At 44.1% G+C, this 57,112-nt stretch carries 56 protein-coding genes and 1 riboswitch (1 of these 57 cut by a window edge); of the genes, 38 read left to right on the forward strand and 18 right to left on the reverse strand.

The genetic code is table 11. The features are described 5' to 3' along the window. Positions 1-434: 434 nt before the first annotated feature. From GVO60_RS21055 to hemC, 5 genes are all read right to left on the reverse strand, one after another. Positions 435-3,053, reverse strand: a complete 2,619-nt coding sequence (locus GVO60_RS21055; protein WP_159657571.1) for a DUF2339 domain-containing protein — start codon at positions 3,051-3,053, stop codon at positions 435-437. A gap of 171 nt (positions 3,054-3,224) precedes the next feature. Next, complete coding sequence (locus tag GVO60_RS21060; RefSeq protein ID WP_159657573.1) at positions 3,225-4,403, reverse strand: heme biosynthesis protein HemY; 1,179 nt, start codon at positions 4,401-4,403, stop codon at positions 3,225-3,227. Further along, on the reverse strand, positions 4,403-5,599 hold the full coding sequence (locus tag GVO60_RS21065) for a uroporphyrinogen-III C-methyltransferase (RefSeq protein WP_159657575.1): 1,197 nt from the start codon (positions 5,597-5,599) through the stop codon (positions 4,403-4,405). The genes GVO60_RS21060 and GVO60_RS21065 overlap by 1 nt, the downstream gene beginning before the upstream one ends. Before the next feature lie 3 nt (positions 5,600-5,602). Further along, a complete protein-coding gene (locus GVO60_RS21070; protein WP_159657577.1) occupies positions 5,603-6,346 on the reverse strand; it encodes a uroporphyrinogen-III synthase in 744 nt (247 codons plus the stop codon). 5 nt (positions 6,347-6,351) lie between these two features. Then, complete coding sequence (gene hemC, locus GVO60_RS21075; RefSeq protein ID WP_159657579.1) at positions 6,352-7,290, reverse strand: hydroxymethylbilane synthase; 939 nt, start codon at positions 7,288-7,290, stop codon at positions 6,352-6,354. A 337-nt stretch (positions 7,291-7,627) separates the two neighbouring features. Between hemC and GVO60_RS21080 the strand changes: the two genes are divergently transcribed. Further along, positions 7,628-10,156, forward strand: a complete 2,529-nt coding sequence (locus GVO60_RS21080; RefSeq protein WP_159657581.1) for a class I adenylate cyclase — start codon at positions 7,628-7,630, stop codon at positions 10,154-10,156. Between the two features lie 54 nt (positions 10,157-10,210). Here GVO60_RS21080 and cyaY read toward each other — a convergent pair whose 3' ends face one another. Beyond that, on the reverse strand, positions 10,211-10,525 hold the full coding sequence (cyaY, locus tag GVO60_RS21085; RefSeq protein WP_159657583.1) for an iron donor protein CyaY: 315 nt from the start codon (positions 10,523-10,525) through the stop codon (positions 10,211-10,213). Between the two features lie 74 nt (positions 10,526-10,599). On the opposite strand from cyaY, the gene lptM reads away from it, so the two are divergent. The 7 genes from lptM to GVO60_RS21120 all read left to right on the forward strand — a co-directional run bounded on the left by lptM (position 10,600) and on the right by GVO60_RS21120 (position 17,795). After that, positions 10,600-10,716 carry an LPS translocon maturation chaperone LptM gene (gene lptM / locus GVO60_RS22665; protein WP_159657585.1) on the forward strand — a complete coding sequence of 39 codons (117 nt, stop codon included), beginning with the start codon at positions 10,600-10,602 and terminating at the stop codon, positions 10,714-10,716. 38 nt (positions 10,717-10,754) lie between these two features. Next, complete coding sequence (gene lysA / locus GVO60_RS21095) at positions 10,755-12,008, forward strand: diaminopimelate decarboxylase (protein WP_159657587.1); 1,254 nt, start codon at positions 10,755-10,757, stop codon at positions 12,006-12,008. A 10-nt stretch (positions 12,009-12,018) separates the two neighbouring features. Further along, a complete protein-coding gene (gene dapF, locus GVO60_RS21100; RefSeq protein WP_159657589.1) occupies positions 12,019-12,849 on the forward strand; it encodes a diaminopimelate epimerase in 831 nt (276 codons plus the stop codon). A gap of 43 nt (positions 12,850-12,892) precedes the next feature. Further along, positions 12,893-13,597: a DUF484 family protein gene (locus tag GVO60_RS21105; protein WP_159657591.1), complete on the forward strand. Its 705-nt coding sequence runs from the start codon at positions 12,893-12,895 to the stop codon at positions 13,595-13,597. Then, positions 13,569-14,498, forward strand: a complete 930-nt coding sequence (gene xerC, locus GVO60_RS21110) for a tyrosine recombinase XerC (RefSeq protein WP_159657593.1) — start codon at positions 13,569-13,571, stop codon at positions 14,496-14,498. Before GVO60_RS21105 ends, xerC begins: the two co-directional genes overlap by 29 nt. Continuing rightward, positions 14,498-15,220 (forward strand): 5-amino-6-(5-phospho-D-ribitylamino)uracil phosphatase YigB, encoded by a 723-nt coding sequence (yigB, locus tag GVO60_RS21115; protein WP_159657595.1) that lies wholly within the window; start codon positions 14,498-14,500, stop codon positions 15,218-15,220. Before xerC ends, yigB begins: the two co-directional genes overlap by 1 nt. Before the next feature lie 97 nt (positions 15,221-15,317). Next, on the forward strand, positions 15,318-17,795 hold the full coding sequence (locus GVO60_RS21120) for a bifunctional diguanylate cyclase/phosphodiesterase (RefSeq protein WP_159657597.1): 2,478 nt from the start codon (positions 15,318-15,320) through the stop codon (positions 17,793-17,795). A 3-nt stretch (positions 17,796-17,798) separates the two neighbouring features. Here the strand turns inward: GVO60_RS21120 and GVO60_RS21125 are convergent, their stop codons facing one another. Beyond that, a complete protein-coding gene (locus tag GVO60_RS21125; protein WP_159657599.1) occupies positions 17,799-18,404 on the reverse strand; it encodes a tRNA-uridine aminocarboxypropyltransferase in 606 nt (201 codons plus the stop codon). Position 18,405: 1 nt separating this feature from the next. Continuing rightward, positions 18,406-19,938 (reverse strand): COG3650 family protein, encoded by a 1,533-nt coding sequence (locus tag GVO60_RS21130; RefSeq protein WP_159657601.1) that lies wholly within the window; start codon positions 19,936-19,938, stop codon positions 18,406-18,408. Between the two features lie 38 nt (positions 19,939-19,976). Between GVO60_RS21130 and GVO60_RS21135 the strand changes: the two genes are divergently transcribed. After that, positions 19,977-20,447: an EVE domain-containing protein gene (locus tag GVO60_RS21135; protein ID WP_159657602.1), complete on the forward strand. Its 471-nt coding sequence runs from the start codon at positions 19,977-19,979 to the stop codon at positions 20,445-20,447. A gap of 47 nt (positions 20,448-20,494) precedes the next feature. Here the strand turns inward: GVO60_RS21135 and GVO60_RS21140 are convergent, their stop codons facing one another. Beyond that, a complete protein-coding gene (locus GVO60_RS21140; protein WP_159657604.1) occupies positions 20,495-21,322 on the reverse strand; it encodes a Cof-type HAD-IIB family hydrolase in 828 nt (275 codons plus the stop codon). Positions 21,323-21,437: 115 nt separating this feature from the next. Beyond that, positions 21,438-22,427, reverse strand: coding sequence for an alpha/beta fold hydrolase (locus tag GVO60_RS21145; protein ID WP_159657606.1), 990 nt, complete (start codon positions 22,425-22,427; stop codon positions 21,438-21,440). Between the two features lie 82 nt (positions 22,428-22,509). Between GVO60_RS21145 and rhtB the strand changes: the two genes are divergently transcribed. The 7 genes from rhtB to GVO60_RS21180 all read left to right on the forward strand — a co-directional run bounded on the left by rhtB (position 22,510) and on the right by GVO60_RS21180 (position 28,820). Further along, positions 22,510-23,127, forward strand: a complete 618-nt coding sequence (gene rhtB / locus GVO60_RS21150) for a homoserine/homoserine lactone efflux protein (RefSeq protein ID WP_159657608.1) — start codon at positions 22,510-22,512, stop codon at positions 23,125-23,127. A 36-nt stretch (positions 23,128-23,163) separates the two neighbouring features. Continuing rightward, positions 23,164-24,390 (forward strand): EAL and HDOD domain-containing protein, encoded by a 1,227-nt coding sequence (locus tag GVO60_RS21155; protein WP_159657675.1) that lies wholly within the window; start codon positions 23,164-23,166, stop codon positions 24,388-24,390. A gap of 122 nt (positions 24,391-24,512) precedes the next feature. Next, complete coding sequence (locus GVO60_RS21160; RefSeq protein WP_159657610.1) at positions 24,513-24,854, forward strand: metalloregulator ArsR/SmtB family transcription factor; 342 nt, start codon at positions 24,513-24,515, stop codon at positions 24,852-24,854. A 23-nt stretch (positions 24,855-24,877) separates the two neighbouring features. Continuing rightward, positions 24,878-25,879: an ArsJ-associated glyceraldehyde-3-phosphate dehydrogenase gene (locus tag GVO60_RS21165; RefSeq protein ID WP_159657612.1), complete on the forward strand. Its 1,002-nt coding sequence runs from the start codon at positions 24,878-24,880 to the stop codon at positions 25,877-25,879. A gap of 12 nt (positions 25,880-25,891) precedes the next feature. Further along, positions 25,892-26,383: a cyclin-dependent kinase inhibitor 3 family protein gene (locus GVO60_RS21170; RefSeq protein WP_159657677.1), complete on the forward strand. Its 492-nt coding sequence runs from the start codon at positions 25,892-25,894 to the stop codon at positions 26,381-26,383. A gap of 98 nt (positions 26,384-26,481) precedes the next feature. After that, positions 26,482-27,702: an organoarsenical effux MFS transporter ArsJ gene (arsJ, locus tag GVO60_RS21175; RefSeq protein WP_159657614.1), complete on the forward strand. Its 1,221-nt coding sequence runs from the start codon at positions 26,482-26,484 to the stop codon at positions 27,700-27,702. Positions 27,703-27,806: 104 nt separating this feature from the next. After that, on the forward strand, positions 27,807-28,820 hold the full coding sequence (locus GVO60_RS21180) for an acyltransferase (RefSeq protein WP_159657616.1): 1,014 nt from the start codon (positions 27,807-27,809) through the stop codon (positions 28,818-28,820). On the opposite strand, the gene GVO60_RS21185 is transcribed toward GVO60_RS21180, so the two are convergent. After that, positions 28,817-29,146 carry a DUF2500 domain-containing protein gene (locus tag GVO60_RS21185; RefSeq protein ID WP_159657618.1) on the reverse strand — a complete coding sequence of 110 codons (330 nt, stop codon included), beginning with the start codon at positions 29,144-29,146 and terminating at the stop codon, positions 28,817-28,819. The genes GVO60_RS21180 and GVO60_RS21185 overlap by 4 nt on opposite strands. A gap of 347 nt (positions 29,147-29,493) precedes the next feature. Between GVO60_RS21185 and GVO60_RS21190 the strand changes: the two genes are divergently transcribed. The 4 genes from GVO60_RS21190 (at position 29,494) to GVO60_RS21205 (ending at position 32,416) form a co-directional block, all read left to right on the forward strand. Then, positions 29,494-29,859, forward strand: coding sequence for a DUF4145 domain-containing protein (locus GVO60_RS21190; protein ID WP_159657620.1), 366 nt, complete (start codon positions 29,494-29,496; stop codon positions 29,857-29,859). 948 nt (positions 29,860-30,807) lie between these two features. Beyond that, positions 30,808-31,431, forward strand: a complete 624-nt coding sequence (locus GVO60_RS21195; RefSeq protein ID WP_159657622.1) for a lysoplasmalogenase — start codon at positions 30,808-30,810, stop codon at positions 31,429-31,431. 63 nt (positions 31,432-31,494) lie between these two features. Beyond that, a complete protein-coding gene (locus GVO60_RS21200; protein ID WP_159657624.1) occupies positions 31,495-31,731 on the forward strand; it encodes a YecH family metal-binding protein in 237 nt (78 codons plus the stop codon). A 100-nt stretch (positions 31,732-31,831) separates the two neighbouring features. Next, positions 31,832-32,416 carry a YhgN family NAAT transporter gene (locus tag GVO60_RS21205; RefSeq protein ID WP_159657626.1) on the forward strand — a complete coding sequence of 195 codons (585 nt, stop codon included), beginning with the start codon at positions 31,832-31,834 and terminating at the stop codon, positions 32,414-32,416. 55 nt (positions 32,417-32,471) lie between these two features. On the opposite strand, the gene GVO60_RS21210 is transcribed toward GVO60_RS21205, so the two are convergent. Both GVO60_RS21210 and rsmD read right to left on the reverse strand, forming a co-directional pair. Beyond that, positions 32,472-32,738, reverse strand: coding sequence for a DUF1145 domain-containing protein (locus tag GVO60_RS21210; protein ID WP_159657628.1), 267 nt, complete (start codon positions 32,736-32,738; stop codon positions 32,472-32,474). A gap of 11 nt (positions 32,739-32,749) precedes the next feature. Next, positions 32,750-33,349, reverse strand: a complete 600-nt coding sequence (gene rsmD, locus GVO60_RS21215; RefSeq protein ID WP_159657630.1) for a 16S rRNA (guanine(966)-N(2))-methyltransferase RsmD — start codon at positions 33,347-33,349, stop codon at positions 32,750-32,752. A gap of 212 nt (positions 33,350-33,561) precedes the next feature. Here rsmD and ftsY point away from each other — a divergent pair, with 212 nt between their 5' ends. The 6 genes from ftsY (at position 33,562) to glpG (ending at position 39,031) form a co-directional block, all read left to right on the forward strand. Then, complete coding sequence (ftsY, locus tag GVO60_RS21220) at positions 33,562-34,764, forward strand: signal recognition particle-docking protein FtsY (RefSeq protein WP_159657632.1); 1,203 nt, start codon at positions 33,562-33,564, stop codon at positions 34,762-34,764. Between the two features lie 26 nt (positions 34,765-34,790). Continuing rightward, positions 34,791-35,465, forward strand: coding sequence for a cell division ATP-binding protein FtsE (gene ftsE, locus GVO60_RS21225; protein WP_159657634.1), 675 nt, complete (start codon positions 34,791-34,793; stop codon positions 35,463-35,465). Then, a complete protein-coding gene (gene ftsX / locus GVO60_RS21230) occupies positions 35,455-36,423 on the forward strand; it encodes a permease-like cell division protein FtsX (protein ID WP_159657636.1) in 969 nt (322 codons plus the stop codon). The genes ftsE and ftsX overlap by 11 nt, the downstream gene beginning before the upstream one ends. Before the next feature lie 164 nt (positions 36,424-36,587). Next, positions 36,588-37,445 carry an RNA polymerase sigma factor RpoH gene (gene rpoH, locus GVO60_RS21235; RefSeq protein WP_159657638.1) on the forward strand — a complete coding sequence of 286 codons (858 nt, stop codon included), beginning with the start codon at positions 36,588-36,590 and terminating at the stop codon, positions 37,443-37,445. Positions 37,446-37,861: 416 nt separating this feature from the next. Continuing rightward, positions 37,862-38,188, forward strand: a complete 327-nt coding sequence (gene glpE, locus GVO60_RS21240; RefSeq protein ID WP_159657640.1) for a thiosulfate sulfurtransferase GlpE — start codon at positions 37,862-37,864, stop codon at positions 38,186-38,188. 9 nt (positions 38,189-38,197) lie between these two features. Next, complete coding sequence (gene glpG / locus GVO60_RS21245) at positions 38,198-39,031, forward strand: rhomboid family intramembrane serine protease GlpG (RefSeq protein WP_159657642.1); 834 nt, start codon at positions 38,198-38,200, stop codon at positions 39,029-39,031. Between the two features lie 34 nt (positions 39,032-39,065). Here the strand turns inward: glpG and GVO60_RS21250 are convergent, their stop codons facing one another. Continuing rightward, the gene (locus GVO60_RS21250; protein WP_159657644.1) at positions 39,066-39,473 is read right to left on the reverse strand and encodes a flagellar basal body-associated protein FliL; all 408 of its coding nucleotides are present in this window, start codon (positions 39,471-39,473) and stop codon (positions 39,066-39,068) included. A 165-nt stretch (positions 39,474-39,638) separates the two neighbouring features. Between GVO60_RS21250 and GVO60_RS21255 the strand changes: the two genes are divergently transcribed. Beyond that, complete coding sequence (locus tag GVO60_RS21255) at positions 39,639-40,187, forward strand: chorismate lyase (protein WP_159657646.1); 549 nt, start codon at positions 39,639-39,641, stop codon at positions 40,185-40,187. Beyond that, complete coding sequence (gene ubiA, locus GVO60_RS21260; RefSeq protein WP_159657648.1) at positions 40,177-41,031, forward strand: 4-hydroxybenzoate octaprenyltransferase; 855 nt, start codon at positions 40,177-40,179, stop codon at positions 41,029-41,031. Before GVO60_RS21255 ends, ubiA begins: the two co-directional genes overlap by 11 nt. A gap of 67 nt (positions 41,032-41,098) precedes the next feature. Here ubiA and plsB read toward each other — a convergent pair whose 3' ends face one another. Then, positions 41,099-43,528 (reverse strand): glycerol-3-phosphate 1-O-acyltransferase PlsB, encoded by a 2,430-nt coding sequence (gene plsB / locus GVO60_RS21265; protein ID WP_159657650.1) that lies wholly within the window; start codon positions 43,526-43,528, stop codon positions 41,099-41,101. A 301-nt stretch (positions 43,529-43,829) separates the two neighbouring features. On the opposite strand from plsB, the gene lexA reads away from it, so the two are divergent. The 5 genes from lexA to fghA all read left to right on the forward strand — a co-directional run bounded on the left by lexA (position 43,830) and on the right by fghA (position 49,007). Further along, positions 43,830-44,450, forward strand: a complete 621-nt coding sequence (gene lexA / locus GVO60_RS21270; RefSeq protein ID WP_159657652.1) for a transcriptional repressor LexA — start codon at positions 43,830-43,832, stop codon at positions 44,448-44,450. A gap of 87 nt (positions 44,451-44,537) precedes the next feature. Beyond that, positions 44,538-45,350, forward strand: coding sequence for a class I SAM-dependent methyltransferase (locus GVO60_RS21275; protein ID WP_159657654.1), 813 nt, complete (start codon positions 44,538-44,540; stop codon positions 45,348-45,350). A gap of 42 nt (positions 45,351-45,392) precedes the next feature. Then, positions 45,393-46,730 carry an MATE family efflux transporter DinF gene (dinF, locus tag GVO60_RS21280; protein ID WP_159657656.1) on the forward strand — a complete coding sequence of 446 codons (1,338 nt, stop codon included), beginning with the start codon at positions 45,393-45,395 and terminating at the stop codon, positions 46,728-46,730. A 213-nt stretch (positions 46,731-46,943) separates the two neighbouring features. Next, a complete protein-coding gene (locus GVO60_RS21285) occupies positions 46,944-48,092 on the forward strand; it encodes an S-(hydroxymethyl)glutathione dehydrogenase/class III alcohol dehydrogenase (RefSeq protein WP_159657658.1) in 1,149 nt (382 codons plus the stop codon). A gap of 72 nt (positions 48,093-48,164) precedes the next feature. Further along, the gene (gene fghA / locus GVO60_RS21290; RefSeq protein WP_159657660.1) at positions 48,165-49,007 is read left to right on the forward strand and encodes an S-formylglutathione hydrolase; all 843 of its coding nucleotides are present in this window, start codon (positions 48,165-48,167) and stop codon (positions 49,005-49,007) included. A 72-nt stretch (positions 49,008-49,079) separates the two neighbouring features. Here fghA and sthA read toward each other — a convergent pair whose 3' ends face one another. Next, positions 49,080-50,480: a Si-specific NAD(P)(+) transhydrogenase gene (gene sthA / locus GVO60_RS21295; protein ID WP_159657662.1), complete on the reverse strand. Its 1,401-nt coding sequence runs from the start codon at positions 50,478-50,480 to the stop codon at positions 49,080-49,082. A 288-nt stretch (positions 50,481-50,768) separates the two neighbouring features. Here sthA and fabR point away from each other — a divergent pair, with 288 nt between their 5' ends. After that, the gene (gene fabR / locus GVO60_RS21300; RefSeq protein ID WP_159657663.1) at positions 50,769-51,410 is read left to right on the forward strand and encodes an HTH-type transcriptional repressor FabR; all 642 of its coding nucleotides are present in this window, start codon (positions 50,769-50,771) and stop codon (positions 51,408-51,410) included. Next, the gene (locus tag GVO60_RS21305; protein ID WP_159657665.1) at positions 51,410-51,796 is read left to right on the forward strand and encodes a YijD family membrane protein; all 387 of its coding nucleotides are present in this window, start codon (positions 51,410-51,412) and stop codon (positions 51,794-51,796) included. The genes fabR and GVO60_RS21305 overlap by 1 nt, the downstream gene beginning before the upstream one ends. Before the next feature lie 60 nt (positions 51,797-51,856). Here GVO60_RS21305 and trmA read toward each other — a convergent pair whose 3' ends face one another. Then, the gene (gene trmA, locus GVO60_RS21310; protein ID WP_159657667.1) at positions 51,857-52,966 is read right to left on the reverse strand and encodes a tRNA (uridine(54)-C5)-methyltransferase TrmA; all 1,110 of its coding nucleotides are present in this window, start codon (positions 52,964-52,966) and stop codon (positions 51,857-51,859) included. A 167-nt stretch (positions 52,967-53,133) separates the two neighbouring features. After that, positions 53,134-53,345, forward strand: a riboswitch (cobalamin riboswitch). A 54-nt stretch (positions 53,346-53,399) separates the two neighbouring features. Here trmA and GVO60_RS21315 point away from each other — a divergent pair. From GVO60_RS21315 to murI, 3 genes are read left to right on the forward strand one after another with little or no spacing between them, the layout of a single operon-like run. Then, a complete protein-coding gene (locus tag GVO60_RS21315) occupies positions 53,400-55,322 on the forward strand; it encodes a TonB-dependent receptor (protein WP_159657669.1) in 1,923 nt (640 codons plus the stop codon). Positions 55,323-55,372: 50 nt separating this feature from the next. Beyond that, a complete protein-coding gene (locus tag GVO60_RS21320) occupies positions 55,373-56,053 on the forward strand; it encodes a Dph6-related ATP pyrophosphatase (RefSeq protein ID WP_159657671.1) in 681 nt (226 codons plus the stop codon). Positions 56,054-56,090: 37 nt separating this feature from the next. Beyond that, positions 56,091-56,879 carry a glutamate racemase gene (gene murI / locus GVO60_RS21325; RefSeq protein WP_159657673.1) on the forward strand — a complete coding sequence of 263 codons (789 nt, stop codon included), beginning with the start codon at positions 56,091-56,093 and terminating at the stop codon, positions 56,877-56,879. On the opposite strand, the gene GVO60_RS21330 is transcribed toward murI, so the two are convergent. After that, positions 56,845-57,112, reverse strand: partial view of an RNA recognition motif domain-containing protein gene (locus tag GVO60_RS21330; protein WP_174855905.1) — the 3' portion only. The gene runs 182 nt beyond the window's last position; 268 of the gene's 450 nt are visible here — the last part of the coding sequence; its start codon lies beyond the right edge, outside the window; it ends in the stop codon at positions 56,845-56,847. The two genes, murI and GVO60_RS21330, sit on opposite strands and share 35 nt — an antisense overlap.

A 57,112-nucleotide genomic window follows, 5' to 3' on the forward strand; every position in this document is an offset into this window, starting at 1 on the left:
CTAGGGTTTTTCGTATCTACAGGATTAATTTGGTCTGCGACCAACGAGTCCCGGTTGCCTGCAACCCCAGCCGTCAGCCACTTATTTAGAAACCCAGTCTTCGGACTGGGTTTCGTCGTTTTAGAGCAAAGTAATTCTCCCTCCCAATTGAACGTAACCCCAACCGCTCCGTTATTTATTTAAGACTAAGCCTCAAACAATGTGTCCAAGTAGAAATGCTAGGTTTTTTCATTTTTACTATATGGCCAATGGGTTACGACTCCGATCCCATCCCTTATTGATTTCAGATGAAACCCAGTTTACGTTTGAGCGATAGTGGTAGCGTATTTCTACTCGTGTTTAAGCCTCAGTTTTCATTGTCTTGCTGCATCAATCTATTAATAAAAAGCCTAGTCTTGCGACTAGGCTCCAATTAGAAACTATTTACTTCATATTTAGCTCTGCTCTTGTTGTGAAGTGCTTTTGCTCTGTAATCTTTGGAACAGCCAGCCTAAACCAACTAAACATCCACCGAGAGCAAGCATACTTACAGCTCTCCAGATCCCTTCCAATGTTGAAGTATCAGAGAAGAAAACTTTAATGACAGCAATACCTAATATCAGAAGGCCTACTTTCTGCAATTGAGTATGTGTGCGTTTTGCTCCCCAATAAGTCACGATGGCCCCGACAATAATAAGTAAAGCGGTATAACTGAATAGTTCAGCCATTCCGGTTGATTGGTAAAGACTCATGCTCTCAGGTTGCCAGAATTGTCGAATAGAATAGATAGCCCATAATCCTATTTGAGCCGAAGCCGCCCAATAAAAGTAAATAGGTTTAAGTGGCGCGTTAAGTTTAACGTTTTTAGCCAATAGGATGGCTAGCAACCCTGCGAACAGCCAACCTACTGCTAGCCAGTTAAAAATCGGCCATGCTTGCCCTGATACAGACAGGCCGAATAAAGGTTGGTATAAGGTATTTAATAAGCAGCTCAGCAAGAGGCTAATACCTAACATTGTATAAGAGCCATATTGATAGACTCTCATTAAACGCTCACTTCGTTGAGCCTTTAGTTGGTAAACGGCAAAGAGCATTAAACTTTCAACTGTAAAGAGGCTGACAGAATAGAAGTCAAAATCGGTGATGAAATTATAACTGCCAGCTATCAAGTAGTTCGATTGGCTAAAGATAAGCAATGTGCCGATATGCAGATTGGCGGCATCAAGCCACAGTTTCATCTTTGGCTGGAGAGGTTGAATAACTTTGGCTGCTAGAATTAGTGCAGTAATTACAGGAAGGAAGCTAGCTAGCAAAATAAGTGATTCGTTGATTCCTGTTGCTTGAAGATCTGGCACAAAAGGAATCAAAGTAATACGAGCCAGCAATACTGAAACCATCACTTTGATCGTGGTTAGATTTGGTGGCAAATAGTTGAATCTATATTGGATGACTGCGATGAATACTTGCAGCGCCACTGCTGTAGTGAAGAACCCAGCGGATAGGAAGCAGTAGCTGATAGCTATCACCACTAAATGGAAGATAGTCACAGCTTCCTGAGTGAAAACTTTTAGTTTTTGGCTAAATGCAACCACGATTAGAGCGAGTACTAGGCTGAATATACTCCAATAAGCAAGTAACTGCGGATAAGGTTGATCGAGATAGAGCAATCCGCCAATCATCATACTTGGGAGAGAAAGGAGCGCGTTCCAGTAGCTAAAACGTTTTCTATCTCCCCACATATATTGTCCGATGGCACGTAAGCCGACTAAGCCGACCATAGCTGAGCTGACAATCCATACTATAGCTAAGCTCTGCTCGTGCACCTGTTCACTGATACTGACCGTGATCCGTTCAATCATGACCATTACGACTAAGCTAATTGAGTTGAATATTCTAGGTGCCGCTTTCAAATTGATGATAGGCAAGATGAGCAGTGCTGCTGGCAATGTAAACAACAGCATATTGCTAGTCCCTAATGCTTCACCACGAATGATTATGATAAAAGTGATAAACATCAGAAGCAGTGCAGGGAGTATTGGATGGTTATAAACCTGACTGAGTCTTGGCTTAGTTAACCGTTTAAGCATCCAGCCGAGATGCGGCACAAATAGCAAAAGGTAGCCGCTTAGTGGCAAGAACAGCGTGAACCAAACTAGAATTTGCTCATTTGGGATCTCAAAGCTGATTAACGTCAGCCAGAATATCTGTCCAATTGAAACTGCAGCGAGTAGCCACTTAACTTCGATATATTTACGGATAAATACACCGACAGCTGAGATGGTAGTGATATAAACGCTAAGCAGAAGAAAGTTGGGTGCTTCACCGCCAATCCATAATGGGGCGCTATAGCCACCGAACAAACCCAATGCCGTCATTAGAGGCCCTAAGCGGAGACTTATTGCAATACAGAGTATGGCGAGTAGTGCGATACAGCTTAATGCGGTTGCAGGAGAGAGCATTTGGTAAATGATCGTACTAAAACAAATGGTTGCGTATAGTCCACTCATCCCGGTTGAATAAAGCACTGCAGGGACGTAGGTATCCGCTTTTTTACTCAATAGGTGACTGTCACTACTTTGAATTTTTCGGTGTAGCCACTCACCAGCTATAAATAAGCTAGCAGATAACACAGTTGCGATAGTTATTCTGGCTATAGAGGTAAAAGTAAAGTTGCTACTTACCACTTGGATTAAGTAACCCACACCAATGACCATCGCTAAACCACCCACCCATATGAGCCAATTTTCTTTCAAGTGGCGTAAACATCTATCTGGCCAGTCATTGGTTTCAATATCAACGCGAAGCTTGGGTTTTACAAGTGGCTGAGTGAGTTTAAATGGCTTAGATGCCAGTTGTTCTTTGGTCGTGCTTATGACTGGCTGAGGAACTTCAGTTACTTTAGGCGCTTGTTCGATAGAAGGGGGTTCAGCAGAGGGCGCTTCTAACCCTCTTTCTAATAGACGAATTCTTTTTTCTAACTTTGCTACTTTTTTATAAGCTTGATAGCTCATAAAGGGAGAGACAAAAACGAGTGCGATGAATGCAAACCCGATCACTAAGGTAATGAATTCCATTTACTAGTTCCTTAGGTGAACAACAATTGAACATAGTACTTAAGGTTTTGTCTTTATTCTGCAACCAATTACCTATTTTTAAATTTGTCGAGTCATCCAAATAACACCGGTTATTTAGAATAGGCGTAAAAAAGCCGACCTTGTGGGTCGGCTTAATCGCTTCATTAGGATTTAGGCTTGCACTAAAGTGAGCGCTTTTCTAGACACTTCGTGAGCGGCTTTAGTGAGGTTTTGCTTTTCCAACGCGTCAGCAAGGTAGGAGTAATCAGAAACATCAGAGCGAACCGAAAGAGCTTTCTCTAAATGTTGTTGAGCTTCTTGCCATTTTTCATTACGTAGATGGAATTGAGCAATGGCGCTGTGCGCTTGTGCATTATTACCATCTTTGCGTATGACTTCTTCAAGGAAAACAACCGCTGGATGACTATCGGCCAAATTGAGGTTTGGCAGTAGAGCGTATAGATTGGAGTTAGGGTGCTTTTTAAGATTCTCTTTAATTAAAGTGAATGCTTCATTGTCGGCTTTACGCGCAATTAACTGTTTCGCGAAGCATTCAACTAAGTGATCGTCTGCTTTGAGTTTACGAGGAAGTCCATTCCAGTGCGCAATTAAGCCTTCACTGCCTTTTTGTTCTGCTACTTCAGACAGCAAGCCACACTGTGCTTTTTGAGTGAGTAGTACTTGCTCATCTTGAGTGACGATCTTCGCTTTGACCAAGTTAGGAAGTGAATCCAGTAGTGGCTGCCAAAGTTTCAATTCGATGTAGACTGACTTTAAAAGATTCAGCACGATAGTGTTGTTTGGGTAACTCGCTTTGAGAGTAGAAAGCGTATCGAAAGCACTATTAAAGTCTGATTCACGCACTTGCTGTTTTGCTCGAGTTAACTCAACCGCAAGTTCCGCATTCTCTTGTTTAGATGCGAGTGCTAGGTACTTGTCTCGTTTCTCAGTATCTCCTAAGCCTTGCGCAGCTTCAGAAGCGACTAAGTAGCAAAGCAGTGGCATGTCATGATGATTAGCCCATCGAGTGACTTTCTTTTCAGCTTGTTTGAAGTCCCCTTCAAGCAGCTTGATGATACCTTCATTGGTGTAGCGACGAGAACGACGCAGTTTACGTACGCTGAAGTAATTCCAGGTTGCAGAACTTGCATATAGCGCTCGCTTAACTAGGAACTCTAGGGCGAACAGAGCGGCAAGTGTCGCGATTACAAAAATTACTAGCGTTGTTACGCTCATCTCAATGGTTTTGTTAGCGATTGAGATAAGAACATAGCCTTGCTGCCCTGAGTATTGAGTGCCGGCAAACAGCCCTGCACCTAATACAACGAACAGAAAAATGATTCGAAACATTATTTTTCCTCCGTGATCAGGGTAGTCACTTCACGACGTAGGCGATCGCGAATGACATCAGCCAACTGCTGTTGAGTTTCTAGTTTTACAGGGTAGTCGACTTGAACATTTTGCTTGCTCAATGTTTCAAGTGCTTTATTGAACTCGATAACATTGTTCGCATCTTGATTGAAGAAGGTGCTAGACCATTTATCTGCCGTTGTAAGGGCGGTCGCATAAATATCTTGTTGTTCGACATAAACAGCTTTGATTGCTGTTTCAATCTTCGCTTTGATGTTCTCTTTCAAGTAGAAGTGCTGTTGTGGTGATAACAGTGGAATGACGTTGCCATCACGGGTACGGAACGTAATGAAGTTTTCAGAGAAATCTTTTAGCGAGGTCATTAAGTTATCCTGCCAATCGTAAATGTCTCCAGAGACTTTCTTTGCTTCGACTTGCTGCGCTTCAGGCAGTAGTGCATTGGCAAGTGGCAATTGATCTACCTGCTGTTGTAGTGAGGTTAGGCGCAAGACTAAACCTTCTCTATCTACAAGAGGAACGGTTTTGAGCTTCGTGATGTCATTTGCCATTGCTTTACGCAGTGGTACTAAACTTGGATCGTTAAGTGCAGCGATACGTTGATCTGCACTTTCCATAAGTTTAGTTGCACTCACAGCATCATGTTCTAGGAACAATTTGCGACCAGCGAGTTTGACTAGGTAGTCCGCTTCCGCCAATAACCAATCATTTGGACGACGGCCTTTTACATCAGCAATAGCAAGCTGTAGGCTCTCAATGCTCTTTTGTTGCTGTTGTAAAACAGTCTCTGCGCGATGGGTGATTTCAGTTGCTTTTGCTATGGCTTCTTTTTGAGTTGCGGCTAAATCTTGCTGTACCGAGGTTTTGGTTTGAGCCAGTTGCGCTTGAAGGGCATTGATTTGCGCTTGATATTCAGCGTCTTTTTGTTGCATTTGGAAAGTTAGACCACCACCAAATAAGAGAGAAAGGATGATTGCAACGGTACCTAACTTAACACCACGTTTACCTTGTTTTTCTTCAGGCTCTTTTTGCTCGGCTACGGGATCTGGTTGGTTTTGTTTTTCATTTGTTGATTCAGCAGCTGAAGTGTCTTCAGAAGCAGCTTGAGTAACCTCTTCCGGTGTTGAGGTATTTTCTTTCTCAGGTTCAATGTGGTCGTTTTTATTTTTGCTTGTCATTGTTTATTGTCCTGTTGCAGTTGACTGGAGAGTAGCCAACAAATCTTGATTTGAAGCGCTATAGGTATTAATAACCTCTTTAAACCCTAACTTCAGTGCTTCTTGTACAATCCGTTCACTTGGTACATAGAGCTGCAGCGCAAATAACCAATCTAGCTCAGTACTTGAGAGCTGTGAGATAAAATACTCAAGCTGACCTGAACTGGTGATGACTAATTGCTGAATGTTTTTATCTTGCCAGATTGGAACAAGCATTTCTGAGCGGAAAGCTATGTTTTCTCTCTTATATGCTTCTCTATATTCTACTGTGGCACCGCGATCTTTGAGTGTGTCAAAAATGAGTTCACGTCCACCATTGCCACGCAAGATAATAATTTTCTTATTGGTTACATTCACTAATGCGTCTAACCGAAGCAGATGTTCACTATCACCCACTGCTGGGTAGTGTACTTTTTGTTGGCAATGTTTGCTTAAAACATGTGCGGTTTTTTGACCAACGGCAAGGTAAGTGGGGTGATTTGGCCATTCTTGGCCCTGGCGTAATAGCGCTTGGTGAGAAAACGTTACCGCATGTTGACTGACGGCGATGACGATATCGAAGTGGTTTAAGTCATGACTCAAGCTGGAAAGAGACTCGCCAGCTTGAATCGTAATAAGAGGGTGATGCAGGGCGTCAAACCCTGCTTCTTTTAGCTCTGTGCATAATGCGCGGCCCTGCTCACCAGGTCGGGTGACCAACACTGCCATAGTGATTACTCGTGATCTGCGTATAGCTTGGTAAGGATTTCGCGAGCGCCATTATCAAGCAGTTGATTGGCTAAAGTGATGCCTAGGGCTTCAGCTTCAGAGCGTGGGCCTTTGATTTCACCGCGAACAATTTCAGAACCATCTGGTTCACCGACAAGTGCGCGTAGCCAAACGTCATCACCTTCAAGTAGGGCATAGCTACCGATTGGAACCTGGCAGCCACCTTCAAGCGTTAGGTTCATGGCGCGTTCACATAGTACGCGATCAGCGGTGTCTTTATCGTTCAGTGGCTCTAGTAACTTGATTAGACGTTCATCATCTAAACGACACTCGATACCCACGGCGCCTTGACCCACCGCCGGTAGTGATTGTTCTGGCTCTATGAAGCTACGAATACGCTCTTCTAGTTCAAGGCGTTTTAAGCCAGCGGCTGCAAGGATGATCGCATCATATTCGCCGGCATCTAGTTTGCCTAGACGAGTCCCGACGTTGCCACGAAGCTCCTTGATGACTAGATCTGGGCGGTATTCTTTGATCTGACATTGACGACGTAGGCTACATGTTCCAACAACGGCACCTTGAGGTAAGTCGTCAATATTGTTGTAGGTGTTTGATACGAATGCATCACGAGGATCTTCACGCTCACAAATCGTGACTAGACCTAGCCCTTCTGGAAAATCTACAGGGACATCTTTCATCGAATGCACGGCAAGATCTGCTCGTCCTTCAAGCATTGCCACTTCAAGCTCTTTTACAAATAGTCCTTTACCACCCACTTTTGCTAGAGGTGTATCCAAAATAATGTCGCCTTTAGTCACCATGGTCACTAGCTCGACTTCAAGGCCTGGGTGGGCAGCTTGTAGAGCGTCTTTAACAAAGTAAGCTTGCCATAAAGCAAGTGGGCTTTTACGCGTCGCGATACGAATTGGAGAAGATTGAGTCATGATGTTCTACTAATAGGTCAAATTAATGACCCAATCCTACCACTGTAGGATAAAAAGTATTACTGCAATCTTGTTCGGAAGTAAGCTATAGGTGGGACTAGCATAAAATCATCAAAAGAGTGTGATAAATGTCTCGTTTGTAGGATTGGCTATTATAATTAATAGAGGTTCCGTACCACACTAAGGCAGTGCGGATTTGCACTAAAGTATAATGTCGAATCGATCGTACAATTCTTTACCAATTCGAATAAAAGTGTTAGATTGATCACGTTTCAGCGGTGCTTTAGAACAATAATTGTTCACGGCATACGATAGGTAATTAACCAAGGACTCCCCCTTGCAGGCTTACACCAAGACGTTAATCCAAAGACTTGATAATCTGAACCAGCAACGCACTGAGCGGGCTCTGGCTCTTATGGATTTGCAAAGTCAGCGTGTATTCCATTTAATCCCAACGCTCCTTCACTTCAACCACCCTGTTATTCCTGGTTACTACGATGCTCAAGTCCCGTATGGGGTATGTGAGTTTGAGTTTAATGACGCTCAACAGCAGTTTGTACAAGATACAGAACTGACCATAGGCCAATCACTGTCGACAACAGACAATCCAGCGATTCTTGGTTTGTATACCATGGGTAGTACGTCATCAATTGGTCAAAGCACTTCCAGTGATCTTGATATTTGGGTATGTGTCTCACCACAAATGGGTAAGGCAGAGCGCGAATCCCTCACCAACAAATGTTTGTTGATCACGGACTGGGCGCAGACCCAAGGTGTTGAAGCCAACTTCTTCTTGATGGATGAGCAGCGTTTCCGCTCAAACCACTCTGAAGAGATGACTGGTGATAACTGTGGATCTTCTCAGCATTTACTTTTATTAGATGAGTTTTATCGTTCAGCTGTCCGCTTAGCGGGTATGCGTTTGCTATGGCAAATCGTGCCTCCAGAGATGGAAGAGTGCTACGACGAATATGTTCAAGACTTATGTAATAAGGGCTATATTGATTGTTCCCAGTGGATCGACTTCGGTAAGTTAAATCGAATCCCTGCTGAAGAGTATTTTGGCTCAAACTTGTGGCAGCTCTACAAAAGTATCGATGCGCCTTACAAGTCTGTACTTAAAGCGATTTTGCTTGAAGCATACTCGTGGGAATACCCAAATACGCAGCTTCTTAGTTTAGATACTAAGCGTCGATTCTTTGCGCATGAACCTGACTTGTATGGGATGGACGCATACTACCTTATGCTTGAGAAGGTAACGCGCTATTTAGAGAGAATTGGTGATCATACGCGTCTAGATCTAGTACGTCGTTGTTTCTACCTAAAGACACACGAGAAATTGTCTCGTAAACCGAGCGTTGGCTCTGTGGCTTGGCGCCGTGAAGCGTTAGGCGATATGGTCAAAAAGTGGCGCTGGGATGATAGTGTCATTTGCGAATTAGATGATCGTCGTAACTGGAAGGTTGAGCAGGTAAAAGAGGTTCATCACGCCCTGCTTGATGCTTTGATGCAAAGCTACCGCAACTTGATTCAATTTGCTCGTCGTAACGATATTACCTCTGCAATTAGCCCACAAGATATCAGTATTTTAGCGCGTAAACTGTACGCTGCATTCGAAGTCCTGCCTGGTAAAGTAACGCTACTTAATCCACAGATTTCCCCAGATTTACATGAATCTGATTTGACCTTTATTGAAGTGAGACCTGGTCGCGCCAATAAACAAGGTTGGTACTTATATAAACAGCCACTGACGCCGCATCGTATTATTGGTCAAGCGCCATTGGAGCATAACGAGTATTTGAGTAAGTTGGTGGCATGGTCATTCTTTAATGGCCTCATCACTGAGTCGACAAGATTACATTCTGTGGTCCGTGATGCTCACTTAGATATTGATAAATTCTATCAAATGGTAAGTGACTTACGTAATACCTTTTCACTGCGTAAACATCGCCCAACTATGCAGGCGTTAGCAAGTCCATGTGAGATTAGCCAACTGGCAATGTTCATCAACTTTGAAGATGACCCAACCTCTGAGCTAAGTGGCAAGACGTTAAAGCTGGATCCTAAGAACACCGATATTTTTAGTTTTGGCCACGAGCAGAAGTGCTTGGTCGGCAGTGTTGATCTGGTTTATCGAAACTCTTGGCAAGAAGTACGTACGCTGCATTTTAAAGGCGAGACTGCGATGTTGGACGCGTTGAAAACGGTGCTGGGTAAGATGCACCAAGATGCGTTGCCACCAGAATCAGTAGACGTGTTCTGCTATAGCAAAAACTTGCGTGGCGTGATGAGAAACATGGTGTATCAGCTGCTTGCCGAGTGTATCGATTTACGTTTGAAACCGGTCGAGCAAGAGAAACGTCGTCGATTTAAAGCGTTGCGTATTGGCCAACAAATGTATGGTCTGTTCTTTGAACGTCGCGGCGTGTCTGTTCAAATGCTGGAAAACTCGGTTGATTTTTATCGCAGTATTTCAACCAACAAATTAAAGGGATCGCCTTTATTGATGTTGGACAAAGAGCAAGATTATCAGTTGCCAGAAGTAGTTGATGGCTTTGCTAGTGAAGGTTTGGTTCAGTTCTTCTTCGAAGATAATGAACAAGGTTTTAATATTTATGTTCTCGATGAATCGAATCGTGTTGAGGTTTATCACCAGTTTCGAGGTGAGAAAGACGAAATGATTGCGAGCGTGAACAGTTTCTATACCTCAGCACAAGATGAGACTCGTGTGTCATCTAAACTGATTAACTTCAACTTACCGCAGTATTACCAGATTGTGCATCCAGAAGATGGCGAAGCTTATATCGTGCCTTATCGTAGTGATGGCGCGGGCTATCCCAAGCAAAACAAAATTGTGAACGCATAAATAAAAAGGCCATCATCATGATGGCCTTTTTACTGTTTAATACTTTAATGGCAGTTATGGCCATTCGATCTCTTCATCGCAGTGTTTTTCACACTCTTGTTTCACCATAGCGATCAGTTCCATCGCTGTTTTCGAACAGGTCCACTGATTATCGATTAAAGCAAAGTGGAAGCCGCCAGACTTGGATGCTAGCCAAATCTCTTTCATTGGTTCTTGGCGGTTGATGATGATCTGGCTGCGGTCTTCAAACTCAAGGGTCATTACGTTACCAGACGTCTCGTAATCGATGTCCGCACCTGAATCATCAATCATTTCTTCAATGATTTGCATTTGAACATCTACTAACTGATGAAATTCAGTCTCGTTCATCTTATCTATCCTATTGCTTTTCTTGAGTGTGGTGCGATTATAGGGGGCATTGATGAAATAATCACATAGAACCGATGAAAAAAACAATTTTAGCGCTATTTGTGGTTTCTGTTCTTGGCTTGGCTGGTTGCGGTCAAACAGGTTCCCTGTATATGCCAGACGAGACCCAGCAAAACGAACAGTCTTCATAACAATTATTAAGTAATATCAGAATATAAGGGAAAGCACTTTGGATTACTTCAACTATCAGGATGATGGCCAACTTTGGGCCGAGAACGTTGCATTGTCTGATTTGGCTCAGCAGTACGGTACGCCACTTTACGTATATTCACGAGCGACATTGGAGCGCCATTGGAACGCTTTTGATAAATCGGTTGGTGATCACCCGCATTTGGTTTGTTACGCAGTGAAAGCGAACTCTAACCTAGGTGTATTGAATGCATTGGCACGTATTGGCTCTGGCTTTGACATTGTGTCTGGCGGTGAGCTGGAACGTGTGATTGCTGCTGGTGGCGATGCGAAAAAGGTGGTCTTCTCTGGTGTTGGTAAAACGGAGCAAGAGATGCGTCGTGCACTTGAGCTAGGTATTAAGTGCTTTAATGTCGAATCAGAACCTGAGCTTGAGCGTCTCAATAAAGTGGCTGGCGAACTAGGTGTGAAAGCGCCAATTTCTCTGCGTATTAATCCTGATGTTGATGCTCATACCCACCCTTATATTTCAACTGGTCTGCGTGACAATAAGTTTGGTATTGCTTTTGACCGAGCTCCGCAAGTGTATCAATTTGCCTCAAGCCTAGCGCATTTAGAGGTGAAAGGAATTGATTGCCACATTGGTTCTCAGCTAACGGATATTGACCCGTTTATTGATGCGACAGATCGTCTACTTGCACTCATTGACGACCTCAAAGCACAAGGCATTTCGATTGAGCATTTAGATGTCGGCGGTGGTTTAGGTGTTGTGTATCGTGATGAGCAGCCACCAGAGCCATCTGATTATGCAAAAGCTCTATTGGCGCGTCTTGAAAACCACCAAGAGCTGGAACTGATTTTTGAGCCGGGCCGTGCAATTGCAGCCAACGCGGGTATTTTGCTGACGAAAGTTGAATTCCTAAAGCATACAGAGCACAAAAACTTTGCGATTATCGATGCCGCGATGAATGATTTGATGCGCCCTGCATTGTATCAAGCATGGCAAGATATCGTTCCTGTTGCTCCTCGTACTGGAGAAGCGAAAGCTTACGATCTGGTTGGCCCTATTTGTGAAACCGGTGACTTCTTAGGTAAAGACCGCGAATTGGTTCTTGAAGAGAATGACTTACTCGCTGTTCGTTCTGCTGGAGCTTACGGCTTCGTGATGTCTTCGAACTACAACACCCGCGCACGAGTTGCTGAAGTGATGGTTGATGGTGATCAAACACATTTAGTACGTCAGCGTGAAGAGTTGTCCAGCTTATGGGCACTAGAAAACATTCTTCCGGAGTAATTGGACGTTTATGCATTTCCATTTTTCTAAAATGCATGGTTTGGGTAACGACTTTATGGTCGTGGACTGTATCACCCAAAACATTTTTTTCTCCCCTGATTTGATCCGTCGTTTGGCGGATCGTCACACTGGGGTTGGCTTTGACCAACTATTGGTTGTTGAAGCGCCGTATGATCCAGAAACGGATTTCCACTATCGCATCTTTAATGCCGACGGCAGTGAAGTTGAGCAGTGTGGTAATGGCGCTCGCTGTTTTGCCCGCTTTGTGCGGATGAAAGGGCTAACCAATAAATACAGCGTTAATGTTAGTACCAAGAAAGGCAAAATGGTCCTCAACATTGAGGAAGATGATCAGGTTACCGTGAACATGGGCGTCCCTGAGTTCGAACCCAATAAGATCCCATTTAAAGCCAAGCAGATGGAAAAAACCTACATCCTGCGTACCGAAGAGAAGACGTTGTTCTGTGGTGCCGTGAGCATGGGTAATCCGCATGTGGTGACCGTGGTGGATGATGTGACGACAACCGATGTCGATACATTAGGCCCGCTACTAGAATCTCATGAGCGCTTTCCAGAGCGGGTGAATGCCGGTTTCATGCAGGTTGTGAATCGCAACGAAATCAATTTACGTGTCTATGAACGCGGTGCGGGTGAGACCCAGGCGTGTGGTAGTGGCGCATGTGGGGCGGTTGCCGTTGGTATCTTACAGGGCCTGCTTGATGAAACGGTGAAAGTTAATCTCCCTGGAGGAAGCCTAAACATCAGTTGGAAAGGTCCAGGAAAGCCTCTATTTATGACTGGTCCGGCAACGCATGTATTTGACGGCCAACTGAGCTGCTAATTCATAGCAAAACAACACAATAATAAAGAGTAAAGGAACTAACGTGTCTCAAATTGAAGCGGATGCACTGACAGAAGAAGTCATCGCGGAATACTTACGTGATAATCCAGATTTTTTCTCTAATCGCAGAGAGTTGGTGGATCGTCTGGCCTTGCCGACTCAGGAGCAAGGGGCTGTCTCTTTGGTTCACGTTCAGTTGAATCGTCAGCGTCAACGCATTGAGGAGTTGGAAGAAGAAATCACAGCTCTTATGTCTTTGGCAAAGAGCAATGACCAGACATTCCATGAATTTATGGCGCTGCAAGAGCAGATCTTAAAGTGTGACTCTTTGGTCAGCGTAGTAAAAGCTATTGAAGAGATGGCGAAATCTCTTGGTTTAGTCGCCTATGTACGCTTATTTGATGCCGATTCAAACTTCTACTCCTTAGCTCGCGACGAGTATCAGCGTTTTGCGACTAATCATTTAAACGGTAAAGAAGCCTATTTAGGTCGGATGCGTAAAGCCGATCGTGAATTGCTTTTTGCCGATAATCATCGAGCTCCAGAGATGGGTTCATATGTTGTGCTACCTTTAAAAAGAAAAGCATTGCAGGGTGTATTGGCATTTTCCAGTTGTGATGGTGGTCATTTTCAACCACACATGGATACGCTGTTCTTACGCCATCTCGCATTAGTGCTTTCTCATTTAATCGAGTCTCTCCCTTGGCAATGTGAAGAACATGAGCGAATCAGTAATACCTCTGCCTAACAGTCTCCAAAAGCCTCTTGAACGCTTCTATGAATACCTAAGAAGCGAAAAGGGGCTTAGCCTCCATACCCAACGAAATTACAAACAACAACTTGAAACCATGGGGCACCACTTAGTGCACCTGGGCCTAAAAGAGTGGTCTCAGGTTGATGCGGGTTGGGTGCGTCAGTTAGCCAGTAAAGGCATGCGAGATGGTATGAAAGCCAGTAGTCTCGCAACGCGTTTGTCATCGCTGCGCAGCTTTTTCGATTTCTTGATTTTGCGTGGTGAGATGAGTGCGAACCCTGCGAAAGGGGTTTCTGCACCTAGAAAAAAACGCCCACTTCCAAAAAACCTTGATGTTGATGAGGTTGGGCAATTGTTGGATGTGAATGAAGACGATCCGCTCTCTATTCGCGATCGCGCTATGATGGAGCTGATGTATGGTGCCGGACTGCGTTTGGCTGAACTTGTCAGTATCAATGTGAAAGACGTGAGCTTTTTATCTGGGGAGCTACGTGTTGTCGGTAAAGGCGATAAAGAGCGAAAAGTTCCGTTTACTGGCATGGCAGCTGAATGGGTTGGTAAGTGGCTTAAAGTTCGTGGAACACTCGCTAAACCAGATGAACCTGGGTTGTTTGTTTCTAAGTTAGGTGTGAGAATTTCTCATCGTAATGTACAAAAACGTATGGCGGAGTGGGGGCAAAAGCAGGCTGTAGCCAGTCATATCAGCCCACATAAATTACGTCACTCTTTTGCTACCCATGTTCTCGAATCCAGCAATAACTTAAGAGCGGTGCAAGAGTTGCTTGGGCATGAAAACATTTCGACGACTCAAATCTATACGCACTTAGATTTTCAACATCTCGCTGAGGTTTATGACCAAGCACACCCTAGAGCCAAAAAACGCGGAGGTAATTGATGCGTTTTTATCGTCAGCTGGGCCGTATTGAGGCCATGACCTTTGACTTGGATGATACGCTCTATGACAACCGTCCGATCATTCGTCGAGTTGAAGCGCAAGCGACAGAGTGGCTACATACTCATCATCCAATCAGTGCAAGTAAATCGAACTCTTGGTGGCAAGAGATCAAGTATCAGGTTGCTGAAAAAGATAGCTGGTTGAGAAATGATGTAACGTTATGGCGTTTGAAAAGTATTGAGTATGGTTTGATCCAGCTTGGCTATAACGTTCAACAGGCACATCAAGCGGCGACAGATTTGGTTGATTTGGTATTGGAACTTAGAAGTGACTTTAAAGTTCCGGATTCTAGTCTGCAAGTGTTAGATAAGTTGTCTAAAACCATGCCTTTAGTAGCAATTACTAATGGAAATGTTGATATTCACAAAATTGGTCTTAGTCGCTATTTTTCTAAGGTGTTGAAAGCAGGGGCTGATGGTCGCGCTAAGCCCCATCAAGAGATGTATCACAAAGCAGTGCAATTCCTTGAATTACCAGCGAAATCTATTCTTCATGTTGGGGACCATCTGATTACTGATGTTCATGGTGCTAAACGCAGTGGTTTATCTGCTTGTTGGTTTAATGACCAGAATAAAATAATAAGAAATGAGCCAAAAACACGAACTTTACCGGATGTTGAAGTGAAGCTTTTACATGAGTTAATACTTTTGAATGAGAGGTGAGCTAATTCTTACAAAATATTAGCTTTTCATCCGAGCATACATAGATTACGTTATACGAAAAAGAGCTCTTATTTTATCAACGTCTTAGGCTAATAGAATGCGCACTTATTCCGCGCTGGTTTTTGACAACCAGCAATTGATGACGTTTCTGAACCAACTACCGTCAGGGAGAGGTAGTTCTCATTTAGTTCAAATCCTTTCGACGCAACCTAAAGAGGTCGCGTCTGACTATGCTGCTTGTGTACAGCGAGAGCATCCTCAATGCGAAATTATTGGTCATAGTACCCGCCATGTGATTTTTGAAGGTGAGATTTATCACCAAGGTACTTTGGTCACTCTATCTCAGTTTGAGCAAACCTATTTTTCTTCAGCGGCGGTTGTGCTCAATGAAGAGCCTAAGCAAGACGCACAACACATCGTTGATAAGTTGGCGCTGGAAGATAACTCTAAAGCCATAATAAGTTTTTCCCATTTAACCAACAGTTGGGATTACAACCTTTATCAAGCACTAAGTGACATTTGCGATGTGCCGATTTGTGGTGGATTAGCGGCGACAGTGGAAGGGCGTAAAGAGTGGTTATTGCTTGGTACAAAGACGTATCATAAAGCAGCGGTTGCGGTTGCATTGCACAGTGATGTTTTACAAGTATGGCGGAATGCATTTTCCGAGTGGACAACCGTTGGTAGCCCATTAAGAGTGACTAAGGCAAGTGGCTCTATATTGCATTCACTGAACCACCAACCAGCACACCAAGTGTACCGTGATCGTTTAGCCGATGGCAGAGAATTGAGCCTCGAGCAGATGCTGAGCTTTCCGCTACAGCGTAGTAATAATCAGATTTGTATTCCGACCTCTCTTTATCCCGATGGTAGTATTGAATTTGATAAGCCGCTTGATCTCGGTGATGAACTGCGCATGTGTTACAACCACCCTTCTCTTACGCTTGAAAATGTTCGCCACGAAGCTCGTCAATTGGCCATTCATAACCCCGAAACTCTGTTTATCTATAACTGTGAGTCGAGACTCGAGTTCATCGAAGGGATGAGTGAAATTAAACCTTTCGATAGGTTCGAGTCTTGCAGCGGCTCCTATTGCATGGGTGAGTTGTATCGCGATAAACAGCAAAATGTGTTGCACCACAGTATGACTTACCTAGCGATGAGCGAAAGTGCGAGTCGTCCTGCGTTAGTGTTGCCGAAAGAAAAAGAAGCATTCCCGACATCACCATTATTTCATTTGATTCGATACTCGATAGAAGAGTTAGATGAAACCCGTATCGATATCGAAGCCAAGTTGGCCAAACAGACGGAAAAACTGATCGAGAGCTACCGATTGGATAAGCGGACAGGGTTAAAAAACCGAGTCGCGTTGCAAGAAAGGCTTAAACAGGTTCAGACGAATGAGCATGTTATTACGCTTAAATTGTCTAGCTTTCATCAGGTAAATGAGAAATATGGTTACCAAGTTGCAGATGAACTCATTCGTGATTTAAGTGAACATTTTGTTGAGCGATTGTCTAAACATCGAGGTTCTGGTTTCGTTAAAAACCTTTACTATATCGGAACGGCTGAATGGGCGATTGTATTTCAATCGGACACATCGAGTGACTTCATCAAGCAAGAGTTCTCGGTTTTTGCTGATCAAATTGAACATATAAATTTTGAACCTTATGGTTTACCGGAAGTGGATTACTTATCTGTTTCTATCACTGGGGGGATTGCCAGTGTGGTCGACTTTCCCACAGTGTCAGGTGATGAATTACTACTGAAAGCGATTGATGCAAGACGTCAAAGTAAAGAACGTAATACGCACTTCATCAATGCCCGCGATTGTGCGACGAGTAAAGAAGAGCAGCAAGATAGATTGAGTTTGATGGGCAGTGTGAGTCGCGCGATTTTGAATCAACGCATTATCACCTATAGTCAGCCGATTTTTGCCGCGGGCAGCCGACAACAAGTTTCGCAAGAGTGTCTAGTTCGTATTGAGGATGGGGGAGCGATTATTTCGCCAGGCCGTTTCCTCCCGATCATTGAGGGTACGCATCTCTATACCCGTTTAAGCCGCTATATGTTGGCGTCGACATTAGGTTATATGGCGGACAAGCAGGAATCGTTTTCGATCAACCTTTCACCGCAAGATATGCTCAGCGACAAAACGCTGGAGATGCTAGAACAAGCGGTCATGAAGCTTAATTCTCCATCTCGATTGGGTATTGAAGTTCTCGAATCTGAGCAAATTAAAGATTTCTCTCGTATGGCTGAAGTGTGTCGACATTTTAAGAAGATGGGCGTACGTATCTTAGTGGATGACTTTGGGTCGGGTTATTCCAATATAGATGAAATTATCCGATTGGAACCGGATGTAATTAAGCTCGATGGCAGCTTAATTAAAACTATCGATGTAGATAAGAAACAGCGTCATATTACGGGGCAATTGGTACAGCTGTGTCAGGCTCTCGATGCCAAAACGGTGGCTGAATTTGTTCATAACCAGCAGGTATGCCAAGTGGCAGAAGAGTTGGGTGTCGACTACTTGCAAGGCTTTTATCTTGCGAAGCCGACACGCTTGTTTTAAGGCTTAATTAGGCTGATAGGAGTGACCACTTTTATCAGCCTGAAAGACCTGCATGTAATGGGTTAGAAACTCAATCAACAGATCGGCTTGATGGTTGCCGCCTAATTCTCTGATCACTTCTGCACCCACCTCCAGTGTACATAGATGACCGTCATTTTGGTTTTTTCTCAACTGATAAACCGAAGCTTGCTTCGGCGTTAAGTGGACTAAAGGAATCTCTTTTAACCATGCACTTTTGCGCAGCATCTTACTTGCTTCTTGCCAAGTACTATCAAGAATAATAAACAGCGGTATGCGACTCTGCTGATTTGCATTGGTTTGCGTGATTTCAACGCTGATACTGTGATCGCTCGGGAATAGCAAAACCGGTAGATACTTCTCATCTTCAATCAGTGCCATTAACCTTTCGCAAGGTGACTTACGCTGCCAAATATGTATAGAACAATGTGGCAGTGACTTCATTAGCCACTGCCCAGTATTGGTATCTCGATGTTGTTCGTTTTCATGCGTTAAAAGAGCGAAGTGAGCATTCACATTGATATTGGGAATGCTCGAGCAGATACAGTTAAACTTGAGCCCGCAGTTAGGACAAGGCGATTCCGTTACCATACTACAGAGTGACTCCACCTTGATAAGGCGTTAGGCCATCAGAAAATAGCTGTACCTGACTGATTTCATCGTAGTTGGCGACAGGGGCAATACTCGGATTGAGTGGATAGCTAATGCCATCATATTTAAGAATATGCTGGTTAGGGATAGCGCCACCACCGCTGACAAATAGCACGAGGTCTTGCCAGTCATTGTTACTATTTCTTCCGAGATTAATCGGAGTTTGTACCAATGTGACTCGACTGTTGAAGCGCCATTTTTGCTGGTGGTTTTCAAAAACTAATAGAGTACAACCACCCGAGCCGCACCAATCGAGTTGAGCGAGCAACTCTTCTTTGCCATCTCCATTTAAATCATAGGTTAGCCAACGATAGCGAGTCCCGGTTGGGTTGGTTTTGTGGTCTGAGAAGTATTCTCTTAGTGCTTTGTCCACTGCAGGATTAAACTGATCACTCGAAGGAACTTTGCTTGGGTTTAAGTTTGACGCTTGTGTTTGGCTCATTTCATTCATGACCGATTTAGTCTGAAAGAGAGTTAACCCGCCATTGGCGATGTCATACACCACATCACCTACTTTTTCTTGAGAGGTCGACAGTTGTGTTCCCTGACGTGAATAAAGTCGCTCTGAAATGAGCGGTTGGCCTTGCAGTTGAGTGCCGATGACTTGCACTTGCTCAGGGCTTAACTGTTGCCAAAAGCCTTTTTCGACCGTATCCGCATCCCCACTTGAGTATTGATAGGTGGTGCTGGCGGTATGATCGGGATTCAAGCGTAGCGTGACACTAAACGGGGTCCCTTTTGTTGCTTGAGCTTGGTATGTCTGGGCCCAATTTTGCGTTGCATCTTGGTTAGCAAGAGTCGCGCAGCCCTGATATTTTTTGTCATTCAATATGAAGGTAGAATTCCAGCCATATAAGCTATCACTCATGCCATCCACACAGCTTTTTTGCTCTAACTCCAATTGACCGCCATCGAACTGGTAACGACGCTTATCGCTTTCAATACGACTAGAGTTGATCGTAAAGGTTTGTGGTTCTGCACCGATAGTGCTGAGTACCAATTGGTTGTCTGCAAAACGGACAGACCATGAGGGTTCCATGCCAAATGCTTGTGTTGATTTGACTGGTGTATCGCAACGGTTTGGGTTTTCTGCTGTGAGCAGGTTGATTTTGTCGACTACAAAGCGAGCACTGTAATCAGAGGCAAAGCCATCGCCTTCTGTTGTTGCTAAATGTCCAATCACCTCACCATAGAGTGGTTCGTATGGCGCTCGAACGAGTTTTAGTCCTTGTTGAAAACGATCTTGAGGAAGGTCGAGCCAATACTGCTGCTGACTGCCACATGGTGTGATCGAGCTGACCTCATGCCCCAGTACTATCTGACCACGCATCACAAAGGTTTGTGGTTTGACAGAGGCTGGTTTATCTAAGCTAGCTTGCACTTGGGTAGTTGAACTCTGTTCGACTTGAGCCGTCGAGCAGGCTTGTAGTGCCAGTAAAGTCACCAGTGCGACTGGGTTTTGCAGCGCCTTCATGTTATATCTTCCTCATTGAAAGTTACTCGGAAGTTATTATGGCATATTGGTTATTCAAAACTGAACCTGACACCTTCTCTATTGACACTCTTCGCACACAAACGACCTCTTGTTGGGAGGGCGTGCGCAATTACCAAGCGCGAAATATGATGCGTGATGAAGTGAAAGAAGGGGACTTAGTGCTGATTTATCACTCATCATGTAAAAAAGTGGGCGTTGCAGGGATTGCCAAAGTGACCAAAGAAGCTTATCCCGACCATTTCGCTTTCGATCCGGAAAGTGATTATTACGACCCGAAATCCTCGAGGGAGAATCCTCGTTGGGTGATGGTGGATATTGAGTTTGTGCGTAAGACAGATCGTCTCATTTCACTGGCAGTGATGAAAGCGATGCCGGAACTGGAAAATATGCCGTTGGTTAAACGGGGTAATCGACTTTCCATTATGCCGGTAAGTGAAGAAGAGTGGCATGCTATTTTAGGAAAAGAAAAACTGCCGAGTCAGCGTTAACTTTTTAGAATCAATAAGGCCGCAGAGTCGCGGCCTTATTAAACATATTAGATGAGGTGCTCTTTTAAGTAACGCGCAACGGCATCATCGGCATTGCTGCCAATCACTTCATTGTTAGGTAATGCATCCATCACTTTATGGTGTGAAGTCGCCATCACTAAACCTTTACCTGCCATTGAAAGCATTTCCACATCATTCATTCCATCACCAAAGGCAATACAGTTATCTAGTGTTAGACCACGAGATTCCGCAACCGCTTTCAATGCTTCCCCTTTTGACACGTTGTCGGCCATGACTTCAAGACACCATGGGGTAGAGAAGGCGATATTCAATTGATCGCCAAAAGCTTCACGCAGTTTGTTCTCAAAGATCACTAAGTGGTCATGATCTTGCTCTGGATGAGTAAAGAATATTTTTGCGATCCCATCGTTCGGCGCGTGTTCTGCTGTAAAGCGTTTGTATGCGAAACCTGACTCGCTATGGAACTTGGCTAGCATTTCATCTTCTCTATCCAATAACCAATCATCATTTTGGTACATGTGGATAAAAATCTCAGGATCTTGTCTGATCACATCGATCACTGGCTGAACCAGTTCTTCAGGTACATTTTTGCTGTACATCAGTTGATCGTTCTGGTCATGCACGCGAGCACCGTTAGAGGTGATCATATACGCTGGAATACCTGCAATCTCACGAATTCCGGCTACGTCTACGTGGTGACGACCCGTTGCAAAGATAAAGGTGTAGCCTTTTTGGTGTAGCTCTTTGAGAGTCTGTTTAGAAAAGTCACTGAGCTGGTGGTTTGGGGCAAGCAAAGTGCCGTCTAAATCAGAAGCTACAATATGGAAAGGAGTTTCTTTGCGTATTTCGGTCATATCACCCTCGTAAAAAGCGTTACTCGACCCAGAACGGGTTGAAAAGCTATTTTACTCGAACATAAAGGGGAAAAAGAGGGTAAATATCACCCAATGATTTTTCCCATTTTTATCATCAATACTGGTTGAGGAAGGATAACGTCGTATGGAGAGCGTCATTGCGAAACTCATCTTGCTCAAACAGCACTTCATGGCGAGAACCGTAGATGATCTTCAATGCACATTGCTGATTGGTTTTCGCTAGTTTCTTAATAAATCGAATTTGATCATCGTTGGAGACAATTTTATCTTCACTCGCTTGTATCAGCAGCAGTGGGATTTTGATTTGGCGTGTCATTAGTAGGCACTGTTTGGAGGCCATTAAGCCTTGCCACACCCAGCGAGTGCTCGCACCACCAATTTTGATTTCTGGTTTTTCTTCGTAAAGGCGTCTAAACCAGTGATAGCGGACATCACTTTGACTTAGGTAGTTGCCTTCAAACGGCTTTGGGAAATAGGGGGCTTGCCCTGGGGCAAATGTCGGCTTTGGATAAACGGCAGTGAGGACTTGGCCGAGTAAATGCGCAATTGGCTTTAGATGCCAGGGCAGGTTAACACCAAACATAGGTGCGCTTAGAGCCATAGCTTTAAACGGATGCTCGGGATGAGTCTGTATATAGCGAGTGGCAATGTTGCCGCCCATAGAGTGACCGAGTAAGTGGCAACGACTATAACGGCCTAAATCAAACTGTTGGACTAAGATGTCTAAGTCTTTCACATAGTCGTCAAACTCGCCTACGTAGCCCATCTGTTTATCTTCAATAAGGCGATCAGAATAACCTTGGCCTCTATGGTCATAGGAATAGATGTCGTAGCCTTGCTGGAAAAGATCGTAGAAGAGTTCTTGGTATTTCCATGTACATTCAATACGGCCGTTGACAATAACGATGGCTTTGTTGTGCTCAGGCTTAGTTAGCTTTACCCAGAATAATTTGGTTTTATCAAAGGATTTTATAAATCCTTCTTCGCGTGTTTGCCAGAGAGTAGCAATTCGACCATTGATTGCTTGCTCAAAATTCGACTCTTGAGTATAAGAAACAGTGATACCGGAGTTCGACGTATTCATGGTGTATTTGGCCTGAAGGAATTCTGAAATAACAAAGCTAGATTATGTGTGGCTAACCGCGTTTAGTCGAGAGGAAAACAGTATGGATATGCATGTTTGGTTGGCCTATGTGGTCACAGCGATTGTGTTTAGTTTGGCTCCAGGGTCAGGCACCGTGAATTCGATCAGTACCGGATTGAGTTATGGAACGCGCAAATCGTTAGGCGCAATTGCTGGCCTACAGATTGGGCTTAGCATCCATATTATGCTGGTGGGTGCTGGCATTGGCGCACTAGTGGCGCAATCTGCTTTGGCATTTAGCGTGATTAAGTGGGTCGGTGTGGTCTATTTGGTTTGGCTTGGTATTCAGAAGTGGCGTGACAGAAGTAGTTTAACAGCGACGTCAGCGATGGATGAATTATCAGGTTTTACCTTGATGAAGAACGCTGTATTGATTAATCTTACCAACCCTAAATCTATCGTGTTTTTAGTCGCGCTGTTTCCACAGTTTATTGATCCGACGAAAGATCAATTTATTCAATTACTTGTCCTTGGTACAACGACAGTATTCATTGATGCCGTGGTAATGCTAGGATACACCTCCCTCGCGTCTCAAATGGGACGTTTTATTCGCTCTGAGCGAGTGATGAGTAAGATTAATAAACTTTTCGGTTCAATGTTTGTAGGTTGTGGCGCGTTATTAGCGACAGCAAAAGCGTAACATTAAGCCTAAACAAGGACAAAAATGCAGCCGTTGATGCGCGATACCTATGTAGCTCGCCAACCCATTCTAAACGCTAAGCGACAAACCCTCGGGTATGAGTTGCTGTTTCGTGACGGCGAAAATAACGCGTACCCGAGCCATATTGATTCTAATCGCGCGACTTACCGGCTAATTGTTGAGAACTTCTTATCTTTGGGTACTAACCCAGCATTGGAGAAATCGCGCTGCTTTATTAATTTTCCTCAAGAGAGTCTACTGAGAGAGCTGCCTTTGGCTTTGCCGAAAGACAAGGTTGTGATTGAAGTTCTTGAAACTTGTACTCCGAATGATGAGCTGTATGCGGCGATCAAGAAGTTAAGTGCGGCAGGTTATCTCATTGCGTTAGATGACTTTGTTTATAGTCCGGAATGGGAACGGTTTCTACCTTTTGTGCAGATTGTAAAGCTCGACATCATGGCGATGGGCTTAGATGACGCCTGTACTTTCGTAAAAGAGCGTTTATCAAGAGGGGTTCGGCGTAAATTCTTGGCAGAGCGAGTTGAAACCGAAGAAGAGTTTCTTACGGCACGTTCTGCTGGCTTTACTTTCTTCCAAGGTTACTTTTTTGGTAAACCGGAAATTAGCCGCAAGGGCTACCTTAGCCCAGAGCAATTGATCGCGATGGAGCTGTTTCGAGAGGTGTGTCAGCCCGATGTCGACTTCGCAAAAGTGGAGAAAATCGTTGCTAAAGACGTCTCTCTCTCTTATCAATTGCTGCGCTTTGTTAATACCATGTCGGATCGCCTAGAGGTGAGCATCTCTTCTTTTAGGCAGGCGTTGATTTACTTAGGTCAAGACAAGTTAAAAATTTTTGTATCTTTAGCCGTTGCCTCTTTTATCTCGACCACAAAACCGAAAGAGCTGTATAACCTTTCGTTGCAGCGGGCGCAATTTTGTCAGCTAATGGCAAGAGACAATCCGTTTAACCAGTATAGTGATCAAGCTTTCTTGATCGGTCTGTTTTCAATGCTTGATGCGCTGCTCGACGTCTCATTAAATGAGTTAGTTGAACAACTGCCGTTATGCGCATCTATTAAATTAGCGCTACTCGAACGACAAGGGCCCTATGGGCAGCTGCTGCAACTTGAAGAGTGCTATGAACGTGCCGATTGGTATGGCGTTAATAATGCTTGCCAGCAACTCAATATCTCTGTTGATGATGTGATGCCGCGAATCACCGAAGCTCAGCGCTGGAGTCAAGATCTCAATCGCGTTGTTTAACCTCTGCGCTTATTCTACTGCTTCCCCAATATGAATCTTTTGTGACGTCTTTAATTTGGTGTTGATCTGTGCCATAAAATAATCAAATATATATGCATATCCATATATGAGTATGTATTCAAATGTTACCCCATCAGTTTTTTAAATTACTTTCCGACGAGACCCGAGTCCGTAGCGTGATGCTTATTGTCCGCGAGCAGTGCTTGTGCGTGGGGGAATTGACGGTAGCACTACAAGAGAGCCAACCCAAAGTCTCCCGTCATCTTGCACAGTTGCGTTCAAGTGGTCTCTTGGTCGATGTGCGCCAAGGTCAATGGGTGTTCTATCGCTTGGCATCTGATTTACCAGGGTGGATGAGAAAGCTGATTGATGATCTCGTTGCGTCAAATTGTTTAAAAACAGAGTACCAACAAGATTTAGAAAGACTTCACGCCATGCAGGCTCGCCCTGTGTGTTGCCAATAATTTGAAATGGAAGAGATAAAGTTATGACAATTAAAGTCGGTATCAATGGTTTTGGCCGTATTGGACGTTTGGCGCTGCGCGCAGCATTTGATTGGCCTGAGCTAGAGTTTGTTCAAATCAATGATGTTGCGGGCGATGCTGCGACTCTGGCTCACTTATTAGAATTCGATTCGGTACAAGGTCGCTGGCACCATGAAGTGACGACTGAAGGTTCAGAGGTGATCATCAATGGTCAGATCATCAAAACAACCCAAGAGCGTGATATTGAAGCGATCGATTGGTCAGGCTGTGATGTGGTGATTGAAGCAACAGGTGTGCATCGCAAAACTGCTTTCCTAAATAAATACCTTGAACAAGGTGTTAAGCGAGTTGTGGTTTCTGCACCGGTTAAAGAGGATGGTGTGGCAAACATCGTGGTAGGTGTGAACGATCACATCTTTGACCCAGCCGTTCATAAGATTGTGACGGCCGCTTCATGTACAACTAACTGCATTGCGCCAGTGGTAAAAGTGATCAATGAAAAGTTGGGCATTGAGAATGCTTCATTCACGACTATCCATGATTTGACTAACACGCAAACGATTCTTGATGCACCGCATAAAGATCTTCGCCGTGCTCGTGCTTGTGGTATGAGTTTAATTCCGACCACTACGGGTAGTGCAAAAGCGATTGTGGAAATCTTCCCTGAGCTTGAAAACCGCATTAATGGCCACGCAGTTCGTGTGCCCCTTGCTAATGCATCGCTTACTGACATCATCTTTGAAGTGAAGCGCGACACGACAGCAGAAGAAGTGAATGCATTACTGAAAGAAGCATCTCAAGGTGAGTTGAAAGGCATCCTTGGTTTTGAAGAACGCCCTCTTGTGTCGATTGATTACAAAGGCGATCAACGTTCAACTATCGTCGATGCCCTTTCTACTATGTTGGTGGGCAAACGTATGGTGAAAATCTACGCTTGGTACGACAATGAAATGGGCTACGCAACACGTACCGCAGAGTTAGTTCGAAACGTTGGTTTGGTATAAGGAGTAATGATGATGACACATCCAACATGGCAACTTGATGTCGATAATGGTGCATTAGTTCTGACGCCTTGTCCGGGCACCAAAGGTGTTGATCTTGATTCCTCTCTTAAGCAGTTGAAAGAACAAGGTGTGCAAGCAATTGTGACGGCTCTTGATGACGCTGAACTTGCAAGCAAAGACGTTGCGGAACTTGGCGTTAAAGCCGAGCAGCTAGGCATGCAGTGGTTCCAAATTGAAATCGAAGATGATTGTGCGCCAGGTGAGACTTTTGCTGAGAAGTGGCAGGCAGCGAGCCCTGCCTTGCATCAGATTGTTGATAACGGCGGTAAAGTCGCAATGCACTGTATGGGTGGCTCAGGTCGTACTGGTTTATTTTCTGCTCACCTTTTGCTTGAAAAAGGCTGGCCATTGGCAGAGATCGTGGCGCAAGTTCAAGCGCTTCGTCCTGGTGCGTTTACCAAGCAGGTTCAAGTTGATTATATCAATGGTGTGGCAAACCAATAACTGCGTTGTTTAGCGTTTAGAGCTTTTGGATCATCATGATCCAAAAGCTCTCTAGTCTCTTAATTCTCTATGTTATACCGCTTGATGGGTAAGATGTTATGTTCTCAAGTCTGAGTAAGAGTGTTCGCCAATACATGCTGGTGACCTTCAATTACTGGAATTTCACTATTACTGATGGCGCACTGCGTATGTTGGTGGTGCTCTATTTTTATGACTTAGGTTATAGCTCTCTAGAAATTGCCTCACTATTTCTTTTTTACGAATTTTTTGGTGTGGTGACAAACCTGATCGGTGGCTGGCTAGGTGCTAGATTGGGGTTAAACAAAACCATGAACCTAGGCCTCGGTATGCAAATTGCCGCGCTGAGCATGTTGGCGGTACCAAGTTCGATGTTGACGATTCCTTGGGTGATGGCAGCGCAAGCACTTTCTGGTATTGCTAAAGATCTGAATAAAATGAGTGCGAAAAGCTCGATCAAAACCTTGGTGCCAGATGAACAGCAAGGCGCTTTGTATAAGTGGATTGCGATTCTGACCGGGTCGAAGAATGCCCTAAAAGGGGCCGGCTTTTTCGTCGGTGGTTTGTTACTAGCTACCATCGGTTTTCAGTATGCGGTGCTTACGATGGCTGGGGTATTAACCTTGGTATTCATTGGCAGTGTATTGAGCCTTGAAGCGGGTATGGGGAAAGCGAAAAATAAGCCCAAGTTTAATCAGATTTTTTCTAAATCTGAGTCGATAAACATTTTGTCTGCGGCACGTATGTTCCTATTTGGGGCGCGTGATGTGTGGTTTGTGATTGCACTGCCTATCTACTTAGGAAGTGTCTTTGGTTGGAATCACTCTTGGGTGGGTGGTTTCTTAGCGGCTTGGACCATTGCATACGGGTTTGTGCAAGGTATTGCTCCAAAGATTACAGGGAAAGCGCAAGGTAAAGTGCCAGATGGTCGTGCCGCAATGCTATGGGCTGGTGGACTGGCTATAGTAACGGCTTTGATTGCTTATGCAGTACAAATCGGTTGGCAGCCGGAGCTTGTGATCGTAGGTGGGTTGATGGTCTTTGGCGCTATCTTCGCGGTGAACTCTTCACTCCATTCGTATCTAATTGTTAGTTATGCCAAAGGCGATGGTGTCTCACTTGATGTGGGCTTCTACTACATGGCCAATGCAATGGGGCGCTTAATTGGAACCATATTATCTGGTTGGGTATTTCAAATGGCTGGTTTGAGTGCGTGCCTTTGGGTCTCATTTGCCTTTTTGGCGACTACGACATTGATATCAATCAAGCTGCCAAAAATTGAACAGAGCGTGGCAGCATAGATTCTCAACGCTTTCATGACTAAAAGCTGACCAAGGTTGTACTTCGGTCAGCTTTTTTATTGCTATATTCAGCAGGTTGAAGTTAAAGAGCAAAGGTTAGCTGAATGAAAGAACGGGTTCTATTTTTTGATTTGCTTCGCTGTGTTGCCGCTGTGGCTGTCATTGCGATTCATGTTTTAGCCCCGTATCGTCAAGAGTTGGGAGTGATTCCTTTCAATGAATGGCTGACTGCTGTCGCAACCAACAGTGTGACTCGCTGGGCAGTCCCTGTGTTTATTCTGATTTCAGGTGCTTTGATGCTCAGTGATAAGCGTCCTTTTGATATGGAATATTATGTGAAAAGGAGGCTAGGTAAAGTCCTCATCCCATTTTTAGTTTGGTCTCTGTTCTATGCTTACTTGTCTGGTTGGAGTGCGAGTGGCTTTGATGGCAGCGTGGCGCAAGAGGTACTACTCAATAGCCCAGAACACGCGACATACTACCACCTTGGCTTCTTTTACTATTTCATTCCGCTCTACTTTGTTATTCCTCTGTTTCAGTGGCTGGTAAAGCGCTATGACGACAGCGTCATTTATGCGTTTCTTATGCTCTGGCTAGTGACGACGACTCTTTACTTGGCACGTATCGATGGAATATGGAGCCATGAGTTATGGCTGTATAGCGGTTATTTACCTTTAGGTTATCTGCTGTGGAAAAAAGTCCCACTCAACAAAGCGAGCGTCACGGTGTTTGCGATTTTAGGTAGTTTGGCATTGCTAACAACTGTCTATATGGTGGTGAGTGGCAGTGTGGCAGCAGAGAAATACACGGTGGGTCGTTGGCTATCATATAAAACGCTGAATGTGGTCATGGCGGCTAGTATGATCTTTATCTTGTGTCGTTATTACGGTGAAAGCTTGTCTCAGCGCGCGAACAAGGTGATCGGTTTTATCAGTCAGCACAGTTTGGGGATTTACCTATTACATCCGATTTTTTTATGGCCGATGAAAGAATATGGCTGGCACCAGGGACACCCTGCGTGGGTGATCCCAGTCTGGATTGTGATTAGTGGTTCTGGCGCTCTACTGGTGAGTTGGTTGGTTTCTCGTTCAACGAAAACAGCGTGGTTATTGCCCTAACGCTTTAGTGCAAAGTGAAGGAATTTGTCGCCTTGATAGGTGAGAGTTCCTTTATCTCCAGGTGTTAATGCTTGGTAGTAGTGGATGCCGACTTGGAATTCGCGTTTTGGACCTAAGCGACCCTTTTGAACGTAAATCCAGTACTCCTGATCATCTTGGCCGTGTGCCGCATCTTCTATTTCAATGGCTTGTTTGTCTAATACTATAATCTCAGCAGTTTGCTCAGGCGCATCTTGGCCTTGAATATGGCGATTATAAAAACGGATGAATGCCCACGCACTCACTACTATAAACACTAAAATCGCAACAATCAGTGTGATTGGCATGATGAGATCTCCCTTCTATTAGTGGCTATTCTAGCTTTTATTTGCCATGTAGAGGCGGGGAAGAGTAGTTGAGTGATAACTCAGAGAGTGTGAAGATTAATTTCTTAGAGGCATATCACATGGGGAATTAAAATTTGTCAGTATGCTGATATAGCTAGTTGTTGATTCCTTTACATTAATTTACTGGGAATCGATTTGAGCATACTCCCAAATCGGAGATAATAGCCGCTAGATCCATTCTGTATATGATGAAACTTAAAGCAGAGTGGAAGTATGATGGATTCAGACTAACCAAATTGGAAGAGTCATTGGTTAGGCCCTAAACTTACTAGCGATGGAGGGAAGCCATGTCTGACATAGAAAGAGTTGTGGTCCGAACGCGTAAGCTTGAAAAGCTACTTCGAACCCAATATCACGCAGAGGGTAAGGGACTGCATCAGTTAATTACTAGCTGTGAAGAGCGCTTACCCCACGATGTGATAGGTAAATTGCGCTACATCGCCACGATAAGAAATAAGATCGTCCATGAGGAAGATTATAAGTTAGAAAATCGTGGAGACTTTCTGGCGACTTGCGATGAATGTGAAAAAGAGCTGACGCCACGTAGTAGTCGCTTTGTTTGGCGAGCGGCGATCACTTTGATGACACTGATAACATTAGCGGCACTGTTTTTCTATTATGCGCATTGGGATGTGTTGTCGAAGCATCTATAGCGAAGCGCTGAAAACGGATGTTTTTAAGAAATGTTTAATAATTAGAAATGTGTCTACAAGTTAGACGTATTTTGTTGGGAAAATCTGCGAAAAATAAAAAAGGGACGCGTGAGCGTCCCTTTTTTATTTCTGTAATTTGGCTAGTACATCATCGGCAGTGTCATTAGGCCAACAACAACTGCGATCATTACAAGTCCTTGTTTTTGTGAAGAAGTTATCATAACGCTGCTCCTTTAAAGTGATGATTAACTCTATGTCTATTAGAATAGCAGTGTTTTTGTGTGTTGATCAAGTATTTATTTGGCTAAGCTTTATAATTGATACTTTTATGACGTGAAAATAACTTAAATTGGCCATTTTATGGTGAGGTTTAGTTGTATTTTTGCAGTGATTATAGTTTGCTCGTTACATGTTTTTTGATTGTAACTTATTGATTTTTATTGTTTATTATATTGATGTTGAGTTGGTTGAAAAATAACTTGTTCTTTTTTGGTGGCTTCGTGCTGTTTGTCTTTGTCATGGTTGCGTTTTTGGCTGGTTATTTTTCTATTTCTTACTAGGTGAGAATTAATTGCATTTAAAATGACATATATCGTCACAACTTGGTGGTAACCATTTGTATAGCGATTGCTGTTAATTCTCCGTCTCTCTTTTTTGTTGTTTAAGTTGTTGATTTTAATTGCTTATTTTTATGTATGTATTGGTGGTTGTTCGGTTTGTATTGGTTTTTATAGGTTTGGCTTCTTTGTTGTGTAAAGCGAAGGATTTGATGGGTTTTATCCGGTTTGACTTGTCATCAATCGGTCTTCTGTTCGGATTAAGTTTTCTATCCTGTGTTGGTTACGCGAGCTGTTAGAAGCATAATCAAGATCCAAGTTTTGCTTTTCGGTTCTGGACATATAGAAAGCCCTGCCTACACTGGCGACTCAGTTTAAAAGAGGTGATCTCATGTGGAGCTGGCTTTCGGTCGCACTATCAGGTTTTATTAGTATTTCTGCCAATGAAAGCAACCAAAAAACACAAGCCGCATTGTTTAAAACAATGTCGATGTTGATGCTTGTTGTGATGCTTTGGAGCCAAGACTCTTTGGTTGGTATCGCGGCTTGGTGGGTTAGCTTAGGGCTGGTGATTGCTGTTCTTGCCGATAACCTCTATATCTTCAAGAAGCAGAAAAAACTCTGTTTTGCTGCTTATATCGGATCGCAGTTGTGTCTGAGCACCTCATTTTGGCTTCAATTGTCAGGTGAGATAGTGTGGTGGTTACCCGCGATGCTGCTCGCTATTGGAATTGTGGTGTTCTTTTTGATGCTGCCAAAGATAGATCGCCTTATCTTCCCTGTTGTCATTATGGGGATGATGTTGCTACAGCTAAACTGGGCGGCGGGAGAAGTCTGGTTACTGTCTGGTTCACTGGCTGGTGGTATGGGCTTTTTAGGGACTTTGACGCTAACCTTATCCGCTGGATTGCTTGCTGTGCATGATTATCGTCACCCAATCGCTTATGGCCGCTATCTGATTTCTGGTAGCTACCTATTGGCTCATTGTTTAATTACTGCCGCTTTAATTATCTAACATCAAGGCATATCGCAGTGTTAAAGATTATCCTGCAGCGATTCAAATGAAGTGGAAAATTCGATGACAACTGAAATTCATGCCCATAAAGTTCTAAACTTGTTGAAAGAAAAGCCAATGACAGAAGCAGAGCTTCGTCAGGCGGTGAGTGAAGAGTTTGGTGACCAAGCCACGTTTCGTACCTGCAAGCTGAATGGCTTTAACTTGGAATCGCTATTAGAGTTTTTTATTCAGCGTGAGAAAATTGTTCAGCTTGATGGCAAATGGGCTGTCAACCTAGAGCGAGTCTGTAGCCACTAAAACTTCTGCTGTTTAGCCTCCAAATTGTATAGCGAGATTGCTATACTTCGCCGTCTTTTCATCCGTCCTGCTACGATTGAACTGCTTTGGAGGCTAATTCATGGACATTCTTTCTGCCGCTACCATGCTATTCCTGATCATGGATCCGCTTGGCAATCTTCCTATTGTGCTCTCCATCTTAAAGCACTTAGATCCTAAACGTCGCCGTAAGGTTTTGATTCGTGAGTTGCTGTTTGCACTCGCCATTTTAATGCTGTTCCTTTTTGCAGGTAAAAGCATTCTCAACTTCTTACATGTTCAGCCTGAAACCCTCAGTATTTCTGGCGGTATCATTCTGTTTATTATTGCGATTAAGATGATTTTCCCAAGTGGCGGTAGTATTGTTGGTCTTGCTGCAGGTGAAGAGCCTTTCTTTGTCCCGATGGCGATTCCAATGATTGCTGGCCCATCCGTGATTGCGGCACTGCTATTGTTGTCGAGCCAGCACCCAGATAAGTTGTTTGAGCTTTCGGCTGCGGTTTTGCTTGCTTGGGGCGTCACATTCTTTATCTTGATGTTTTATAGCTTCTTCCATCGTATTTTGGGCGAGCGTGGCCTCAAAGCAATTGAACGTTTAATGGGTTTATTGCTGATCATGATTTCAACTCAGATGTTCTTAGATGGGCTTAAGAGCTATTTAGGTTAAGAAGAGAAACAATCGAATAAAAAAATGCCGCTAAAGTTAGCGGCATTTTTGTAAATTAAGACATGTATTTGCGTCTGATATCAAGCAAAGAGAAGATTCCAAAAATGAGGATGGACCATTTCTCCCAGTTGCTCATTTTAATTTTGTCTCCAAAGGCGCCGAGGAAAATCAGCATCTGTAAGCCGTGCATCATGAGTAGGAAGGCAGCCATAATATAAAGAGCGATTGCCGCTTTACCTGGAAATGGCATAAAAATATTGAGGATTAAGATAAACCAAACAAATCCAATGGCCGCTTTAGCCAATAACAATAATGCTTTCATTGATATTTCCTTTAATCTTGTTGACGCTCATATAGACGATAGCTGACTTGGCCCGCCGTTTTTTCGCGATGAAGATGCCAATGAGCTGGAATCCCTTCAAGGTTGAGCTCTTTTTCCGTCTCGATATAAACCATTGCATCACTTGCCAACCAATTGTTCTCTTCGAGTAAAGTGATGGTTTCGGCTAATAGTCCTTTGCGAAACGGTGGATCGATGAACACCACGTGGTGGGGTGTGCCAGGCTGTTTTAGGTAGCTTAGCGCATCTGTATTGATCGCTTTAAGGTTATCTGCTTTTAGCGACGCGATATTTGTTTCCAATTGTTTAAACGCAGCGGGATTCAGCTCGATGAGCGTTACCAACTCCGCTTGGCGTGATGCTGCTTCGAACCCTAGTCCACCAGAGCCGGCGAACAGATCTAAGCATTTAGCTCGTGGCACATCTTGCGCGATCCAGTTAAATAGAGTTTCTTTCACGCGATCAGTGGTAGGGCGCAATCCTTCCGCGTCATGAACAGGTAGCTTTCTTCCTCTCCATAACCCGCTAATAATACGAACAAAGCCAGTTGATGGCTTTTTTTGTGATGTGTTTGGCTGGCGACGTCTTACCATAGATTTTTTGACCGCTAATAAAGTGATACTATACCCAGTCGCTCAGCAATTAAGCCCTGAGTACAGCCCAAATTTCGTTGATGACAGAGTGTATACCATAGCTAATGGCCTGGAAACTTTTCACTCTGCTGTCATTTTTCTTTTCTGGATCGGGATAATCGCTGCAGAAGAGAGTTACAAAGTAAATATAAGAGAATCTAGGATAGCCCCAGATGACGGAAAAAAAGAAGCGCGGATTACTTTCTTGGCTTGGTTTTGGTGAAGAAGAGCAAGCAAAACAGCCAGTAGAAGAAAAAGAACAACAACAGACAGAAGACGTTGTCGAAGAGCAACCGGTTGAAGAAGTCGCGCCAGAGGATAAAGCTCAGCTTGCAGAAGCAGAAGCAGAAGCAGAAGCAGAAGCAGAAGCAGAAGCAGTAGAGGAAGTAGAACCTCAAGTTGAAGAGGCGCCACAACCAGAAGAACCACGAGTCGCTGAGCAAGAAAAACCAACGGAAAGCTTTTTTGCTCGCTTAAAGCGCAGCTTAGCACGAACTAAAGCAAATATTGGTGCTGGTTTCTTTGGTCTATTTAAAGGCAAACAGATTGACGACGAGCTATTTGAAGAGCTAGAAGAACAACTACTGATTGCCGATGTTGGTATGAATACTACCACTAAGATTATCGACAATCTGACAGAAAAAGCATCACGTCAGGAACTAAAAGATGGCGAAGCGCTATATGGCCTGCTTAAAGAAGAAATGGCAGAGATCCTTTCGACTGTAGAGCAACCGCTTGTGGTTGATAAAACTAAAACGCCTTACGTTATTTTAATGGTGGGTGTGAATGGCGTGGGTAAAACCACCACCATTGGTAAGTTAGCTAAGCAATTCCAAGCTGAAGGTAAATCCGTCATGCTTGCAGCAGGGGATACTTTCCGTGCTGCTGCTGTTGAACAGCTGCAAGTTTGGGGCGAACGTAACAATGTACCAGTTGTCGCGCAGCATACAGGTGCAGATAGCGCATCCGTTATCTATGACGCGATCGAATCTGCAAAAGCAAAAGGTGTGGACGTTGTTATTGCTGATACTGCCGGCCGTCTACAGAATAAATCAAACCTTATGGAAGAGTTACGTAAGATTGTACGCGTAATGAAGAAGGTTGATGACTCGGCACCGCATGAAGTGATGCTGACTCTGGATGCGGGCACAGGTCAAAATGCGATTAGCCAAGCGAAACTGTTCAGTGATGTCGCGCCATTAACCGGTATTACTCTAACTAAGCTAGATGGTACCGCTAAAGGTGGTGTTATCTTTGCTTTAGCTGATCAGTTCCAAATTCCAATCCGTTACATCGGGGTTGGTGAAGGGATTGATGATTTACGTCCATTTGAAACTCAAGAGTTTATTGACGCACTGTTTAGCCGCGAAGATTGATCGTAGCTCAGTAAGAGGAATGACGGGTGATAAAGTTTCAGCAAGTAAGTAAGGCGTATCGTGGTGGTCGTCAAGCGCTGCAAAAAGTTGATTTCCATCTTAGACGTGGAGAGATGGCATTTTTAGGGGGCCATTCTGGCGCAGGTAAAAGTACCTTACTTAAATTGATTTGCGCGATTGAGCGTCCGACTGATGGCAAGATCTGCTTTAATGATCATGACATCACCCGTATTCCGAATAAAGACATCCCTTTTCTTCGACGCAATATCGGTATTGTCTTCCAAGATCATCGACTACTGATGGATCGCCCTGTTTATGACAATGTCGCTTTACCCATGCGTATAGAGTCGATTTCAGAAAATGAAATCAAACGTCGTGTTAATGCAGCATTGGATAAAACAGGTTTATTGGACAAAGCGAAGTGTTTACCTAGCCAACTCTCGGGTGGTGAACAACAACGAGTGGGTATTGCTCGTGCCGTTGTTAACCGACCAACCTTACTGCTTGCTGACGAACCAACAGGCAACTTAGACCCAGAATTGTCCAGTCGAGTATTAAAACTGTTCGAAGAGTTTAATCGTGCAGGCGTAACGATTCTTTTAGCGACGCACGATGTGGGGTTAGTAAATACTCGCCCTCAATATCGTCACTTGGAACTGAATCAAGGTTTTCTAAGCGAGGTTGAAGACTATGGCCGCTAATGTGCGCAACCGCAAAGCCGTAAAAGGACGCAGCGTTAACCGAGTCAAACGTGACAACTTCCTTACTGTTCATTTTAAGCAAGCAAAAGCATCTCTGATTGAGTTTGCAGAAAGACCTTTAGGCAACCTGCTAACACTAGCGGTGATTTCAATGGCGCTCGCGATGCCATCTGCTCTCTATTTATTAGGTAAAAACCTGTCTGTTGCTTCATCGCATGTTGCGAGCCCAGCTCATATTAGTGGTTACATCGCCGAACGCACGCCAGAAGCCCGAATCATGGTGCTCAAAGACAATCTTGAGAGTATGAGTGAGGTCGAGGCGGTTGAGTATATCTCTCCGCAGCAAGGCTTGAATGACCTGAGCCAATATTCTGGTTTTGACCAAGCGATTTCACTGTTGGACGGCTATGCGCTGCCAGGTGTGTTAGTGATTACACCTAAAATCGAAGACCAAGCGGCGATCAAAGCCTTGGCTGAGCAAATCGGCCGTGAAGAAGTGATTACAGATGTTCGTATGGACGAAGATTGGCTGACTCGCTTAGATGCAATTAAGAACTTAGTCGGTGGGATAGTGATTAGCCTGTCGGTCTTAATGCTTGGTTCCGTGTTTCTAATCGTTGGTAACACGCTACGCTTTAATGTCCTAGCGAATAAAGATGAGATTCAAACCATGAAGCTTATCGGGGCAACAAACGGCTTTATTTTGCGCCCTTATCTCTATTCGGGGATGTGGTTTGGCCTACTCGGAGCTTTGATGGCGTGGGTTGTTACGGCAGTCATCACAATTCTACTCAACAACAGTGTTGAACAACTGGCGCTGCTATATGATAGTCGCTTCAGACTGATCGGTTTGAGCTGGGATGAAAGCTTATTGCTATTGATGCTAGGCACTTTCCTTGGATGCTTAGCCGCAAAAGTTTCTGCACAAAGACATTTAAAAGAAATTGAACCAGTTTAGTTTCCCCTTGTCATACTCATGAAAGTACACGGTAGCGTGTACTTTTACTTGTTTATACATTTTGTTTATGCATAATTACTTTCCCTTGCTTGAAACCTGTTCATTTTAGGTTCAAGATTGTTGGGTTAAAAATAACTCCAGATCAGAGATTGATGAGGATTTGAATGGCAAACCAAGCGTACCCAATGGCTGTAGTTACACAAGATAGCTTAGACAGTTATATCCGCAAAGTGAACAGCTACCCAATGCTGACCGCTGACGAGGAACGTGAACTCGCTGAAAGACTGCATTACGACGGTGATATCGATGCGGCAAAAGGTCTTATCCTTTCGCATCTGCGCTTTGTTGTGCATGTGGCTCGTGGTTATTCTGGTTATGGTCTGCCAATGGCGGATCTGGTTCAAGAAGGTAATATCGGCTTGATGAAAGCGGCAAAACGCTTTAATCCAGAAGTGGGTGTTCGTCTTGTGTCCTTTGCTGTTCACTGGATCAAAGCAGAGATCCATGAATACGTTTTACGTAATTGGCGTATCGTAAAAATTGCGACAACCAAAGCCCAGCGTAAATTGTTCTTCAATCTACGTAAGTCTAAAAAGCGTTTAGGTTGGTTTAACAACGGCGAAGTTGAAACAGTAGCGAGAGAACTAGGTGTTGAGCCTTCAGAAGTTCGCGAGATGGAATCTCGTCTTGCGGCTCAAGATTCTACCTTTGAAATGCCAACTGACGATGACGATGCAGGAACTTCATACACTGCCCCAGTGCTTTATTTAGAAGATAAAGCGTCTGATGTGGCTGATAATGTTGAAGCTTCAAACTGGGAAGCGCATACCAATAATCGCTTAAGTTTAGCTCTGTCGAGTTTAGATGAGCGCAGCCAGCACATTGTTCGTTCTCGTTGGCTAGACGACAATAAGTCAACGTTGCAAGAACTGGCAGAGACCTACAGCGTGTCAGCTGAGCGTATTCGACAGCTTGAAAAAAATGCGATGAAAAAATTGAAGGTAGCAGTAGGCGACTTCTAAACCTTCGGATCCTAAAGCAGAATATCGAAAGCCGAGATCAAATGATCTCGGCTTTTTTGTTTCCGATCGAAAATTTACCGATAACGTTCTTTTTTGGGATCGTACTGTGAGTATCTACCTGTGGGTAACTCTGTGGTAAATTTCTTGGCTAGGTGTCAGAAAGCAGGGTGAATAAAGGCATTCAAGCGCTTTCTCCTATGGGGATACTTTTACTTTTACACACAAAAAAGTAAGGATCATCACTACATATAGTAGATCCAAATTATCAAAAACACTTTATCAACGTAATCCACAATATTATCCACAGATGGTGAATAAACGATCACTGGTGGATAACCTTATTAACCTCGTGTACTTGTTGAGCACTGGATAGGTTACAATGCCAGCAAATAAAAAAAGCAGTAGAGAGAAAGTTAATGGACCAGTTTCAGCATATTGATGTGACGAGCGCTCAAGCTCTATTAGAGCAAGGTGAAGCAAGGCTTGTGGATATTCGTGACCCGCAGTCTTTTGCTGTTGCCCATTCACAATCGGCTTATCATTTAACCAATGACAGCATGGTGCAGTTCATGAATGAGGTGGAGTTTGAACAACCTATCTTAGTGATGTGCTACCACGGTATCAGCAGTCAAGGTGCCGCCCAATATTTGGTTAACCAAGGCTTCGAGCAGGTGTATAGTGTGGATGGTGGCTTCGAAGCTTGGCAACGAGCAGAGCTACCGATTGACACTGGTACTCTATAGGAAAAGCGAATGGTAAGACTGATCACCCTAACCAACCCTAGAATGGCGCAAGCTTTTATCGACTATATGGCATCACGTAATATCGATATTCAGATGATGCCGGAGGGAAGTGGTCAGTTTGCCTTATGGTTAAGCCAAGACGAACACCAAGTAGAAGCGGAAGCTGAGCTTCAACATTTCCTCAGCGATCCATCAGCGACCAAATATCAAGCCGCGTCATGGACGATGGCGGAGAGTCGAACTAATCACTTTAGCTATCATTCACCAAGCATGCTTTCGATGATCAAAGCTAAAGCTGGCCCTTTCACTCTTGTGATCATGCTGACGTGTATCGTCATTTTCACAATGCAGCAGCTCGGAGCCGGAAACGCCGTATTTTCTGGGCTGCACTTTCCAGCCTTTGCAGGTCAAGAGTGGCAGTTATGGCGTTGGGTGAGTCACGCGGTTTTACATTTTTCTATTATGCACATTGCTTTCAACTTATTGTGGTGGTGGCAACTTGGTGGTGATATTGAGCAGCGTTTGGGCTCTGGTAAGTTACTGCAATTGTTTGTGGTTTCTGCAGCGCTGTCTGGCGCAGGCCAATACTGGGTTGAGGGCGCAAACTTTGGTGGCTTGTCGGGTGTGGTGTATGCGTTAGTGGGCTATCTGTGGATGCTTGGTTACAAAGCGCCGCAGTTGGGGTTAAGCATGCCTAAGCCTGTGATTGGTTTTATGCTGGTGTGGCTAGTATTGGGGTTTGTTCAGCCGTTTATGGCGATAGCGAATACCGCTCATTTAGCTGGTCTCGTTTCTGGGGTGGTTATCGGCTTGATCGATGCCAGCAGACTGCAGAAGAATTAAAAAAAAGCGGCGATGGCCGCTTTTTTATTACCGGTTACTGATAGAGGTACTTGGTAAACAGCAGGTCGGCAATAATCGTTTTGCCCGTTTCAGGAAGCAAAATCGAGTTAAGTTGCTCAACAAGCGTTTTTCTTAAATCTTCTCTACCTGACAGTGAAGTAATAGTATCTTCCGATTGCTGGCCTAGCAGCTCAATCACAGCATCTCGAATCAAAGGTTGGTGAAGTTCAATCGTCGCTAAGTCTGCTTGGTTAGCGACCATGATGTCGATTCTAACTTGGATATAGCTAAGCTTATTTCCTTTCGTATAGAAATTGGTGGTGAGATCAGGCTCAAGTGTAAAGTAAGCCAATTGCGGTGCGCCTTCTTCTTCTGCAAGAGCGGGTAAGCTGACAAGCAAAGTCCAAACGACAAATATTTGGGCTAGGTAACGTTTAATCATATTTATAACTTTTCTTTCTTCTAATCACGATACTCGAATCGCCTGAGTCTTGTTACAATAGAGCATCTATTTGTAATAAAAATGCGTTAAGTACTCGATGCGGTGGTTAACACTTCAGATCGAAGCTTTATTGTACGACGATAAGGCTACTTATTGAATACTAGTATGAATCAATTGATTGCGCTTTATTTATCTGCACTGCGCCAAGTGAGCTGGCAAGATCCAGCAAACTTTAGTTTTCCAAATCAAAACTCTGAAAAATGGGTCATGGAACAAGGCTCACTGTCTCGATTACTCGGCTCTTATTGCCAAGGTCTTACTGTAGACCTACTACATAATAAAATGGTTAAAGCAGGGAACTTGAATCAACAAGAAATTGAACTGTTGGCGCAAGAACCTTGCCTGTTACGTAAAGTCGTCTTAAAAGGCGATGGTGAAGCTTGGGTATTGGGCCGTACGTTGATTCCACTTTCTTCTATGGAAGATCAGCAGTATGACTTATCTCAACAGGGCGACATTCCTCTTGGACTGACGGTGTTTAGTGCTGAAAACGTTAAGCGAGATGCTCTGCAAGTGGGTTGGGCTGATACACCTGAAGGGAAGATGTTAGCGCGCCGCTCAAGATTATGGATGAACCACAAACCGATGTTGGTGGCAGAACTCTTTTTGCCAACTGCGCCAATGTATACTAAGGAGAGCGGGAATGACTGCTGACAAAGCACACGCTTATTGGCAATTAATGCGTATGGATAAGCCGATTGGTACTCTGCTGCTGCTTTGGCCAACACTCTGGGCGTTAATCATCGCTGCTGAGGGCATTCCGGACCCTAAAATACTGGTGGTGTTTATTCTTGGTGTGGTCTTCATGAGAGCTGCGGGTTGTGTGATCAATGACTTTGCCGATCGTAAAGTCGATGGTCATGTGAAGCGTACCTGTCAAAGACCATTGCCTTCAGGCCGAGTGTCTTCAAAAGAGGCCATTACGCTGTTTTTGATTTTGGGTATCGCTTCTTTCTTACTTGTTCTTACCATGAATCCGCTGACCATTAAACTTTCGTTTATGGGTATTGTGCTGGCATTTATCTACCCATTCATGAAGCGTTTCACTCATTTACCACAACTGTTTTTGGGGTTGGCTTTCAGCTGGGCTATTCCAATGGCTTGGGCGGCACAAGCCAATGAACTACCTATGATGGTGTGGTTTGTTTTCGTGGTTAATGCGCTTTGGACTATTGCTTACGATACCCAATATGCCATGGTTGATAGAGACGATGATTTAAAGATTGGCATTAAGTCGACGGCAATTCTCTTTGGTCGATTCGATAAAATGGTGATTGGTGTCCTGCAATTGATTACTTTGGCTATGCTGATCTATCTGGGTGTTTGGTATCAATTAGGCGCGAGCTTTTACTGGAGTCTATTAATTGCCGGAGCGTTATTCGTTTTCCAACAACACCTTATCCGTCATCGTGAACGTGATCTCTGCTTTCGTGCGTTTTTGAATAATAATTATGTCGGTATGATCATCACAGTAGGTTTGTTTATAGCTTTTATCTAGCGGACGATAGCAATTAAAAAGGGCATCCATTTGGATGCCCTTTTTTGATCTATCTAATCTAGGAGTATTACTCAGTTGTTTGACAGATACTCTCTTTGATAGTCAGTTTTACTTCTGGGTAAAGCATTGAATAAAGCAGCTTCGCTAAAGTTTGACACTTTTCTGCATCGCAATTGCCATCAACATCCAAGTAGGTTTGCTGTTTCAGGGTGTTGAACATCGCTGAGAAAACGCCTTTGTCGAAGAACTCTGGAGCATTGATACCGTGCAAACGTCCAAGTCGCTGGGCAATATCCTGACTCTTCTGTTCAAGATCTGATTTGCCTAACTCTGGGTTCGCAACCAATAGATTCAATGCAATAGAGTAACGTTGCAGTGTTTCTGTAATGGTTCGACCTAGTAGCACTAGCACTTGTGTATTGGCTTGACGAATCGATACATTGTGTTCGTTATCAATCGTTACAAGCCCTTGGTGAGCAAGCTCTTCGATATAAGCTTCCGTTACTTCAGCCAGCTTATCTTCTTCGATGCTCAAGAATAGCTCTTGCTTTAAGAATGGGTAAACCAAAGCGACGTTTGCTTGGATTTGCGCTAAAGAGAGTTGCTGCTGACGAACCAGCATCTGCGCAATCAATGAAGGCAAGGCCAGTAAGTGGATGATGTTGTTACGATAGTAAGTCATCAAAATGGATTGATTGCGGTCGAGCGAAATAATATCGCCCATGCTGTCAGACTCGATTAAGAACTTATCTAGTGATTCAGCATGTTTCACTAATGACTCAGCGTCATCACTTGGTACCGTATAGGTAGTCGAGTAAGGTACATTTTTCAGCAGTGATAGGTAGCAATCAATTTGATTGACTAAGCTGTCACGGGATAAAGCGCGTTGACGAGAAGCTAGCAGTGCCGTTGCACACAGTGTTAATGCGTTAGCTGCTGCTGCATCATTTATGTGCGTCATCATCTTAGTTGCAAGATTATTCACAACAGGGTTTAGCCACTGTGGTTTACTACCACCCATAGGGTTGATGTCTTTGCTCCACTCTGGCGCATTTTCATTTAAGTATTGGTTGAGCGGAATAGGTTCACCGAAGTTAACGTATCCTTGACCAAAGTTGCGCAGTTTACGAATCGTGCGTAGAACTAAGCCTGCGTTTTCTTTCTCTTTACGAGAACCACGTAGCTCTTTGGCGTAAGTACCCACTTCCATGACGTGCTCATAACCAATGTAAACCGGTACTAGAGTAACCGGACGGTTCAAACCACGCAGCATTGCTTGAATGGTCATCGCCAACATGCCGGTTTTCGCCTGCAATAAGCGACCAGTACGAGAACGACCACCTTCACTGAAGTATTCTACCGAGTAACCTTTTGCAAACAGTTCTGCTAAGTACTCACGGAAAATGGTTGAGTAGAGTTTATTGCCTTTAAAGCTACGGCGAATAAAGAAGGCACCGCCACGGCGGAAAATTGGGCCTGCAGGGAAGAAATTGAGGTTAATACCCGCAGCAATATGCGGTGGCACCATACCTTCACGGTAAAGCACATAAGACAGTAATAGATAGTCCATGTGGCTACGGTGACAAGGAACGTAAACAATCTCGTGGCCGTCTTGTGCTAGCTTACGAACTGTCGAAGCATTAGTGATGTTTAAGCCTTGGTAAATTCGGTTCCACAACCAACCAAGTAAACGCTCACCATTTTTAATCAATGAATAAGAGAAATCAGCGGCAACTTCATCCATGATGGCGTGCGCTTCTTTACGTACCTTCTCGATCGGAATATCTTTCGTATTGGCCTCATCTCTGATGACTTGTTCAATCGCTTCAGACTTCATTAAACGCTCAAATAGAGCTTGTCGGCTTGGCAAGTTTGGTCCTGATGCCGCAAGTTTTTGGCGAGAGAAGTGAATACGAGCCACGCGAGCCAGTTTGTGTGCAATTGAAGCATCAGTGCCGTGGGAGTCTGCCATGTACCGCAGAGATACAACTGGGCTGATACGCACTAAACAGTCTCGGCCAGACAGCAATACTGCTTTGGCTTTTTGTGGACCGTTGAGAGATTGAAGGTACGGCTTCTGTTGTGATTCTTTACCCGGCTTACGACCCCAAAGAACCGTCGTTGGAATCACTTGAACATCTAGCTCAGAGTCGTACTGGTGCTGTTCAAGCAGTTCAGAAAACTGGGCAATTGATTCGTTAGGAACGTCATTGTCGTTGGTCATGACGGTTTCACGTGAAGAAGTGAAGACGAAACGTTTAAACGATTTGCCATTGATTTCTACTGGCTCAAATGGATCCGGTAGACCTAAGCTCACGACTTGTTTTTGCAGTGTGACTAAATCAACATTCGAGCGGTATGGCAGCGCGTAGATAATCGGTTTATTGATGTCGATATTCAGATCATCAATTGGGTTGGCTGGAATAGCGGTTCCTTTCACTAAAACCGATAGTGGCAGTTTTAGCAGTGAACTAGAAAATGATTGTCCGGAAGACATAAAGCTTCTGAGCCTCAAAATAGATAAATTGCATAAGCACATTTCCAATTCTTAACTATAGAAGTGGAAATGGGCCCAAGCGGGTATTTTTAGCCAGCAAGGATATCAGAAACTGGTCGAACCTTTTACTTAAAATTGACCAGTAAAACGTCAATTTAGTCTGATTTTATTCAGCTGACTGATTAATCGGATATTTCCCCTATTCATGATTCTAAGCTATTCAAAAAACAATCAATTTGCTTTTCATTTCGCAGGTTACTGGATATACTCACAGTTAACTGTATAAAAAGACAGGTGACTCATGAAGCCGTTAACGCCACGCCAGCAACAAGTATTTGATCTAATCAAAAGTAAAATTGAAGACACGGGTATGCCACCGACACGCGCTGAGATTGCACGTGAGCTTGGCTTCCGCTCAGCAAATGCTGCTGAAGAACACTTAAAAGCGCTTGCTCGTAAAGAAGCGATCGAAATTATTCCGGGTGCTTCGCGCGGGATTCGTATCCTACTCGAAGACGCAGCCAACGATGACCAAGGCTTACCTTTAATTGGTCAAGTCGCAGCGGGTGAGCCGATCTTGGCTCAAGAGCATGTCGAGACTCACTACCAAGTGGATCCTGGGATGTTTAAACCTCAAGCTGATTTCTTATTGCGTGTAAATGGCGAAAGTATGAAAGACATCGGTATTATGGATGGCGATTTACTTGCGGTACATAAAACTCAAGACGTTCGTGATGGGCAAGTTGTTGTTGCTCGCGTTGATGAAGACGTAACGGTTAAGCGTTTAGAGCGTAAAGGCTCAACCGTATTACTGCATGCTGAAAACGAAGAGTTTGCACCGATTAAAGTTGATCTTACTTGCCAGAGCTTAGCGATTGAAGGCCTAGCCGTTGGCATTATTCGTAATACCGACTGGATGTAATACTCTCGAATGAGATTAGTTCTCACTTATTGATTTTGTAAGTGATATTCATTATCATCTTCTTTCCAGTATGGAAGGATGATGATAATGGCCCCCAAAACCAAGTTAGCGAAATCTCGCTATCAAATACCTGCAAACCTCTTGCAGCCGCTTTGGCTTCGTAGCCGAGAAAGCTTGGTGGATAATGGCCTTGTCTATGATCCTATTGCTGCTCGCGCATGTCAGCGGTGCCAACTTGCTCCAGAATGCCTATCTGGTGACATCGATCAAAAACAACTGCTTCATGTGACGCTTACTCAACTGTGTGATCAGCAAGTCTCTGCATTTATAAAACGTAACCCAGATGGTTGGATTGTTAATGTCGGCGCTGGCCTCGATACCCGTTTTTATCGAGTTGATAATGGCCGCTGTCACTGGTTAGAGTTAGATGTGACGGAGAACTTACTCTGGCGTCAAAAGCTGTTTCACAATAGTGAACGCTACAACCATATGTGCGGTAGTGTGACGGATTTAAGTTGGTTAGATTCACTGCCTATCCCAGAAAAAACACCGGTGATGATTGTTTGTGAACATGCATTACTTGATTGCAATGAACAACAAGTCGCAAAATTTGTTCAAGCGTTAGGGTGCCACTTTGATAGTGCTCGTGCATGCGTGGTGTTGGCTGGTGACTTGTGCGCGTCAAAGCTGGGCCAAAAAATGGGTGCGGGAAGCTATGCTCACGGCTATAGCGCACCAGGTGACTCAATGCTGAATTATCTTCCTTGGGCACGTTGGGTAAAAACGTATTCTCCCCTTGATAAAGATTGCGGCCGTTGGAAATTCTGGCAGCGTTGCATTACCAAAATTCATGCCTTAAAACAGCGCTTAACGCCAGTAGTGGTTCAGCTTCGCTGGTGATCTCGGTACACTTGCCACTCAATCTTATTTTAGAGTGGCAACGTGCAACTATTTCAAACTCTCTCAAATCGCTCTCTTCATAAACAAGTTCTTCTGCTCGCGATTCCTATGGTGCTGTCCAATATCACCGTTCCTTTGTTGGGGCTGGTGGATGCAGCAGTGATCGGCCACCTTGAACACGCCTGGTATTTAGGTGGTGTCGCTCTAGGCAGCACAATGATCAGCGTGACCTTTTGGTTATTGGGATTTTTACGCATGTCGACCACTGGATTGGCTGCTCAATCGTATGGGGCGAACAGTAAGCATCAACTGGGTCTCGTATTCACCCAAGGGATGGCTATGGCGTTTGGATTCGCCACGTTCTTTCTGCTATTTCATTCACTGATCGCCGATTGGGTATTTTCGTTTAGCGATGCCAGTGAACAAGTGAAGCATTATGGTCAGCAATATTTTTCCATTCGAGCTTGGAGCGCGCCTGCTGCGTTAGCCAATTTTGTCTTGTTAGGTTGGCTACTTGGAACACAGAATGCCAAAGCCCCGATGTGGATGGTGATCATTTCTAACTTGACCAATATTGGCTTAGACGTTCTGTTTGTACTTGGCTTTGGTTGGAAAGTGGAAGGAGCAGCACTGGCTTCTGTTATTGCTGACTACACAGGAATGAGCTTTGGTCTTTATTGTGTATGGCGCAAATGGCAAGCGGATCAACTGCCAGCGTTAGTCGGCTTAATTAAAGATAGTGCGAATGGGCTAAGTCGATTTGTAAAGTTGAATCGAGATATCTTTCTTCGCTCACTCTGCCTACAAGCGACGTTTACTTTTATGACGTTTCAGGGAGCGAGTTTTGGCGATGACATCGTGGCAGCCAACGCGGTACTGATGAGCTTTTTAATGATTATTTCCTATGGTATGGATGGTTTCGCTTACGCAATGGAAGCGATGGTCGGTAAAGCGATTGGTGCTAAAGATAGGCAGCAGCTTAACCAATCCTTAATCGGAACGTTCTTTTGGAGCTTCATCATCTGTTCAATACTGACTCTGGTGTTTGCGCTTTTCGGATCAAACATGATCGGCTTGATCACTAATATTCCTCAAGTTCATACGATTGCTTTGCAGTATTTACCTTGGTTGATGGCCATGCCGCTCGTGTCAATGTGGTGTTTCTTATTAGATGGTATTTTTATCGGCGCAACGAAAGGTAGAGAGATGCGTAATGGTATGTTTTTATCCACTTGTACCTTTTTTGCGACTTTTTATCTCAGCGCAGCCATTGGTAATCATGCATTGTGGCTGGCAATGCTAAGTTTCATGGCCATGAGAGGAATAACACTGGGCGTTATCCTTACTATTCAGTGGCGTCAGGGCCGTTTTTTAGCCTGACGATGAGATAGATAGTGAACCGGACTTCGTGTCCGGTTTTTTTATCACCAAATACCATTGTTACATATGGGTAAAAATCATTTTCAAAATGAGGGGATTATCATTTTTTATGAAACACCTAAAATAGGCACCAACAAAACGACGCAGCACTGAGACAAAAGCTCAACTACGCTTATTGCGTCCTCTTAAATACCCTTATTGAAGGAAAATCCAATGGCACTTGAACTAAAACCTGGTCAAACTCATATTAAATCAAAAGCTATGGTTGCATGGGCAGCGGGCGAACCACTTAAGCGTGAAGAAGTTGATGTTGAACTTCCGAAAGCGGGTGAGGTTCTAGTTCGCATCGTTGCTACTGGTGTTTGCCACACTGATTTGTTCACTCTATCTGGTGATGATCCAGAAGGTATCTTCCCTTCAATCCTAGGCCATGAAGGTGGTGGTATTGTTGAAATGGTCGGTGAAGGCGTAACAAGTGTTGAAGTCGGTGACCATGTTATCCCACTTTACACAGCAGAATGTGGCGAGTGTAAGTTCTGTAAATCAGGCAAAACTAACTTGTGTCAGGCAGTACGTGAAACTCAAGGTAAAGGCCTAATGCCAGATGGTACTAGCCGTTTCTCTATCAACGGTGAGCCAATCTTCCATTATATGGGTTGTTCAACATTCTCTGAGTACACAGTGCTTCCAGAAATCTCACTGGCGAAAGTAAGTAAAGAAGCACCGCTAGAAGAAGTATGTCTTCTAGGTTGTGGTGTAACAACCGGTATGGGTGCGGTGCTGAACACGGCGAAAGTAGAGAAGGGCGACACAGTTGCTGTATTTGGCCTAGGTGGTATCGGTCTATCTGCAATCATCGGTGCGCGTATGGCTGGCGCGAGCAAAATCATTGGTGTTGATATCAATGAGAGCAAATTCGAACTAGCAAAACAGCTTGGCGCGACAGACTGCATTAACCCAATGAAATTCGACAAGCCAATCCAAGAAGTGATCGTTGAGATGACTGACGGCGGTGTGGATTACTCATTCGAGTGTATCGGTAACGTTAATGTGATGCGCCAAGCTCTAGAGTGTTGTCATAAAGGTTGGGGTGAATCGATCATCATAGGTGTAGCTGGTGCAGGTCAAGAGATCTCAACTCGTCCATTCCAGCTTGTGACTGGTCGTGTATGGCGTGGCTCTGCGTTTGGTGGTGTTAAAGGTCGTACTGAACTTCCAGGCATTGTTGACCGTTACATGGAAGGTGAATTTGGCCTTCAAGAGTTCATCACTCACACCATGGGTCTTGATGATGTAAACGACGCATTCGAATTAATGCATAAAGGTGAGTCTATCCGTACTGTTCTACACATGGATAAATAAGCTAGCGTATCTGACTTAAATAACGCCCTGAAAGATGGGCGTTTGTTTTTTCTAATTCCCATTGAGGTTGTTATGACCATTGAAAACATTAGCCAAGCCAAAGTATTCGGTGGTTGGCACAAACAATATACTCATCAATCAAATACTCTTAACTGCGCGATGCGTTTTGCTATCTTCTTACCACCGAATGCGACTAAAACAGAGCCAGTTCCCGTTTTGTATTGGTTGTCAGGTTTGACGTGTACTGATGAAAACTTCATGCAAAAAGCCGGTGCTTTCCGTAAAGCGGCGGAACTTGGCATCGCTATCGTTGCACCAGATACGAGCCCACGTGGGGATGATGTAGCCGATGATGAGGGGTATGATTTAGGAAAAGGTGCTGGCTTTTATTTGAATGCAACCCAAGAGCCTTGGTCTCGTCACTATCATATGTATGACTATGTGACGCAAGAGCTACCAGATTTGATCGAAGCGAACTTCCCAGTCTCTAGCATTAAGTCGATCTCTGGTCACAGCATGGGCGGCCATGGAGCGTTAACTATCGGTATTAAAAACTCAGCCAATTATCGCTCGATTTCAGCTTTTAGTCCGATCAGCAATCCAATGCAGTGTCCGTGGGGACAAAAGGCGTTTAATGCGTATCTAGGTAATGATTTTGAAACTTGGAAGCAGTATGACGCGAGCGAGCTACTGAAACAGGCACAAGCGAAACTACCAATTTTGGTCGACCAAGGGAGTGCAGATGGGTTCTTAGTCGAACAGCTAAAACCTGAACTCTTGATTGCCGCTGCCAATGAACATGACTCTGATGTCCAAGTTCGTATGCAGCCAGGTTATGATCACAGCTACTTTTTCATCTCTAGTTTTATTGAAGAGCATTTAGAGTTTCACGCTGCGTATCTAAATCAGAACTAAATCAGTCTTATCCATAAAGTAAAAAGCCTGCGTAATTATTTGCGCAGGCTTTTTGTGTTCTCATTTGTGATGTTAGAACAAGCGGTTTAAACCATTCAGTGCTGCAACGCGATACGCTTCAGCCATTGTCGGGTAGTTGAAAGTGGTATTGACGAAATACTCGATGGTATTCGCTTCGCCTTTTTGTTCCATGATCGCTTGGCCGATGTGAATGATTTCTGCTGCACGCTCACCAAAACAGTGAATGCCTAAGATTTCTTTTGTCTCTCGATGGAAGAGGATCTTCAAACTACCGATGTCTTTGCCTGCGATTTGCGCGCGAGCCAAGTGTTTGAATGAAGAGCGTCCAACTTCGTAAGGGACTTTCGCCGCAGTCAGCTCTTGCTCCGTTTTACCTACAGAGCTGATTTCTGGAATGGTGTAAATACCCGTTGGGATATCATCAATCAGATTACCATCGGCTTGACCTTTATTGATTGCTTGCGCCACAAATCGTCCTTGGTCGTATGCCGCACTGGCTAGGCTTGGGTAACCAATCACATCACCCACTGCGTATACGTGATCGACTTCTGTTTGGTAATTGCCATCAACTTTCAACTGTCCACGAGAGTCTGCCTCTAGCCCAACCGCTGATAAGTTAAGTTTGTCGGTATTACCCGTTCGACCATTGGCATAAAGAATACAGTCGGCTCGCATTTTTTTGCCAGATTCTAGATGCACAATCACACCATCTTCTGTGCCTTCAATTTTCTCAAAGGTTTCATCGTTGCGTATTACCACGCCACTGTTCCAGAAGTGGTAAGAAAGCGCGTCAGAAACTTCGTTATCGAGGAATGAAAGCAGTCGGTCACGAGTGTTAATCAGATCGGTTTTGACGCCAAGCCCGCGGAAGATAGATGCATACTCACAGCCGATAACCCCCGCACCGTAAATGATGATATGACGAGGATCGTGTTTAAGACTTAAGATGGAATCACTGTCGTAGATTCGCTCATGCATAAAGTCGACATTGTCTGGTTGATAAGGGCGTGAGCCAGTTGCAATGACGAAGCGGTCTGCGCTGTATGTCTCTTCTGTGCCATCACTCTGCATAACGGCAATTGTGTACTTATCGACAAAGCGCGCGGTACCAAAGATCAGTGAACATTGGTTACGGTCGTAAAAACCTTGTCTTAAGCGGGTTTGCTTGTCGATGACTGACTTTGCATGGCCAAGGATGTTAGAAAAGGTGGAGTGTAAGCTAGTGTTGTTATGACAAAATAGCGGGTTGTTATTGAACTCGATGATACGGCTTACCGCGTGGCGTAATGCTTTAGAGGGAATGGTTCCCCAGTGAGTACAACCACCACCGACGCTGCTCTCTTTCTCAACAATGGCAACATTCAACCCCGCTTTGGTTAATCCCATCGCTGCCCCTTCACCGCCGGGGCCACTACCAATAACGATTACATCAAAGTGGTTACTCTCCGCCATAGCTCTTTTCCTTGTTATATTGTCTTAACATTGCTGTAGCGAGATTTTAACTGATTCCTTAGTTGGGTAAATGAAAAGCGCACTAGAGAGTCGTTGAGATCACGTAGAATCAAACAAATATCACAAAGGGTATGCTGTATATCTCTAATTAGAAGCGAAAAGATTGAAAATTGGCGCTAACTCGGTTTAATTGCCCATCGGTAGTCACAGAGCGACATTTTTGGCTTATTTCCCTAGGTCAATCGTTGTATATTAATGGCTACTAAGATAAGAAATAGAATAACAATTATGAAATCCATGGGAATCCGCGCACAGCAAAAAGAAAAAACGCGTCGTTCATTAATTGATGCAGCGTTTAGTCAGCTCAGTGCCGATAGAAGCTTCTCAAACTTAAGTTTACGCGAAGTCGCTAGAGAGGCGGGTATTGCACCAACTTCATTTTATCGTCATTTCAAAGATATGGATGAGTTGGGCTTAACCATGGTCGACGAAGGAGGATTATTACTTCGTCAATTGATGCGTCAGGCTCGCCAACGTATCGTTAAAGAGGGTAGTGTGATTCGCACATCGGTAGAAACCTTTATGGAGTTTATCGAGAGTAGCCCTAACGTCTTTCGCTTATTGCTACGTGAACGCTCCGGAACGTCGGCTGAGTTTCGCGCTGCAGTAGCTAGAGAGATCCAACATTTTGCAGCAGAGTTGACTGAATATCTAATTGGTACAGGGATGACCCGTGAAGAGGCGTTTACTCAAGCCGAAGCATCCGTCACTCTGGTTTTTAACTCTGGTGCTGAAGCTTTAGATTTAGATGGACGTGCACGTGATGAACTCGCGGAGCGTCTAATAATGCAATTGCGAATGATGGCCAAAGGGGCTTATTGGTATCGCAAAGAACGTGAACGTAACCGATTAAAAGGTGGGATAGATTGATGTCGAATGAAGCAAACCAAGTTAATCGTGGTTCTGAGAAGAAAACGCTCGTATTAGCTCTTGTTGCTGGTATGTGTGGTGACGCGATGTTGTCATGGCTGACAATGAGCGAAGTTTCTTTCTCTATTTTTCCACTCATTGCTCTCGTACTAGCTGTACAAACTCTGTATCAAGAATATTTAAGTAAACCAGTATCAGAAGATATCCCGCTCATCGGGCTAGCTTGTTTCTTTGTTGGTGCATTTGGTCACTCTGCTTTCATCAAAGCTCAGTACCCTGATGCAGGCTCTAACATGTTGGCGATCTTCATTACCTTGGGTCTTTTGGTTTGGGTAGCGAAAAAGCTTGGCTATATGTCTCGCCCAACAGCAACTAGCGCTGAGTAATTTTGATTAAATAGAAAAACGAGCCAAATGGCTCGTTTTTTTATGTCTATATCTTGGTGGCTACGCTTTACGCTCTAGTAGCACACCCGCTTCCATGTGGTGAGTAAATGGGAATTGGTCGAAGAGAGCGAATCGAGTAACGTTGTGAGTCTCGCTCAGAATATCTAAATTTTCTTTTAGGGTTTCTGGGTTGCAAGAGATATACATAATACGCTCGTAACCTTGCACCATTTTACAAGTGTCGATGTCCATACCAGAACGCGGTGGATCAACGAAGATGGTGTTGCAGTTGTAGCTGTTTAGATCTACACCTGCATCTTTTAAACGGCGGAACTCACGCTTACCTTCAATCGCTTCGGTAAATTCTTCCGCAGATAGACGTAGAATTTGTACGTTATCAATTTTGTTCGCTGCAATGTTGTACTGTGCCGAGACAACAGAAGGTTTTGCCAATTCTGTAGCTAAAACACGATCGAAGTTTTGCGCTAGTGCCAACGAGAAGTTGCCGTTACCACAGTAAAGTTCAAGCAAATCACCTTGGCTCTCTTGAGTACAGTCGACAGCCCACTCCAGCATTTTCTCCGCTACTTTACCGTTAGGTTGTGTAAAGCTGTTCTCTACTTGTTGGTAGATGTATGGCTTGCCATTGACATCTAGCTTTTCGATCACGTAGTCGCGGTCTAATACGATCTTCATCTTACGTGCACGGCCAATGATGTTTAGGTTGAAGCCTTCATCATTTAAACGCTGTTTGAGTGCTTTCGCGTTTTCAATCCACTCTTCATCAAGCTGACGGTGGTAAAGCAGTGAAACAAGAATTTCACCACTCAATGTTGATAAGAAATCCACTTGGAAGAGTTTGCGACGTAGCGACTCATTGTCTTTCATCGCATCGACTAGTAGTGGCATCAAATCATTGATTAAACGGCTGGCAGCAGGGAATTGGTCAACACGGTATTTTTCACGCGTCTCTTGATCGAACATGATGTAATACAGGTCTTCACCTTCATGCCAGACACGAAACTCAGCACGCATGCGATAGTGCTGCTCTGGTGATTCGAACACTTCAAGCTCTGGCACATTATATGGAGCGAACATCTCAGTTAGACGTTCAACTTTCTCTGCCAGTTGTTCTTGGTAGCGTTGTGGGTTTACATCAAGAGTAGCCATGATTCTTACCTTTGGGTTATTGCCTGTGCATGGTGCGTTTTGTTTGAGAGCGCAGATTTTATTCAATCCCTGCTTGATGTCCAGCATTGCATGGTAATCACTGCAGAAACCTGCTGTAAAACTATAGCTTATACCAATCTTAACTAGACAAACTATCAATAGCTTAATACCATCTGCCCCAAGCTGGTGCTATCTAGATGTATAGATGGCTGAATAGGGAATCTGGTGAGAATCCAGAACTGACGCGCAGCGGTAAAGAGAACGAACCTCCAAATGACACTGCACAGAGGACTGTGTGGGAAGTCGGAGAAGTAGGATGAATGTATCTATCTATATTCAAGCTCTAAGTCCGAATACCTGCCAGCAGCTGAGCCCAATACTGGAAGCAAACGCTTCAAGCTCGGTAGGATTTTCGCGATTTAGGACTATAAAAATGAACCGATCTATTTTAGCGGTGGCCGTGGCGTCGCTGCTCCCTTCTACCTATACCTTAGCCCAAGAAGTCTCTGTTGATGAGACTGTTGTCGTTTTCGCCCGCAGTGAAAACGTCAACACGATTTCTGATATTCCTTCGAATGTCGTTGTTATCTCTCGTGATGAAATCGAGAAGAGCGGTGCAAAATCACTGGAATCATTATTACGTGGCCGCTCTGGTATTCAGGTGTCCGATTCCAATAGTGGCCCAGCGTTTTCAATTCGCGGCTTTAGCGGTGAGCAAGCATCAAGTAACACCTTAGTTATGCTCGATGGACGTCGACTAAATTCACAGGACTTGGTAGCGCCAAATTTAAGTTTTGTTCAACTTGATGATGTCGAAAGTATCGAGATCTTGTCAGGAAGTGCAGGGGTTTTGTATGGTGATCAAGCCGTGGGTGGCGTCATTAACATTGTTACTCGCTCTTCGAAAGAAAACCGAGTGGGAGTAAGTACTTCTTACGGCAGTTTTAACTCAACGGTGCAAAATATCTCAGCATCTGGCCCTATCAATGATGCATTTAGCTATCGCTTCTCTGCAACTCAAGATAACTCAGATAATTACCGAGATCATAATGCCAGTCAAAATGGCTCAGTATTAGGTCGCGTTGACTATCAAGATGAGTCAAAGAAACTATTTATTGAGTTGGCTTACTATGACGTTGAGCGCGAATACGCAGGTAGCTTAACGGAAGAACAGTTTAAGAAAGACCCTAGCCAGGCTAACACCGCTTATCCTGATGATCATAATCACGCAATTACGCGCGCGGTTCGTTTGGGGTATGACCAGCAGTTATCTCATAACTGGCTTCTAAAGAATGAAATTCTTTTTGACGATACCCAGGAGCGTGGTGTTGCGTGGGGAAGCAATAAGGAGGCTAAAGGTGGCCAGCTGTTTTATGCAGGTCAAGTGGAAGGTGGCTTCGAGACTGATAACGGGGCGGCGAACTTAATCGTAGGTATAGACCTCTCTCGAAATAACTATGAATACTTGGGGTCTTGGACTGATCGTGAGAATGAGCAAAGTTCGTGGAATACATACGCTCGCTATACGCACCCTATTCTGGATAACCTAACGCTAAATTTCGGTGGTCGCTATGCTTCCGTTGAGGATGATATTGAAGATGCTGCTCAGTTCCCAGATGGAGAAAAGCTAAAAGAAAACGCTTCTGCCTATGAGTTGTCTGTAAATTATGCGTTAACCGATAACTCGCGCCTTTATGCGCGCACGGAGAGTAACTTCCGTTTTGCTAAAGTATCTGAGCAATCGTATACCCAGCCAGGTGTGAAAGGCCTTAAGCCACAAACTGGTCTCTCTAACGAGTTAGGTTGGAACTTCTATCAGCCAACATACAGCGTGGGCGTTAATTTATATCATCTCGAACTTGAGGACGAAATTGTATACGCGACAGATCCTGGTACGGGGAATGGAGCGAATATGAATGCGGATGCTTCAACTCGTAAGGGTGGCTCAGTAACGGGTGAGTTATATGTGCTTCAAGATATCCTATTAACAGCTGAGTATAACTACGTAGACGCAGAATTTACTGAGGGTGCAAATAAAGGTAACCAAGTCGCTTGGGTTGCCAAGAACACTGGTAAATTAGGCTTAAGTTACGACATAACCCAAAACTTTGATCTGTATACCGACGCGACATATACCGGTAAGCGCTATGAAGATGGCGACCATGGTAATAGTAAAGATAAGTTAGATGCTTACTGGCTGGTGAATCTGGCTCTAAACTATCGTTATTCAGATTTAGCTCTTTCCCTTCGCGCTGATAATTTATTTAATAAACAGTATGCCAGCTACGTATACTATGGCGGTTACTATTCAGGAAATGAGCGTGCTTATTATTTAACAGCAAGCTACCAATTCTAAATACCTTAAACCGCCTCCGGGCGGTTTTTTCTTACCGATAGATAAAAAGCATGAAAAAGAATGTCATTATCAGTTGGTCGAGTGGCAAAGACTCGGCGTTGACTCTAGAACGCTTGCAGAAAGATCCAAACTATAATGTTGTTGGGTTATATACCAGCTACGTCAAACATGAAGTGCCCTTTCAGGCAACGCCTCTGTATGTGTTAGATCTTCAAGCTCAATTACTTCGGCTACCACTGATTAAAATAGAACTTCCGGAAATCTTTCCATCGAATGATCTTTATCAATCGACAATAGTGAAAGCGCTAAAGCAGAGTCACCTAACCATTGATGCTGTGGCTTTTGGTGACATGTTTTGCAATGGTATTGCCGAATATCGTCGTAGCTATATTGAACCTGCTGGGTGGGAATGCGTTTTCCCTCTTATGGGAGAAGAAACCAAGCAACTAGCGAATGAAATCAATGAGCGAGGAATACACACTCTTGTTGTGACCGTTGACCGAGATGTATTGAGTGAGGAGTTCTGTGGTCGTTGGTTTAATAATACCTTGATAAGTGAACTGCCAATCAGTATTGATCCTTGCGGTGAGAACGGTGAATTCCATACTCTGGTCACTCATACCGAAAGCTTTCAAGGTCATTTAGAGCTAAAGCTAACCCATATTGAACGAGGAGAACGTTTTTCATATCAACGTTACACGGCCAAGAGATTGCCAAATAACTTGTTGTGAGTATGATTGCCACATCTACTTACATGAGTTAGTGAACGTGTCTAATAAAGCAAATATCCTTATCTTTGATTCTGGTGTCGGTGGGCTGTCTGTCTACCAAGAGATTGTTGCCAAGCTGCCACAACTGGATTACACCTACATCTTTGATAATGAAGCATATCCATATGGGGAGTTAGCACATGATACGTTAGTAACTCGTGTTGAATCTCTCGTTAAGCAGATGGTAAAAGAACAAAGTATCGATTTAGTGGTGATTGCTTGCAATACAGCGAGCACGATTGTTCTTCCGACATTAAGGTCTCATCTCTCTATCCCCGTTGTAGGTGTTGTACCTGCGATTAAGCCTGCATCTAACATGGCAAACAAAGCGGTTGGTCTGATTGCGACACCAGCGACAATCACCAGAGAGTACACCCATGACTTAATTCGCAGCTTTGCACAAAGTAAACCAGTCGAAATGCTAGGCTCTACGCGTCTGGTCGATATTGCGGAAGAAAAGCTGCGAGGTAATCCCGTTGATCTGTTAGAGCTCGAGCGAATCCTTAAACCAATGCAAGGTAGCGTCGATGTGGCGGTATTAGGTTGTACTCACTTTCCATTGATTAAAGATGAGATTCAATATGTTCTTGGGGAGTCTGTGCTGCTGGTGGATTCTGGGGAAGCAATAGCGAGACGCGTAAGTTCATTGCTAGAAATGGTAGATAGTGAAGAAATAGGAGAGCGTCAAATTTTCTCAACGACTCCCCCTTGGGAAGAGGGAGCCTTAAATCAAGCACTGAGTCCGTTAGGTTTTACGCCTGTTCAGCACTTTCCGTTGACGATTTAGGGTCATTAGCAATACGAACTTTTAAAGTTCTCTGCATATACTCATTCTCATTTAACGCTTCAATGGCAGCTGGTGCGTCAGATGCAGCCATAACAACAAAGCCAAAGCCTCGTCTTTTACCTGTTCGTTTATCTTTCATTAAGCGGACAGCGAAAACCTCCCCATGCTTAGAAAATAGCTCTTTGACATTAGACTCGTTTGCTTTGTATGGCAGGTTGCCGACATAAAGCGTG

This window comes from Vibrio atypicus, from assembly GCF_009811315.1.
Lineage (GTDB): Bacteria > Pseudomonadota > Gammaproteobacteria > Enterobacterales > Vibrionaceae > Vibrio > Vibrio atypicus.

What these genes read in the sequence shown, in the direction of transcription:
- GVO60_RS21250 (WP_159657644.1), bottom strand. Translation starts at nt 39,473, where the DNA reads ATGATTAAACGTTACCTAGCCCAAATATTTGTCGTTTGGACTTTGCTT.
- GVO60_RS21320 (WP_159657671.1), top strand. Translation starts at nt 55,373, where the DNA reads ATGAAAAAGAATGTCATTATCAGTTGGTCGAGTGGCAAAGACTCGGCG.
- GVO60_RS21305 (WP_159657665.1), top strand. Translation starts at nt 51,410, where the DNA reads ATGTCGAATGAAGCAAACCAAGTTAATCGTGGTTCTGAGAAGAAAACG.
- GVO60_RS21180 (WP_159657616.1), top strand. Translation starts at nt 27,807, where the DNA reads ATGAAAGAACGGGTTCTATTTTTTGATTTGCTTCGCTGTGTTGCCGCT.
- sthA (WP_159657662.1), bottom strand. Translation starts at nt 50,480, where the DNA reads ATGGCGGAGAGTAACCACTTTGATGTAATCGTTATTGGTAGTGGCCCC.
- glpE (WP_159657640.1), top strand. Translation starts at nt 37,862, where the DNA reads ATGGACCAGTTTCAGCATATTGATGTGACGAGCGCTCAAGCTCTATTA.
- GVO60_RS21315 (WP_159657669.1), top strand. Translation starts at nt 53,400, where the DNA reads ATGAACCGATCTATTTTAGCGGTGGCCGTGGCGTCGCTGCTCCCTTCT.
- ftsX (WP_159657636.1), top strand. Translation starts at nt 35,455, where the DNA reads ATGGCCGCTAATGTGCGCAACCGCAAAGCCGTAAAAGGACGCAGCGTT.
- GVO60_RS21285 (WP_159657658.1), top strand. Translation starts at nt 46,944, where the DNA reads ATGGCACTTGAACTAAAACCTGGTCAAACTCATATTAAATCAAAAGCT.
- GVO60_RS21065 (WP_159657575.1), bottom strand. Translation starts at nt 5,599, where the DNA reads ATGACAAGCAAAAATAAAAACGACCACATTGAACCTGAGAAAGAAAAT.
- GVO60_RS21070 (WP_159657577.1), bottom strand. Translation starts at nt 6,346, where the DNA reads ATGGCAGTGTTGGTCACCCGACCTGGTGAGCAGGGCCGCGCATTATGC.
- dapF (WP_159657589.1), top strand. Translation starts at nt 12,019, where the DNA reads ATGCATTTCCATTTTTCTAAAATGCATGGTTTGGGTAACGACTTTATG.
- GVO60_RS21055 (WP_159657571.1), bottom strand. Translation starts at nt 3,053, where the DNA reads ATGGAATTCATTACCTTAGTGATCGGGTTTGCATTCATCGCACTCGTT.
- GVO60_RS21275 (WP_159657654.1), top strand. Translation starts at nt 44,538, where the DNA reads ATGGCCCCCAAAACCAAGTTAGCGAAATCTCGCTATCAAATACCTGCA.
- rsmD (WP_159657630.1), bottom strand. Translation starts at nt 33,349, where the DNA reads ATGGTAAGACGTCGCCAGCCAAACACATCACAAAAAAAGCCATCAACT.
- GVO60_RS21160 (WP_159657610.1), top strand. Translation starts at nt 24,513, where the DNA reads ATGTTACCCCATCAGTTTTTTAAATTACTTTCCGACGAGACCCGAGTC.
- fabR (WP_159657663.1), top strand. Translation starts at nt 50,769, where the DNA reads ATGAAATCCATGGGAATCCGCGCACAGCAAAAAGAAAAAACGCGTCGT.
- GVO60_RS21185 (WP_159657618.1), bottom strand. Translation starts at nt 29,146, where the DNA reads ATGCCAATCACACTGATTGTTGCGATTTTAGTGTTTATAGTAGTGAGT.
- GVO60_RS21170 (WP_159657677.1), top strand. Translation starts at nt 25,892, where the DNA reads ATGACACATCCAACATGGCAACTTGATGTCGATAATGGTGCATTAGTT.
- trmA (WP_159657667.1), bottom strand. Translation starts at nt 52,966, where the DNA reads ATGGCTACTCTTGATGTAAACCCACAACGCTACCAAGAACAACTGGCA.
- rpoH (WP_159657638.1), top strand. Translation starts at nt 36,588, where the DNA reads ATGGCAAACCAAGCGTACCCAATGGCTGTAGTTACACAAGATAGCTTA.
- GVO60_RS21165 (WP_159657612.1), top strand. Translation starts at nt 24,878, where the DNA reads ATGACAATTAAAGTCGGTATCAATGGTTTTGGCCGTATTGGACGTTTG.
- GVO60_RS21210 (WP_159657628.1), bottom strand. Translation starts at nt 32,738, where the DNA reads ATGAAAGCATTATTGTTATTGGCTAAAGCGGCCATTGGATTTGTTTGG.
- arsJ (WP_159657614.1), top strand. Translation starts at nt 26,482, where the DNA reads ATGTTCTCAAGTCTGAGTAAGAGTGTTCGCCAATACATGCTGGTGACC.
- GVO60_RS21140 (WP_159657604.1), bottom strand. Translation starts at nt 21,322, where the DNA reads ATGACCGAAATACGCAAAGAAACTCCTTTCCATATTGTAGCTTCTGAT.
- plsB (WP_159657650.1), bottom strand. Translation starts at nt 43,528, where the DNA reads ATGTCTTCCGGACAATCATTTTCTAGTTCACTGCTAAAACTGCCACTA.
- GVO60_RS21120 (WP_159657597.1), top strand. Translation starts at nt 15,318, where the DNA reads ATGCGCACTTATTCCGCGCTGGTTTTTGACAACCAGCAATTGATGACG.
- GVO60_RS21200 (WP_159657624.1), top strand. Translation starts at nt 31,495, where the DNA reads ATGACAACTGAAATTCATGCCCATAAAGTTCTAAACTTGTTGAAAGAA.
- fghA (WP_159657660.1), top strand. Translation starts at nt 48,165, where the DNA reads ATGACCATTGAAAACATTAGCCAAGCCAAAGTATTCGGTGGTTGGCAC.
- lexA (WP_159657652.1), top strand. Translation starts at nt 43,830, where the DNA reads ATGAAGCCGTTAACGCCACGCCAGCAACAAGTATTTGATCTAATCAAA.
- xerC (WP_159657593.1), top strand. Translation starts at nt 13,569, where the DNA reads ATGAGCGAATCAGTAATACCTCTGCCTAACAGTCTCCAAAAGCCTCTT.
- rhtB (WP_159657608.1), top strand. Translation starts at nt 22,510, where the DNA reads ATGGATATGCATGTTTGGTTGGCCTATGTGGTCACAGCGATTGTGTTT.
- GVO60_RS21145 (WP_159657606.1), bottom strand. Translation starts at nt 22,427, where the DNA reads ATGAATACGTCGAACTCCGGTATCACTGTTTCTTATACTCAAGAGTCG.
- GVO60_RS21205 (WP_159657626.1), top strand. Translation starts at nt 31,832, where the DNA reads ATGGACATTCTTTCTGCCGCTACCATGCTATTCCTGATCATGGATCCG.
- GVO60_RS21195 (WP_159657622.1), top strand. Translation starts at nt 30,808, where the DNA reads ATGTGGAGCTGGCTTTCGGTCGCACTATCAGGTTTTATTAGTATTTCT.
- ftsY (WP_159657632.1), top strand. Translation starts at nt 33,562, where the DNA reads ATGACGGAAAAAAAGAAGCGCGGATTACTTTCTTGGCTTGGTTTTGGT.
- GVO60_RS21190 (WP_159657620.1), top strand. Translation starts at nt 29,494, where the DNA reads ATGTCTGACATAGAAAGAGTTGTGGTCCGAACGCGTAAGCTTGAAAAG.
- GVO60_RS21135 (WP_159657602.1), top strand. Translation starts at nt 19,977, where the DNA reads ATGGCATATTGGTTATTCAAAACTGAACCTGACACCTTCTCTATTGAC.
- ubiA (WP_159657648.1), top strand. Translation starts at nt 40,177, where the DNA reads ATGACTGCTGACAAAGCACACGCTTATTGGCAATTAATGCGTATGGAT.
- hemC (WP_159657579.1), bottom strand. Translation starts at nt 7,290, where the DNA reads ATGACTCAATCTTCTCCAATTCGTATCGCGACGCGTAAAAGCCCACTT.
- GVO60_RS21060 (WP_159657573.1), bottom strand. Translation starts at nt 4,403, where the DNA reads ATGTTTCGAATCATTTTTCTGTTCGTTGTATTAGGTGCAGGGCTGTTT.
- GVO60_RS21255 (WP_159657646.1), top strand. Translation starts at nt 39,639, where the DNA reads ATGAATCAATTGATTGCGCTTTATTTATCTGCACTGCGCCAAGTGAGC.
- GVO60_RS21125 (WP_159657599.1), bottom strand. Translation starts at nt 18,404, where the DNA reads ATGGTAACGGAATCGCCTTGTCCTAACTGCGGGCTCAAGTTTAACTGT.
- GVO60_RS21130 (WP_159657601.1), bottom strand. Translation starts at nt 19,938, where the DNA reads ATGAAGGCGCTGCAAAACCCAGTCGCACTGGTGACTTTACTGGCACTA.
- glpG (WP_159657642.1), top strand. Translation starts at nt 38,198, where the DNA reads ATGGTAAGACTGATCACCCTAACCAACCCTAGAATGGCGCAAGCTTTT.
- cyaY (WP_159657583.1), bottom strand. Translation starts at nt 10,525, where the DNA reads ATGAACGAGACTGAATTTCATCAGTTAGTAGATGTTCAAATGCAAATC.
- yigB (WP_159657595.1), top strand. Translation starts at nt 14,498, where the DNA reads ATGCGTTTTTATCGTCAGCTGGGCCGTATTGAGGCCATGACCTTTGAC.
- lptM (WP_159657585.1), top strand. Translation starts at nt 10,600, where the DNA reads ATGAAAAAAACAATTTTAGCGCTATTTGTGGTTTCTGTTCTTGGCTTG.
- GVO60_RS21155 (WP_159657675.1), top strand. Translation starts at nt 23,164, where the DNA reads ATGCGCGATACCTATGTAGCTCGCCAACCCATTCTAAACGCTAAGCGA.